The organism is Streptomyces sp. NPDC058470, assembly GCF_042721055.1.
GTDB lineage: Bacteria > Actinomycetota > Actinomycetes > Streptomycetales > Streptomycetaceae > Streptomyces.
Genome location: NZ_JBHXMF010000068.1, coordinates 2,060 through 48,386, shown reverse-complemented (window position 1 = coordinate 48,386; position 46,327 = coordinate 2,060). Strand labels below are relative to the sequence as shown.

Annotated in this window: 44 protein-coding genes and 1 pseudogene; 32 read left to right on the top strand and 13 right to left on the bottom strand. The window is 70.4% G+C overall.

Annotation, left to right across the window (positions count from 1 at the left end):
• Window positions 1-108: 108 nt before the first annotated feature.
• Window positions 109-3,246 carry an isoleucine--tRNA ligase gene (ileS, locus tag ACFWP7_RS36095; RefSeq protein WP_384390634.1) on the bottom strand — a complete coding sequence of 1,046 codons (3,138 nt, stop codon included), beginning with the start codon at window positions 3,244-3,246 and terminating at the stop codon, window positions 109-111.
• Between the two features lie 446 nt (window positions 3,247-3,692).
• Complete coding sequence (locus ACFWP7_RS36090) at window positions 3,693-4,232, bottom strand: hypothetical protein (protein WP_384390631.1); 540 nt, start codon at window positions 4,230-4,232, stop codon at window positions 3,693-3,695.
• Here ACFWP7_RS36090 and ACFWP7_RS36085 point away from each other — a divergent pair.
• The 6 genes from ACFWP7_RS36085 to ACFWP7_RS36060 all read left to right on the top strand — a co-directional run bounded on the left by ACFWP7_RS36085 (window position 4,225) and on the right by ACFWP7_RS36060 (window position 9,769).
• A complete protein-coding gene (locus ACFWP7_RS36085; protein ID WP_384390628.1) occupies window positions 4,225-4,926 on the top strand; it encodes a TraR/DksA family transcriptional regulator in 702 nt (233 codons plus the stop codon). The two genes, ACFWP7_RS36090 and ACFWP7_RS36085, sit on opposite strands and share 8 nt — an antisense overlap.
• Before the next feature lie 88 nt (window positions 4,927-5,014).
• Window positions 5,015-5,725, top strand: a complete 711-nt coding sequence (gene lspA, locus ACFWP7_RS36080) for a signal peptidase II (RefSeq protein ID WP_384390625.1) — start codon at window positions 5,015-5,017, stop codon at window positions 5,723-5,725.
• A gap of 82 nt (window positions 5,726-5,807) precedes the next feature.
• The gene (locus ACFWP7_RS36075; protein ID WP_384390622.1) at window positions 5,808-6,752 is read left to right on the top strand and encodes an RluA family pseudouridine synthase; all 945 of its coding nucleotides are present in this window, start codon (window positions 5,808-5,810) and stop codon (window positions 6,750-6,752) included.
• Window positions 6,749-7,216: a GNAT family N-acetyltransferase gene (locus ACFWP7_RS36070; RefSeq protein ID WP_384390619.1), complete on the top strand. Its 468-nt coding sequence runs from the start codon at window positions 6,749-6,751 to the stop codon at window positions 7,214-7,216. Before ACFWP7_RS36075 ends, ACFWP7_RS36070 begins: the two co-directional genes overlap by 4 nt.
• A 100-nt stretch (window positions 7,217-7,316) precedes the next feature.
• Window positions 7,317-8,903, top strand: coding sequence for a Na+/H+ antiporter (locus ACFWP7_RS36065; protein WP_384390617.1), 1,587 nt, complete (start codon window positions 7,317-7,319; stop codon window positions 8,901-8,903).
• Between the two features lie 125 nt (window positions 8,904-9,028).
• Window positions 9,029-9,769 carry an SDR family NAD(P)-dependent oxidoreductase gene (locus ACFWP7_RS36060; RefSeq protein WP_384390614.1) on the top strand — a complete coding sequence of 247 codons (741 nt, stop codon included), beginning with the start codon at window positions 9,029-9,031 and terminating at the stop codon, window positions 9,767-9,769.
• A 10-nt stretch (window positions 9,770-9,779) separates the two neighbouring features.
• Here ACFWP7_RS36060 and ACFWP7_RS36055 read toward each other — a convergent pair whose 3' ends face one another.
• The gene (locus ACFWP7_RS36055) at window positions 9,780-10,895 is read right to left on the bottom strand and encodes a mechanosensitive ion channel family protein (protein WP_384390611.1); all 1,116 of its coding nucleotides are present in this window, start codon (window positions 10,893-10,895) and stop codon (window positions 9,780-9,782) included.
• A gap of 143 nt (window positions 10,896-11,038) precedes the next feature.
• Here ACFWP7_RS36055 and ACFWP7_RS36050 point away from each other — a divergent pair, with 143 nt between their 5' ends.
• Window positions 11,039-11,608 (top strand): dienelactone hydrolase family protein, encoded by a 570-nt coding sequence (locus ACFWP7_RS36050; protein WP_384390606.1) that lies wholly within the window; start codon window positions 11,039-11,041, stop codon window positions 11,606-11,608.
• A 60-nt stretch (window positions 11,609-11,668) separates the two neighbouring features.
• Here ACFWP7_RS36050 and ACFWP7_RS36045 read toward each other — a convergent pair whose 3' ends face one another.
• The 3 genes from ACFWP7_RS36045 to ACFWP7_RS36035 all read right to left on the bottom strand — a co-directional run bounded on the left by ACFWP7_RS36045 (window position 11,669) and on the right by ACFWP7_RS36035 (window position 15,128).
• A complete protein-coding gene (locus ACFWP7_RS36045; RefSeq protein ID WP_384390603.1) occupies window positions 11,669-13,339 on the bottom strand; it encodes an alkaline phosphatase D family protein in 1,671 nt (556 codons plus the stop codon).
• 185 nt (window positions 13,340-13,524) lie between these two features.
• The gene (locus ACFWP7_RS36040; protein ID WP_384390600.1) at window positions 13,525-14,337 is read right to left on the bottom strand and encodes a thioredoxin domain-containing protein; all 813 of its coding nucleotides are present in this window, start codon (window positions 14,335-14,337) and stop codon (window positions 13,525-13,527) included.
• A gap of 101 nt (window positions 14,338-14,438) precedes the next feature.
• Window positions 14,439-15,128 (bottom strand): hypothetical protein, encoded by a 690-nt coding sequence (locus tag ACFWP7_RS36035; RefSeq protein ID WP_384390597.1) that lies wholly within the window; start codon window positions 15,126-15,128, stop codon window positions 14,439-14,441.
• Window positions 15,129-15,416: 288 nt separating this feature from the next.
• Here ACFWP7_RS36035 and ACFWP7_RS36030 point away from each other — a divergent pair.
• Window positions 15,417-15,623: pseudogene (locus ACFWP7_RS36030) on the top strand (zinc ribbon domain-containing protein); the annotation flags it as partial.
• A gap of 66 nt (window positions 15,624-15,689) precedes the next feature.
• Here ACFWP7_RS36030 and ACFWP7_RS36025 read toward each other — a convergent pair.
• Entirely contained in the window at window positions 15,690-17,018 is a 1,329-nt protein-coding gene (locus ACFWP7_RS36025) for a DUF2252 domain-containing protein (protein ID WP_384390594.1), read from the bottom strand.
• 312 nt (window positions 17,019-17,330) lie between these two features.
• On the opposite strand from ACFWP7_RS36025, the gene dnaE reads away from it, so the two are divergent.
• Window positions 17,331-20,867, top strand: coding sequence for a DNA polymerase III subunit alpha (gene dnaE, locus ACFWP7_RS36020; RefSeq protein ID WP_384390591.1), 3,537 nt, complete (start codon window positions 17,331-17,333; stop codon window positions 20,865-20,867).
• Between the two features lie 125 nt (window positions 20,868-20,992).
• On the opposite strand, the gene ACFWP7_RS36015 is transcribed toward dnaE, so the two are convergent.
• Window positions 20,993-21,172 carry a hypothetical protein gene (locus ACFWP7_RS36015; RefSeq protein WP_384390588.1) on the bottom strand — a complete coding sequence of 60 codons (180 nt, stop codon included), beginning with the start codon at window positions 21,170-21,172 and terminating at the stop codon, window positions 20,993-20,995.
• 222 nt (window positions 21,173-21,394) lie between these two features.
• Here ACFWP7_RS36015 and ACFWP7_RS36010 point away from each other — a divergent pair, with 222 nt between their 5' ends.
• From ACFWP7_RS36010 to ACFWP7_RS35995, 4 genes are all read left to right on the top strand, one after another.
• Entirely contained in the window at window positions 21,395-22,609 is a 1,215-nt protein-coding gene (locus ACFWP7_RS36010; protein ID WP_384390586.1) for an NYN domain-containing protein, read from the top strand.
• A 213-nt stretch (window positions 22,610-22,822) separates the two neighbouring features.
• The gene (locus tag ACFWP7_RS36005; RefSeq protein WP_384390643.1) at window positions 22,823-23,797 is read left to right on the top strand and encodes an ABC transporter ATP-binding protein; all 975 of its coding nucleotides are present in this window, start codon (window positions 22,823-22,825) and stop codon (window positions 23,795-23,797) included.
• A gap of 97 nt (window positions 23,798-23,894) precedes the next feature.
• Window positions 23,895-24,719 (top strand): ABC transporter permease, encoded by an 825-nt coding sequence (locus ACFWP7_RS36000; RefSeq protein WP_384390584.1) that lies wholly within the window; start codon window positions 23,895-23,897, stop codon window positions 24,717-24,719.
• Window positions 24,720-24,753: 34 nt separating this feature from the next.
• Complete coding sequence (locus ACFWP7_RS35995; protein ID WP_384390582.1) at window positions 24,754-25,410, top strand: AAA family ATPase; 657 nt, start codon at window positions 24,754-24,756, stop codon at window positions 25,408-25,410.
• Window positions 25,411-25,690: 280 nt separating this feature from the next.
• On the opposite strand, the gene ybaK is transcribed toward ACFWP7_RS35995, so the two are convergent.
• The 4 genes from ybaK to ACFWP7_RS35975 all read right to left on the bottom strand — a co-directional run bounded on the left by ybaK (window position 25,691) and on the right by ACFWP7_RS35975 (window position 29,803).
• Window positions 25,691-26,194 carry a Cys-tRNA(Pro) deacylase gene (ybaK, locus tag ACFWP7_RS35990; RefSeq protein WP_384390579.1) on the bottom strand — a complete coding sequence of 168 codons (504 nt, stop codon included), beginning with the start codon at window positions 26,192-26,194 and terminating at the stop codon, window positions 25,691-25,693.
• Window positions 26,195-26,225: 31 nt separating this feature from the next.
• Window positions 26,226-26,966 carry an LON peptidase substrate-binding domain-containing protein gene (locus ACFWP7_RS35985; RefSeq protein WP_384390576.1) on the bottom strand — a complete coding sequence of 247 codons (741 nt, stop codon included), beginning with the start codon at window positions 26,964-26,966 and terminating at the stop codon, window positions 26,226-26,228.
• Between the two features lie 11 nt (window positions 26,967-26,977).
• Entirely contained in the window at window positions 26,978-27,997 is a 1,020-nt protein-coding gene (locus ACFWP7_RS35980; RefSeq protein WP_384390573.1) for a hypothetical protein, read from the bottom strand.
• Window positions 27,998-28,222: 225 nt separating this feature from the next.
• A complete protein-coding gene (locus ACFWP7_RS35975) occupies window positions 28,223-29,803 on the bottom strand; it encodes an oxidoreductase (protein WP_384390570.1) in 1,581 nt (526 codons plus the stop codon).
• Between the two features lie 180 nt (window positions 29,804-29,983).
• Here ACFWP7_RS35975 and hisD point away from each other — a divergent pair, with 180 nt between their 5' ends.
• From hisD to ACFWP7_RS35925, 10 genes are all read left to right on the top strand, one after another.
• Window positions 29,984-31,330 carry a histidinol dehydrogenase gene (hisD, locus tag ACFWP7_RS35970; protein WP_384390567.1) on the top strand — a complete coding sequence of 449 codons (1,347 nt, stop codon included), beginning with the start codon at window positions 29,984-29,986 and terminating at the stop codon, window positions 31,328-31,330.
• Window positions 31,327-32,436, top strand: coding sequence for a histidinol-phosphate transaminase (locus ACFWP7_RS35965; RefSeq protein WP_384390564.1), 1,110 nt, complete (start codon window positions 31,327-31,329; stop codon window positions 32,434-32,436). Before hisD ends, ACFWP7_RS35965 begins: the two co-directional genes overlap by 4 nt.
• Entirely contained in the window at window positions 32,433-33,026 is a 594-nt protein-coding gene (hisB, locus tag ACFWP7_RS35960; protein ID WP_384390561.1) for an imidazoleglycerol-phosphate dehydratase HisB, read from the top strand. The genes ACFWP7_RS35965 and hisB overlap by 4 nt, the downstream gene beginning before the upstream one ends.
• A 4-nt stretch (window positions 33,027-33,030) precedes the next feature.
• Window positions 33,031-33,195 (top strand): hypothetical protein, encoded by a 165-nt coding sequence (locus ACFWP7_RS35955; RefSeq protein ID WP_365427638.1) that lies wholly within the window; start codon window positions 33,031-33,033, stop codon window positions 33,193-33,195.
• Window positions 33,192-33,845 (top strand): imidazole glycerol phosphate synthase subunit HisH, encoded by a 654-nt coding sequence (gene hisH, locus ACFWP7_RS35950; RefSeq protein WP_384390640.1) that lies wholly within the window; start codon window positions 33,192-33,194, stop codon window positions 33,843-33,845. Before ACFWP7_RS35955 ends, hisH begins: the two co-directional genes overlap by 4 nt.
• Before the next feature lie 3 nt (window positions 33,846-33,848).
• Entirely contained in the window at window positions 33,849-34,577 is a 729-nt protein-coding gene (gene priA / locus ACFWP7_RS35945; RefSeq protein WP_384390558.1) for a bifunctional 1-(5-phosphoribosyl)-5-((5-phosphoribosylamino)methylideneamino)imidazole-4-carboxamide isomerase/phosphoribosylanthranilate isomerase PriA, read from the top strand.
• The gene (locus ACFWP7_RS35940; protein WP_384390555.1) at window positions 34,574-34,972 is read left to right on the top strand and encodes a RidA family protein; all 399 of its coding nucleotides are present in this window, start codon (window positions 34,574-34,576) and stop codon (window positions 34,970-34,972) included. Before priA ends, ACFWP7_RS35940 begins: the two co-directional genes overlap by 4 nt.
• Complete coding sequence (hisF, locus tag ACFWP7_RS35935; protein WP_384390552.1) at window positions 34,969-35,724, top strand: imidazole glycerol phosphate synthase subunit HisF; 756 nt, start codon at window positions 34,969-34,971, stop codon at window positions 35,722-35,724. The genes ACFWP7_RS35940 and hisF overlap by 4 nt, the downstream gene beginning before the upstream one ends.
• Before the next feature lie 129 nt (window positions 35,725-35,853).
• A complete protein-coding gene (locus tag ACFWP7_RS35930) occupies window positions 35,854-36,441 on the top strand; it encodes an ArsR/SmtB family transcription factor (RefSeq protein ID WP_384390549.1) in 588 nt (195 codons plus the stop codon).
• Between the two features lie 51 nt (window positions 36,442-36,492).
• A complete protein-coding gene (locus ACFWP7_RS35925; protein WP_384390546.1) occupies window positions 36,493-37,734 on the top strand; it encodes an MFS transporter in 1,242 nt (413 codons plus the stop codon).
• 24 nt (window positions 37,735-37,758) lie between these two features.
• Here ACFWP7_RS35925 and ACFWP7_RS35920 read toward each other — a convergent pair whose 3' ends face one another.
• Entirely contained in the window at window positions 37,759-38,394 is a 636-nt protein-coding gene (locus ACFWP7_RS35920; protein ID WP_384390543.1) for a TIGR03085 family metal-binding protein, read from the bottom strand.
• Window positions 38,395-38,654: 260 nt separating this feature from the next.
• Here ACFWP7_RS35920 and hisI point away from each other — a divergent pair, with 260 nt between their 5' ends.
• From hisI to trpA, 9 genes are all read left to right on the top strand, one after another.
• Entirely contained in the window at window positions 38,655-39,089 is a 435-nt protein-coding gene (gene hisI, locus ACFWP7_RS35915; protein ID WP_384390541.1) for a phosphoribosyl-AMP cyclohydrolase, read from the top strand.
• 11 nt (window positions 39,090-39,100) lie between these two features.
• A complete protein-coding gene (locus tag ACFWP7_RS35910) occupies window positions 39,101-40,576 on the top strand; it encodes an anthranilate synthase component I (protein WP_384390538.1) in 1,476 nt (491 codons plus the stop codon).
• A 55-nt stretch (window positions 40,577-40,631) separates the two neighbouring features.
• Window positions 40,632-41,285: a TIGR02234 family membrane protein gene (locus ACFWP7_RS35905; protein WP_384390535.1), complete on the top strand. Its 654-nt coding sequence runs from the start codon at window positions 40,632-40,634 to the stop codon at window positions 41,283-41,285.
• 192 nt (window positions 41,286-41,477) lie between these two features.
• Entirely contained in the window at window positions 41,478-41,717 is a 240-nt protein-coding gene (locus ACFWP7_RS35900; RefSeq protein ID WP_384390532.1) for an HGxxPAAW family protein, read from the top strand.
• 91 nt (window positions 41,718-41,808) lie between these two features.
• Entirely contained in the window at window positions 41,809-42,264 is a 456-nt protein-coding gene (locus ACFWP7_RS35895; RefSeq protein ID WP_384390530.1) for a DUF2752 domain-containing protein, read from the top strand.
• Window positions 42,265-42,438: 174 nt separating this feature from the next.
• Window positions 42,439-43,248, top strand: coding sequence for an indole-3-glycerol phosphate synthase TrpC (trpC, locus tag ACFWP7_RS35890; protein ID WP_384390527.1), 810 nt, complete (start codon window positions 42,439-42,441; stop codon window positions 43,246-43,248).
• A gap of 7 nt (window positions 43,249-43,255) precedes the next feature.
• A complete protein-coding gene (trpM, locus tag ACFWP7_RS35885; RefSeq protein WP_384390524.1) occupies window positions 43,256-43,630 on the top strand; it encodes a tryptophan biosynthesis modulator TrpM in 375 nt (124 codons plus the stop codon).
• A gap of 421 nt (window positions 43,631-44,051) precedes the next feature.
• A complete protein-coding gene (gene trpB / locus ACFWP7_RS35880; RefSeq protein WP_384390521.1) occupies window positions 44,052-45,335 on the top strand; it encodes a tryptophan synthase subunit beta in 1,284 nt (427 codons plus the stop codon).
• Window positions 45,332-46,147, top strand: coding sequence for a tryptophan synthase subunit alpha (gene trpA, locus ACFWP7_RS35875; protein WP_384390519.1), 816 nt, complete (start codon window positions 45,332-45,334; stop codon window positions 46,145-46,147). Before trpB ends, trpA begins: the two co-directional genes overlap by 4 nt.
• Window positions 46,148-46,327 lie beyond the last annotated feature (180 nt).

Genomic DNA, 46,327 nt, shown 5'->3' with positions numbered 1-46,327 from the left:
TCCTCAAACGCCGGACGGGCTGAAAGATCTCCAGCGCCGGGCGGGGTGAAAGATCTCCAGCGCCGGGCGGGGTGAAAGATCTCCGGCGTCGGACGGGCTGAGAACCCCTTACGCCTTGCGGAGGCGGAACGTCAGGGACAGGGGTTCGTCGATGAACGGGGTGCCGTAGGTGTCGTCCGCCTCGCCCTGGGCGAAGTCCGTGGCGAGGACCTCGTCGGCGATGAGGGAGGAGTGCTCGGCGAGCGCCGCGATGACCTTCGGGTCCGTGGAGGTCCAGCGGAGCGCGATGCGGTCGGCCACGTCGAGGCCGCTGTTCTTGCGGGCCTCCTGGATCAGCCGGATCGCGTCACGGGCGAGGCCCGCCTGGCGCAGTTCCTCGGTGATCTCCAGGTCGAGAGCGACGGTCGCGCCGGAGTCGGAAGCCACCGACCACCCCTCGCGCGGCGTCTCTGTGATGATCACCTCATCCGGGGCCAGCGTCACCGTCTCACCGTCGACCTCGACCGAGGCCGTCCCCGCACGCAGGGCGAGGGAGAGCGCGGCGGCATCGGCTTCCGCGACGGCCTTCGCCACCGCCTGGACGCCCTTGCCGAAGCGCTTGCCCAGGGCGCGGAAGTTCGCCTTGGCCGTGGTGTCGACCAGCGAGCCGCCCACTTCGCTCAGCGAGGCCAGCGCGCTCACGTTCAGCTCTTCGGTGATCTGTGCGTGCAGCTCGTGGTCCAGCGTCTCGAAGCCCGTCGCCGCGACCAGTGCGCGGGACAGCGGCTGGCGGGTCTTGACGCCCGACTCCGCGCGCGTGGCGCGGCCCAGTTCCACGAGACGGCGTACGAGCATCATCTGCCTGGACAGTTCCGGGTCGATGACGGACAGGTCCGCCTCCGGCCAGGAGGACAGGTGTACGGACTCGGGGGCGCCCGGCGTGACCGGCACCACCAGGTCCTGCCAGACCCGCTCGGTGATGAACGGGGTCAGCGGGGCCATCAGACGCGTGACCGTCTCGACGACCTCGTGCAGGGTGCGCAGCGCCGCCTTGTCGCCCTGCCAGAAGCGCCGACGGGAGCGGCGTACATACCAGTTGGACAGGTCGTCGACGAACGCCGACAGGAGCTTTCCGGCGCGCTGGGTGTCGTACGCCTCCAGGGCCTGTGTCACCTGGTCGGTGAGCGCGTGGAGTTCGGAGAGGAGCCAGCGGTCGAGGACCGGGCGGTCGGCCGGGGCCGGATCCGCCTCGCTCGGTGCCCAGCCGGACGTCCGTGCGTACAGGGCCTGGAAGGCGACCGTGTTCCAGTACGTGAGGAGCGTCTTGCGGACGACCTCCTGGATGGTGCCGTGGCCCACGCGGCGTGCCGCCCACGGGGAGCCGCCGGCCGCCATGAACCAGCGCACCGCGTCCGCGCCGTGCCGGTCCATCAGCGGGATCGGGTCCAGGGTGTTGCCCAGGTGCTTGGACATCTTGCGGCCGTCCTCGGCGAGGATGTGGCCCAGGCAGACCACGTTCTCGTACGACGACTTGTCGAAGACCAGGGTGCCGACGGCCATCAGCGTGTAGAACCAGCCGCGGGTCTGGTCGATGGCCTCGGAGATGAACTGCGCCGGGTAGCGGGACTCGAACAGTTCCTTGTTCTTGTGCGGGTAGCCCCACTGCGCGAACGGCATCGAACCCGAGTCGTACCAGGCGTCGATGACCTCCGGTACGCGGGTCGCGGTCTCGGCGCACCGGGGGCACGGGAAGGTGACCGCGTCGATGAACGGGCGGTGCGGGTCCAGCTCCGACTGGTCGGTGCCGGTCAGTTCGGTCAGCTCCGCGCGGGAGCCCACGACGGTGAGGTGGTCCTCCGTGCAGCGCCAGATCGGCAGCGGGGTGCCCCAGTAACGGCTGCGGGACAGCGCCCAGTCGATGTTGTTGTTCAGCCAGTCGCCGTACCGGCCGTGCTTGACGGTCTCCGGGAACCAGTTGGTGTTCTCGTTCTCCTGGAGGAGGCGGTCCTTGACGGCCGTGGTGCGGATGTACCAGGAGGGCTGCGCGTAGTAGAGGAGCGCGGTGTGGCAGCGCCAGCAGTGCGGGTAGCTGTGCTCGTACGGCACGTGCTTGAAGAGCAGACCGCGGTCCTTGAGGTCCTCGGTGAGCTTTTCGTCCGCCTTCTTGAAGAAGACGCCGCCTACCAGCGGTACGTCCTCGGCGAACGTGCCGTTCGGACGGACCGGGTTCACCACCGGCAGCCCGTACGCGCGGCAGACCTTGAGGTCCTCCTCACCGAAGGCGGGGGACTGGTGGACCAGACCTGTGCCGTCCTCGGTCGTCACGTACTCGGCGTTCACCACGTAGTGCGCGGGCTCCGGGAACTCCACGAGCTCGAACGGACGTTGATACGTCCAGCGCTCCATCTCGGCACCGGTGAAGGTCTCGCCGGTGGTCTCCCAGCCCTCGCCGAGCGCCTTGGCGAGGAGCGGCTCGGCGACGACCAGTTGCTCCTCGCCGTCGGTCGCGACGACGTAGGCGACGTCGGGGCGCGCGGCGACCGCGGTGTTGGAGACCAGCGTCCAAGGGGTCGTCGTCCAGACCAGGAGCGCGGCGCGGCCGGCCAGCGGACCGGAGGTGAGCGGGAAACGGACGTACACGGAGGGGTCGACGACGGTCTCGTAGCCCTGCGCCAGCTCGTGGTCGGACAGGCCCGTCTGGTCGCGCGGGCACCAGGGGGCGACGCGGTAGTCCTGGACCAGCAGCCCCTTGTTGAAGATCTCCTTGAGCGACCACCAGACCGACTCGATGTACTCGGGGTCCATCGTGCGGTACGGGTCGTCGAGGTCGGTCCAGTACCCCATGCGGGTCGTGAGCTCGGCGAAGGCGTCGGTGTGGCGGGTCACGGACTCGCGGCACTTGGCGTTGAACTCGGCGATGCCGTACGCCTCGATGTCCTGCTTGTCGGTGAAGCCCAGTTCCTTCTCGACGGCCAGCTCCACCGGGAGACCGTGGCAGTCCCAGCCGGCCTTGCGGCCCACGTGGTAGCCGCGCATGGTGCGGAACCGGGGGAAGACGTCCTTGAAGACGCGCGCCTCGATGTGGTGGGCGCCCGGCATGCCGTTGGCCGTGGGCGGGCCCTCGTAGAACACCCACTCGGGGCGGCCCTCGGACTGGTCCAGGGTCTTGGCGAAGATCTTCTGCTCGCGCCACAAGTCGAGCACGGCGTGCTCAAGGGCGGGCAGGTCGACCTGGGCGGGCACCTGGCGGTACGTCGGCGCTGTCATCAGCGAGCTTCCTCCAACGGACTTGCTGCCTTCCGTCGGAGGGACGAGAGCCTGTGCGGCTGCCTTGCAGCCGCTGCGGACGCCGTGTGCGGCGCGCTCCCGCGGTACCACCCTCCTTGGCCCTCCGGCGCCCTGTGCGCACCGGCGAGCCCCCTCATTGGGGTTGCGATACCGGGTCTACTGGCCTTGACAGCTGGGCTGCGGCTTTCTTCCGGCGGCTCCGGGGTGATCTTCGCGTCGCGCTTGCCCCCGGGCTTCCACCGCCCCCGGGTCGCTCCTGGCCGCTTACGCCGCTACTCGTCCCCATCCATGCTTCTCGCTCCGCCCAGTGTACGGCGCCGCAAGGACAGTGCCCGACCGGTTTTCCGGCGAGGCCCGGTGGCCTGCGAAGTGACCCGAATGGCGAGGTGGCGACGTCCGGATCCTGGGACACCGGACTCGGCGGATTACCGGGCGGGGAGCTGGGCACAACGCTTGAAGGCTTGTCGTGCGGGACCCGCGGGGCGGGCAAATTGCTGGTGTGCTGCGTTGCCGCGGGTCGGAAGTCGATTTATCGTCCCAGCACGATTCGCGAGCAAGATCACAATATGTGAAGGGGCCGCGGCCATGGTGGCGAAGAAGACCGCCGTACAGCAGTCGGCGTCCGGCAGATCCACGGGTCCGGCGGCCAAGGATGTGAGTGGGAAGAAGAGCGCGCAGGGGGCACCGGCGGAGGGCGGGACCACCGCCTCCAAGCCGGTGAAGAACGCTTCCGGGAGGGCCGCGAAGGCGGCATCTAAGGCGTCCCGGGCGTCCGAGGCGTCCGAGGCGGCAACAGGGAAGGCGGCGTCCGGCAAGGCGGCCGCCACCTCTGCGGCGGCGCCTTCGAAGACGGCCGCCCCTAAGAGGTCGGCTTCGAAGTCGACTGCTTCGAAGCCGGCTGTTTCGGAGACGGCTGCTAGGAAGGCTTCGGCCAAGAAGACCGCCGCCAAGAAGGCGGTGGCCAAGAAGGCGGTGGCCAAAAAGGCCGTCGGGAAGAAGGCCGCGGTGGCGGAGGCCGCTCCGGAGGAGCCGGCGCCTCCGAAGGCCGGTACGACGAAGAAGGCCGCTGCGAAGCGCGCCGCCAGGAAGAGCACCAGCAGTACGGCGAAGAAGGGGGTCGCGTCCGCGGCCCAGGGCGCGGCCCAGGCCGCGAAGACGACGGGAGCCACGACGGTGGTTGCGAAGAAGACTCCTGGTACGGCCACGGCGGCCAAGAAGCCCCGCGCGGTTCCCAAGGCGCGGGTCTCCGCGGTGGTGGAGCCCGGCGGGCTCGCGGTGCGCCCCGGCGAGGACCCCTGGACCCCGGACGAGGTCGCGGAGGCGCGCGCGGAGCTCCAGTCCGAGGCGTTGCGCCTGAGCTCAGAGATCTCGTCGTCGGAGGAGGCGCTCGCGGGCCTGATGCGGGACTCCGGGGACGGCGCGGGCGACGACCAGGCGGACACCGGCACGAAGAACATCACGCGCGAGTCCGAGATGGCGCTCAACGCCAACGCACGCGAGATGCTGGAGCAGACCCAGCGGGCGCTGGAGCGCCTCGAAGCGGGCACGTACGGACTCTGCGAGAACTGCGGCAACGCGATCGGCAAGGCGCGGATGCAGGCCTTCCCGCGCGCCACCCTGTGTGTCGAGTGCAAGCAGAAGCAGGAGCGCCGCTACTGAGCGGCGCGGGAGGGCTCCTGAGCACATGGGCGTCAGAGGGTGTGTCGTACCCTCGTCCTCAGTCAGGAACCTAGGTTGAGGGACTCACGTGGCAGAGGCGGAGCGCATCATCGGTACGCCGGACATCCCAGGGGCGGCGGGGTCCGGGCCGGAGCAGTCCGACGAGAACGCGGCGTCGGGCGAGCGGTCCGGCTCGGACGGGTCGGCCCAGGACGAGTCGGCCACGGACGGGCGCTCCGGCGTGACGGGGTCACAGGACCCGGCCGAGCGCTCCGATGCGGACGAGAGCGGCATCCCGGCCGAGCGGCCGAAGGGCAAGCGAAAGATCGCCGTGCTGTTCACGGTCGCCGCCCTGGCGTACGTCCTCGACCTCGTCAGCAAGATGATCGTGGTCGCGAAGCTGGAGCACCACGACTCGATCGAGATCATCGGGGACTGGCTGAAGTTCGAGGCGATCCGCAACGCGGGCGCGGCCTTCGGACTCGGTGAGGCCTTCACCATCATCTTCACGGTGATCGCGGTTGCCGTGATCGTGGTGATCGCCAGGCTCGCGCGCAAGCTGTACAGCCTGCCCTGGGCGATCGCGCTCGGCCTGCTGCTGGGCGGCGCGCTCGGGAACCTGACCGACCGGATCTTCCGCTCGCCGGGCGTCTTCGAGGGAGCGGTCGTCGACTTCATCGCGCCCAAGCACTTCGCGGTCTTCAACCTGGCCGACTCGGCCATCGTCTGCGGCGGCATCCTGATCGTGCTGCTGTCCTTCCGTGGCCTCGACCCGGACGGGACCGTCCACAAGGACTGAGCCCGGTCTGCGGCGCTGCTCAAGGGCACTGATGTTCGGGCTGTGGTCGGGCGGTGTCGGACCCGTCCGGCATACTCGACGGGTGAGCACCGTTCCCGAGATCCGCAACCTGCCCGTGCCCGACGGCCTGGAGGGCGAGCGTGTCGACGCCGCCATCTCCCGCATGTTCGGCTTCTCCCGCACGAAGGCCGCCGAGCTCGCCGCTGCGGGGAAGGTCACGGTCGACGGCTCGGTGGTCGGCAAGTCCGAGCGCGTGCACGGCGGCGCCTGGCTGGAAGTGGAGATGCCGCAGGCCCCCGCGCCCGTGCAGATCGTCGCCGAGCCCGTCGAGGGCATGGAGATCGTTCACGACGACGACGACATCGTCGTGATCATGAAGCCGGTCGGTGTCGCCGCGCACCCGAGCCCCGGCTGGACCGGGACCACCGTCATCGGCGGCCTGGCCGCCGCGGGCTACCGGATCTCGACCTCCGGTGCCGCCGAGCGCCAGGGCATCGTGCACCGGCTCGACGTCGGCACCTCGGGCCTGATGGCCGTGGCCAAGTCGGAGCGCGCCTACACCTCGCTGAAGCGTCAGTTCAAGGAGCGCGTCGTCGACAAGCGCTACCACTCGCTGGTCCAGGGCCACCCGGACCCCATGAGCGGCACGATCGACGCCCCGATCGGACGCCACCCGAACCACGACTACAAGTGGGCTGTGACAGCGGAGGGCAAGCCGTCGGTCACGCACTACGACCTCATCGAGGCGTTCCGCTCCGCCAGCCTCCTCGACATCAAGCTGGAGACGGGGCGCACGCATCAGATCCGCGTCCACATGGCAGCCCACCGGCACCCCTGTGTCGGCGACCTGACGTACGGCGCGGACCCGACCCTCTCCAAGCGGCTCGGTCTCACCCGGCAGTGGCTGCACGCGGTGCGGCTCGGCTTCGAGCACCCCGGTGACGGCCAGTGGGTGGAGTTCGAGAGCGGCTACCCCGAGGACCTGCAGAAGGCGCTCGACAAGGTGCGTGAGGAGAGCTACGCGTGAGTGCCTCCCACGAGGTGCGGGTCGCCGGCGACGCCTCCGACCGTGAGGCGTGCTTCGCGGTGCGCAAGGAGGTCTTCGTCGGCGAGCAGGGCGTGCCCGAGGACGCCGAGTTCGACGCGTACGACGACGGGGCCCTGCATGTGCTGGCCGTCCGTGAGGACGGGGTGCCGCTCGGTACGGGACGCCTCCTGTACGGCGAGGCCGCCGCCTCGAGGACCGACGGCGACCTGACGGTCGGTTCGCTCGGGCGGCTCGCGGTGACGCGGGAGGAGCGCGGGCTCGGCGTCGGCGCCGCGCTCGTACGCGCCATCGAGGACGCGGCACGCGCGCGTGGACTGGCCGCGGTGGATCTGCACGCGCAGACGCGCGCCCTCGGTTTCTACGAGCGGCTCGGGTACGTGGCGTACGGTGCGGAGTTCCCGGACGCCGGGATCGCGCACCGGGCGATGCGCAAAGCACTCTGAGGCGGGGCCGAGCGGCTGTCGCCGACGGTTTGTCGTAGGCGCGTGGCACGCTGGGGTCTGGATCTTCCCTGATCGCCCAGACCCTGCCGGAGCGTTGACCGTGGATCAGTTGGCCCTGTTGTTCGCGCTGTTGCTCGGGGCCGTGCTGAGTGTCCCGGTGGGGGACCGGCTTGGGCTGCCCGCGCCGGTGCTGATGACCCTTCTCGGGATCGTCCTCGCCGTGCTCGACTTCGTGCCCAATGTGGACATCCCGCCGGACCTGATCCTGCCCGCGCTGTTGCCGCCGCTGCTCTACGCCTCCGTGCGGCGCACGTCGTGGAGACAGTTCGCGGCCAACAAGCGCCCGATCTTCCTGCTGGCCGTGGCGCTGGTGTTCGTCACCACCGCGGCGGTGGCCACGGTCGCGAGCGCGATCGTGCCCGGGCTGCCGATCGCCGCCGCCGTCGCGCTCGGCGCCCTCGTGGCGCCGCCCGACCCGGTCGCGGCGACCGCCGTCGCGGGACAGCTCGGGCTGCCACGACGACTGGTGTCGACCCTGGAGGGCGAGGGTCTCTTCAACGACGTGACGGCCATCGTGCTGTACCACGTCGCGATCGCCGCAGTCGTCAGCGGGACCTTCTCGCCCTGGCGGGCCGGCCTCGACTTCGTGCTGTCCGCCGTCATCGCGCTCGCCGTGGGGTTCGCCCTCGGCTGGGGCACGAACAAGCTGATGGGCCTGCTCGACGACGCCACGCTGCACATCGGTCTGACCCTGCTCGTGCCGTTCGCCTCCTACGTACTGGCCGAGGAGCTGCACGGGTCCGGGGTGCTCGCGGTGCTCACCACGGCCCTGTTCCTCGCGGAGTACGCCACCGATGCCGACGACGTCCTGATCCGGCTCGCCGGGCAGTCGTTCTGGGACGTGGTGGACACCCTGGTCACCGGGGTCGCGTTCGGGCTGATCGGACTCGAACTGCACAACGCGATCAGGACGGCGTCGGGGCGGTGGGGGGAGATGCTGGGCTGGGCCGCCGCCATCGTCGCCGTCGTCGTGTTCGTACGCCTCGCGTGGCTGTTGCCGGCGACCTGGCTGACGCGGCGGCTGCACGCCAAGCGGGACTACGACGAGGACATCCCGATCTCCTGGCGGGAGACCGTCGTGATGTGGTGGGCGGGGATGCGAGGGGTCGCCTCCGTGGCCCTCGCCCTGGCGATCCCGCTGAACACGGACGACGGTTCGGCCTTCCCCGACCGGGACGAGATCGTGTTCATCGCGTTCGGCGTGATCATGGCGACGCTGGTGGTGCAGGGGCTGACGCTGCCCTGGATCGTCAAGAGGCTCGGCGTGCGCTCCGACACCAAGGCCGAGAAGGCCTTCGAAAGAGAGCTCGCGGTACGGGCGGCGAAGGCGGCGCGCGGGAGGCTGAAGGAGATCGAGGGGGTGGAGGAGCTGCCGGACGAGGTGTCCGAACAGCTGCGGCGGCGCGCGCTCGACATCGGACTGCGCATCAGCCCGGACCTGGGAGAGGGCGAGCGGCGCGAGGGGCACGAGCAGCGGGTCCGGCGGGTCAAGAGATTCCGCCGGATCCAGGGCGAGATGATGAGCGCGGCCCGACACGAGGTGCTGTCCGCACGGAGCGAGCCGGGGGCGGACCCGGAGATCGTGGACCGGGTACTGCGGCACCTGGATGTGCGCAGCCTACGGTGACACTGCGTCGGGCCTGAGCGGACCGTCTCCCACCTGCGCACCGCCCGCTTCTGCCCTGATGACGAGTTCATGTCTCCCGTGCGGGATCCATGTCGTCTGCGGCTGCGGGTTTGTACGATCGGATCATGGCGCGCAACGTGGTGATCAGTGGTGGCGGTACGGGAATTGGGCTCGCGGCGGCGCAGGCGTTCGCCTCGGACGGGGACCGGGTGCTGGTGCTCGGGCGACGGGCGGAGGTCCTGGAGAAGGCCGGGGTGCCGGGGGCGCTCAGCTTTGCGGCCGACCTGAGCGATCCGCGTGGCGTGCGCGGCGTCGCCGAGTTCGTGGCCGCCGAGCTCGGCACCGTGGACGTACTGATTCACAGTGCCGGTGGCAGCGGGATCCTGGAACCCGGGGTCGACAGCGAAGACCCGCTCGAAGCCGTCGCGCACAACTGGACCGTCAATTTCGGGCTGAACACGCTGACCGCAGTGCTGCTCACCGAGGCCCTGCGGGAGCGGCTGGCCTCGCCCGGCGGGCGGGTGCTGTTTCTCAGTTCCATCGCCGCCTACCGGGGTTCCGGGAGCGGCGCGTACGCGGCGTCCAAGGCCGCGTTGCACCCGTACGCCTTCGATCTGGCACGGGAGTTGGGGCCACGCGGGATCACCGTGAACGTGGTGGCGCCCGGCTATGTCGAGGACACCGAGTTCTTCGGCGGAGAGATCGAACGGGCGCGGCGGGAGCGGCTCGTCGGGGAGACCTCGACGAAGCGTGCGGGGACGCCCGGGGACATCGCCGCGACGCTGCACTGGCTGGCGTCGCCGGGCGCCGGACATGTCACCGCGCAGGTCGTACAGGTCAACGGTGGTGCGGAGCGCGGACATTGAACCCAGGACGTCAGCCTCTGCCCGGGCCCGTCCTCGGGGGCTCGGTGGCTCGGTCGCGGTTCGTGCGTGGGGGCGTGCCGTTGGTGTGGCCCGGGGGGAGTGTGGCGTCTGCCGTGTTGACGCGGGGGAGCGCGTAGGGGTGTTCCTCGGTCAGCCAGCGGATCATCCGTTCGCGGACCGTGACCCGTACCGTCCAGATGTCGTCCGCGTCCTTGGCGGTGACCAGGGCGCGTACCTCCATGGTGTTGGGTGTCGAGTCAGTGACGGCCAGCCCGTAGTCGCGGCCGTCCCAGGCCGGGCACGCGCGCAGGATGTCCCGCAGCTGCTCGCGCATCGCCTCCACGGGTGCGGAGTGGTCGAGTTGGAAGAAGATGATGCCGGTCATCTCGGTGCTGCCGCGGGACCAGTTCTCGAAGGGCTTGGAGACGAAGTACGAGACCGGCATCGTGATCCGGCGTTCGTCCCACGTCCGTACCGTCAGGAATGTCAGTGTGATCTCGTCGACCGTGCCCCACTCGCCGTCCACCACGACCGTGTCGCCGAGGCGCACCATGTCGCCGAAGGCGATCTGCAGCCCCGCGAACATGTTGGCGAGCGTCGACTGGGCGGCGACACCGGCGACGATGCCGAGGATGCCGGCCGAGGCCAGCAGAGAGGCACCGGCCGCGCGCATCGCCGGGAACGTGAGCAGCATCGCGGCGACCGCCACCACGCCCACGATGGCGGAGACCACGCGTTGGATCAGGGTCACCTGCGTCCGCACCCGGCGGACCCGCGCCGGGTCGTGGTGGGCGTTGGCGTAGCGCGAGTACGAGGTCTCGACGATCGCCGCCGCGATCCGCACGACCAGCCAGGCGGTGGACCCGATGAGGATCAGCGACAGGATCCGGCCGACGGCGGCCGAGTTGTCGCGGGCGATCTGGGCCTGGGCGTACGAGCCTCTCAGCAGTGCCATGCACAGCACCAGCTGGAAGGGGATACCGGCACGGCGGAGCAGGCCCCACAGCCCGGTCTCGCCGTGCCGGGCGTCGGCCCGTCGCAGCGTGATGTCCACGGCCCACCCGATGAGCAGCGTGAGCACGACCGAGCCGCCGAGGACGATCAGAGGGCGCAGTACGTTCTCCATGCCTGAGACCGTAACCGGCCCCGGGGGCCAATGAACACGTGTACTTGGCCGGGTCCGGGGTACTGCGGCGCCGGTACTGGCCCGATCGCCGTCGGTACTGGCCTGATCAGGCGTTGTCAGTGGGGGCTGGCACCATGGGGCTCATGAACATCATGCTCTTTCACTCGACCTACGGGCTCCGGCCGGCGGTGCACGCCGCGGCGGACCGGCTGCGTGCGGCGGGCCACGAGGTGTGGACTCCCGACCTCTTCGAGGGGCGCACCTTCGAGACCGTGGAGGAGGGCATGGCCTTCAACGACGGGATCGGCAAGGACGAGCTGCTCAGACGCGCGGTCCTGGCCGCCGCGCCCTACTCGGACCGCGGTGTGGTGTACGCGGGATTCTCGCTCGGCGCCTCCATCGCGCAGACCCTCGCGCTCGGCGACGAGAAGGCCCGCGGACTGCTGCTTCTGCACGGCACGTCGGACATCGCGGAGAGCGCGTCGGTGGACGAGCTGTCCGTCCAGCTGCATGTCGCCGAGCCCGACGCGTTCGAGACGGACGACTGGCTGAGCTCCTGGTATCTGCAGATGCGCAGAGCCGGGGCCGATGTGGAGGTCTATCGGTACGCGGGTGCCGGGCACCTGTACACCGACCCCGACCTGCCCGACTACGACGCGGAGGCCGCCGAGGCCACCTGGAAGGTGGTGCTCGGCTTCCTCGACAGCCTGTAACGGGTCTTTCTGCAACGGGTCCTTGGAACCCTCAGACTTGGGACCCTCGTACTCGGGGCCTCACACCGGGTCGTACGTCCGCTCCACCTTCTGCGTGCCGCTGCGCGTGCGGTAGGAACGGGCCCAGGACGAGGTCGCGTCCGCCTTCGTGCGGTCGGAGAGCACGTAGTAGTCCATCTGCGCGCGGTCGGCGGTGATGTCCAGGACGCCGTAGCCGTGGCGGTCGGTGTCGACCCAGTGGACATGCCGGTTGGCGACGCGGATGATCGGCGCGGCGATCGCCGAGACGCTGCCCTCGGGGACCTTGAGGATGTCGTCGAGGTTGTCGGAGGTGACCGAGGTGACGACGAACTCGGTGGCGGCGGAGGCGGACAGCGGGTACGTACCGGCGTCGACCGGCACGTCGTTCGCCCAGGCCATGTGGATGTCGCCGGTCAGGAACACGGTGTTGCGGATCGCGTTGGACCGTAGGTGGGCCAGGATCTCGCGGCGGTCGTCCGTGTAGCCGTCCCACTGGTCGGTGTTGAGGGCCAGGCCCTCCTTGGGGAGGCCGAGCAGCTCGGCGAGCGGCCTGAGGAGGTCGGCGGCGAGGGAGCCGATGGCGAACGGCGAGATCATCACCGAGTTGCCGACCAGGCGCCAGGTGGTGTCCGAGGCCTTGAGTCCCGACTTCAGCCAGTCGAGCTGGGCCCGGCCGGTGAGCGTACGGTTCGGGTCGTCGACCGAGCCGCTGCCGATGGTCGCCTGCTGGGAGCGGAACGAGCGCAGGTCCAGCAGTGACAGGTCGGCGAGCTTGCCGAAACGGAGGCGGCGGTAGGTGGTGCCCGCGATCGCCGGGCGAACCGGCATCCACTCGAAGTAGGCTTGCTTCGCGGCTGCCTGACGCGCCGTCCAGGTGCCCTCGGCGCCCTCGGTGTGGTTCTCGGCGCCGCCCGACCAGGCGTCGTTGGCGAACTCGTGGTCGTCCCAGATGGCGACGACCGGGGCAGCGGCGTGCAGAGCCTGGAGGTCGGGGTCCGTCTTGTAACGCCCGTGCCGGGTGCGGTAGTCGGCGAGGGTGGTGATCTCGTTTGCGGGGGCGTGCGGGCGTACGACGGTGTCGCGCGTGCCGTACTCACCGGCCGCGTACTCGTAGATGTAGTCGCCGAGGTGCAGCCAGGCGTCCAGGTCACCGCGCGCCGCGAGATGGCGGTACGAGGAGAAGTAGCCCGCCTCCCAGTTGGCACAGGAGACCACGCCGAAGCGCAGGCCGGTCACGGTGGCGTCGGCCGCCGGGGCGGTGCGGGTGCGGGCGGCGGGCGAGTCGGTGCCGCCGGCGGAGAAGCGGAACCAGTAGTCGGTGGCCGGCTGCAGGCCGCGGATGTCCGCCTTCACGGTGTGGTCGGAGGCGGCCGACACGGTGGTCGAACCCTTGGCGACGATCGAGCCGAACGTCTTGTCCGTGGCGACGGTCCAGCTCACCTCGGTGTCCGGGCCGAGCCCGGAGCCGGGTACCGCCTCGGCGGTGGGCGTCACCCGGGTCCACAGCAGAATGCCGTCGGGCAGCGGATCCCCGGAGGCGACACCGTGCAGGAAGGCGGGGGCCTCGGTGGCGGCGCGGGCCGGGAGAGAGGCCGCGAGCGGGGCCGCGAGTACGGCGGTGGCGGCCGCGGCCTTGACGACCGTACGGCGGCGCGGGGCGCGGGAGTCGGCGGCGCCCGAGGAGTCGGATGATCTGAAGCGACTGGTCACGAGCGAGCAGGTTACCGGCGAGTACAAGGCGGGAGCGGGCGAACTCCGAAAGTTCGCCCGCCCTTCGACTGCTGGACCCGTCAAGTCATGGGAGGCCCAGTCCTGTTCAGGCCCTGGGAGGGCCAGTCCTGTTCAAGTCACGGGAGGGCAGGACCCTGTTCAGGTCCCGGGTCTGCCGGACTACGTCAGGCCTTGAGCGCCGCGTCGATCGCCGTGGTGAAGTCGGCCACCGTCATCGGCGCGTTCTGGCCGTCGGAGCCGGTGAGCGTCTTGCCGTCCATCTTCAGGGTCGGCGTGCCGGTCACTCCGCTGTCGTCGAACTTGGCGGACATGTCCAGCGCCCACTTGTCGTAGGTGCCGTCCTTGACGGCCGTCTGGAACTTGGTGTTGTCCTTCAGCGCCGGGACGGTGTCCGCCACCTCGATCAGGTACGAGTCGTTCTTGAACTTGTCGTCGGTCTCCTCGGGGTGGTACTTCGTCGAGTACAGCGCGGTCTTGTACGCGAGGAAGGCATCGGGGCTGACGTTCAGCGCGGCGCCCATGGCGCTGAGCGCGTTCTTGGAGCCCTCACCGCTCAGGCTGTTGTCGAGGAACGTGGCGCCGATGTACTGGATCTTGTACTCGCCGTCGTCGACGCCCTTGTCGACGGTCGCGCCGACGGTCTGCTCGAACTGGGCGCAGATCGGGCAGCGCGGGTCCTCGTACATCTGAAGGGTCTTCTTGGCCGTGCTCTTGCCGATGACGACCGTCGTGCCGTCCGTGCCCGTGGTGTTGGCCGGCTTGACGAGCTTGTCGTCCTTCGCGGCCTCCCAGTAGCCGGGCTTGTTGCCCTGCACGACCGCGTAGCTGATGCCGCCGGCTATCGCGAGGACGCCGACGATGGAGAAGGCGACGATGACCTGGCGCTTGACCTTGTCGCGCTTGGCCTGACGCTCGCGCTCGACGCGCAGGCGCTCACGGGCCGCCGTCTTCGCGGCCTTGCTGTTCCGCTGGCTCATATCGGTGATCTCCAGGTGGGACGCGCACACGTCGTATGTCGTATGCGGGATACGTATGGGGGACTGCTGGTGCTCGGGTTCCGTCGCTCAGACGGGCTTGCTCACGCGAAAGCGACGGAGCTCGGCGGTCCGCGCCGTCCCAGGGAGTGCACGAACAGGCGGGTGCGGGCGGTGGCCGTCCGGCGCGTGGGGCGCGGCAGGCGGCGTACCGGGGCGAGCAGTCGTACGGTCACCGCGGCGACCGCGATCAGCAGTGGCCGGAAGGTCGACGCGGCAGCCGCGTGCAGGAGCTGTTCGAGGGCGCGCTCGCCGCGGCGCAGCCAGGCGGCGGCGAGGAGGCCGACGCCGATGTGCGCGCCGAGCAGCAGCCAGGCGGCGGTCGGGTCGGTGTGGGTGAGCAGCGCCGCGGCGCGCTCGCCGCCGGTGCCGGTCACCCGGGTAAGCGGGGAGCCGACGGAGCCCCCGCCACACAGCAGGTCGAAGCCGACCGAGCGCAGCGGGCCCGCGACCGGGCCTCCCGCCCTGCCGTAACAGACGTGCTGGCCTGTCGTGAAGACGGTGTCGGCTGCCAGCTCCAGCGGTATCAGCAGGACGGCGATCCGCCCGAAACCGCGCTCGCGGCCCCCAAGGGCGTAGGCGACCACGAAGACGGCGGCGGCGATCGCGGCCACCGTCCCCATCGGCAGCGGAACCCGGGACAGCAGCACATGCGACGCGGTGCTGAGCGTCACGACCATGGCCGTGAACAGCGCCGCGCGTACGGCTCTGAGGTGGGTCCCGGATATGTCCATAGCGGGGAGAGTGTGTCACGTGCTCCTGTAAAGGGCTGCTAAAGGGTCCCTGCTAGTTTGGCCGCCCGCTGCCGGGATTCATTCGCAGTGTGTCGGGCTTCAGCCCGGTGGTGACGTGAATCTGAGGGGTGCGTCGCGGCCTCGTTCCGGCGGAGCCGGGCGCTGCGGCGGGAACGGTGACGCTTTGTACGGATGTTCTCTCGTGACGGTGCGCGTGGGGCATGTCTAGTGTGATCGTCATGCAGCTTCGGTACGCCGGACGCTCCTGAGCGCGTGGCGCCGGCCAGGGGCCCCGAACCTCTCCACATCAGGGAGTGGACCTGCCCTGCGTGCGGCACGGTCCATGACCGGGACCACAACGCCGCGAAGAACGTGAAAACGGCCGCCGGACTGGCGGTTACAGCCTGTGGAGCGCAGGTCAGACCAGGACTCGTCCTGGCACAGCGCGACGAAACAGGAAGCCACGGATTCCCGCCCGAACCCCGTGCCGCGTAGCGGCACAGCAACGGACGAGAAGGCCACAATCCTCGGGCTGAAGCCGGCTTCAGCCCGAGGAGCAAGTCAAAGACCCGGAATCCGTCCGTTACGGAACAGGTCCACGAAGATCTGGTGGTCGGCACGCGCGCGGGCGCCGTAGGCGTGCGCGAAGTCGATCAGGAGGCCCGGGAAAGCGTCCTCGTCGGCGGCGATCGCCGCGTCGATGGCGCGCTCCGTGGAGAACGGGACCAGCTCCGAGTGGCCGCTCTCGTCGTCCGCCGCGGCGTGCATCGTGGCCGTGGCCCGGCCGAGGTCGGCGACGACCGAGGCGATCTCCTCCGGGTCGTCGATGTCGCCCCAGTCCAGGTCCACCGCGTACGGGGACACCTCGGCGACCAGCTGGCCCGCGCCGTCCAGCTCGGTCCAGCCCAGCCACGGGTCGGCGTGCGCTTGGAGGGCGCGCTGCGAGATGACCGTGCGGTGGCCCTCGTGCTGGAAGTAGTCGCGGATCGAGGGGTCCGTGATGTGCCGGGAGACGGCGGGGGTCTGGGCCTGCTTGATGTAGATCACCACATCGTTCTCCAGGGCGTCGCTGTTGCCCTCCAGGAGGATGTTGTACGACGGGAGTCCCGCCGAGCCGATGCCGATGCCGCGGCGGCCGACGACGTCCTTCACGCGGTAGGAGTCGGGGCGGGTTAGTGAGGACTCCGGCAGCGTCTCCAGGTAGCCGTCGAAGGCGGCCAGCACCTTGTAGCGGGTCGCGGCGTCCAGCTCGATGGAGCCGCCGCCGGACGCGAAGCGGCGCTCGAAGTCACGGATCTCGGTCATCGAGTCGAGCAGTCCGAAGCGGGTCAGCGAGCGGGCGTCGCGCAGCGCGTCCAGGAGCGGGCCCTCGGCGGTGTCCAGTGTGAAGGGCGGCACCTCGTCGCTCTTGGCGCCGGTGGCGAGGGCATGGATCCGCTCGCGGTAGGCGGCCGCGTAGGTGTGCACGAGCTCGGTGATCTGCCCGTCGCTGAGCGCCTTGGCGTAGCCGAGCAGGGCCACGGAGGCGGCGAAGCGCTTGAGGTCCCAGGTGAACGGGCCGACGTAGGCCTCGTCGAAATCGTTCACATTGAAGATCAGGCGGCCCTGGGCGTCCATGTACGTGCCGAAGTTCTCGGCGTGCAGGTCGCCGTGGATCCACACGCGTGAGGTGCGCTCGTCCAGGTACGGACCGCCCCGCTTCTCCTGCTCCAGGTCGTAGTAGAACAGGCCCGCCGTGCCTCGGTAGAAGGCGAAGGCGGAGGCCGCCATCTTGCGGAACTTCACGCGGAACGCGGCCGGGTCGGCGGCCAGGAGCTCGCCGAAGGCGGTGTCGAATACGGCGAGGATCTGCTCGCCGCGTTGCTCGTCGCTGAGCTGCGGGACCGACATCGCTGGGTGCCTCCTGGTGCAGGTGGTGCTTGACGTGTGGGACATGGGTGGGAACGGGAGTCCGTCCACTTCCAACGTGCGACGGAAGGCCGGAGTGCCCGTATTTCCCGGACGAAGGTACGCGCTCGGTGCACGAGTACCCGCATGAAGGTACGTGCGATGTCCCACCCGTCACCCGGTCACCATCCCTCATCGTGGCGCTTCGCGCCGCCATACTCATCTCAAGTGTCAGTGCCCCGGCATAGACTTCGACGCTGTCCGCCCAGACTGTCCGCAGCCTGTCGCCCAGCGTTTCCTCAGGAGGCCGAAGCCGTGTCAAAGACGCCGTTCACGCACTTGCACGTCCACACCCAGTACTCGCTGCTGGACGGTGCCGCGCGGCTGAAGGACATGTTCAATGTCTGCAATGAGATGGGCATGACGCATATCGCCATGTCCGACCACGGCAACCTGCACGGGGCGTACGACTTCTTCCACACGGCCAAGAAGGCCGGCGTCACGCCGATCATCGGGATCGAGGCGTACGTAGCCCCCGAGTCGCGCCGCAACAAGCGGAAGATCCGGTGGGGCCAGCCGCACCAGAAGCGCGACGACGTGTCCGGTTCGGGTGGTTACACGCACAAGACGATCTGGGCGGCGAACAGCACCGGCCTGCACAACCTCTTCAAGCTTTCCTCGGACGCTTATGCCGAGGGCTGGTTGCAGAAGTGGCCGCGGATGGACAAGGAGACCATCTCCCAGTGGTCGGAGGGCCTCATCGCCTCCACCGGCTGCCCCTCCGGCGAGCTCCAGACCCGGCTGCGGCTGGGCCAGCACGACGAGGCACTGAAGGCCGCCGCCGAGTACCAGGACATCTTCGGCAAGGACCGGTACTTCCTGGAGCTGATGGACCACGGCATCGAGATCGAGAGCCGGGTCCGCGACGGCCTTCTGGAGATCGGCAAGAAGCTCGGCATCCCGCCCCTGGTGACGAACGACTCGCACTACACGTACGCGCACGAGGCGACCGCCCACGACGCGCTGCTGTGCATCCAGACCGGCAAGAACCTCTCGGACCCGGACCGCTTCCGCTTCGACGGCACCGGCTACCACCTGAAGTCCACGGACGAGATGTACGCCATCGACTCCTCGGACGCCTGGCAGGAGGGCTGCGCCAACACGCTCCTGGTGGCCGAACAGATCGACACCAGCGGCATGTTCGAGGCCAGGAACCTGATGCCGAAGTTCGACATCCCCGAGGGCTTCACCGAGATCACCTGGTTCCAGGAAGAGGTCCGCCTCGGCATGGCCCGCCGCTTCCCCGGCGGTGTCCCCGACGACCGCCAGAAGCAGGCCGAGTACGAGATGGACGTCATCATCCAGATGGGGTTCCCGGGGTACTTCCTCGTCGTCGCCGACTTCATCATGTGGGCCAAGAAGCAGGGCATCGCGGTGGGTCCTGGCCGTGGTTCGGCGGCCGGTTCGATCGTCGCCTACGCCATGGGCATCACCGACCTCGACCCGATCCCGCACGGTCTGATCTTCGAGCGGTTCCTCAACCCCGAGCGCGTCTCCATGCCCGATGTCGACATCGACTTCGACGAGCGCAGGCGCGTCGAGGTGATCAGGTACGTGACCGAGAAGTACGGCGCCGACAAGGTCGCCATGATCGGCACGTACGGAAAGATCAAGGCGAAGAACGCCATCAAGGACTCCGCGCGCGTGCTGGGTTACCCGTACGCCATGGGCGACCGGCTCACCAAGGCGATGCCCGCCGACGTCCTCGGCAAGGGCATCGACCTCAGCGGCATCACCGACCCCGCGCACCCGCGCTACGGCGAGGCCGGCGAGATCCGCGCGATGTACGAGAACGAGCCGGACGTGAAGAAGGTCATCGACACCGCCAAGGGCGTCGAGGGCCTGGTCCGGCAGATGGGCGTGCACGCCGCCGGCGTGATCATGTCCAGCGAGCCGATCGTCGACCACGCCCCGGTCTGGGTGCGGCACACCGACGGCGTGACCATCACGCAGTGGGACTACCCCCAGTGCGAGTCGCTCGGCCTGCTGAAGATGGACTTCCTGGGCCTGCGCAACCTCACGATCATGGACGACGCCGTCAAGATGGTGAAGGCCAACAAGGGCATCGACCTGGACCTGCTGGCCCTGCCGCTCGACGACCCGACGACCTTCGAACTGCTCCAGCGCGGCGACACCCTCGGCGTCTTCCAGTTCGACGGCGGCCCCATGCGCTCGCTGCTGCGCCTGATGAAGCCCGACAACTTCGAAGACATCTCCGCCGTCTCGGCGCTCTACCGTCCCGGCCCGATGGGCATGGACTCGCACACGAACTACGCCCTGCGCAAAAACAAGCTCCAGGAGATCACCCCGATCCACAAGGAGCTCGAAGAGCCCCTCGAAGAGGTCCTGGCCGTCACCTACGGTCTGATCGTGTACCAGGAGCAGGTGCAGAAGGCCGCCCAGATCATCGCCGGGTACTCGCTCGGCGAGGCCGACATCCTGCGCCGCGTGATGGGCAAGAAGAAGCCCGACGAGCTGGCGAAGAACTTCAGCATCTACCAGGCCGGCGCCCGCAAGAACGGCTACAGCGACGAGGCGATCCAGGGCCTGTGGGACGTGCTGGTCCCGTTCGCCGGATACGCGTTCAACAAGGCGCACTCGGCCGCGTACGGCCTGGTCTCGTACTGGACCGCGTATCTGAAGGCGAACTTCCCCGCCGAGTACATGGCGGGGCTGCTCACCTCGGTCAAGGACGACAAGGACAAGTCGGCGGTCTATCTGAACGAGTGCCGGCGTATGGGCATCAAGGTGCTCCCGCCGAACGTGAACGAGTCGGAGCAGAACTTCGCCGCGCAGGGCGACGACGTGATCCTCTTCGGCCTCTCCGCCGTCCGTAACGTCGGCACGAACGTGGTCGAGTCGATCATCAGGAGCCGCAAGGCCAAGGGGAAGTACGGCTCGTTCCCCGACTATCTCGACAAGGTCGAGGCGGTCGCCTGCAACAAGCGCACCACCGAATCGCTGATCAAGGCGGGCGCGTTCGACACCATGGGGCACACCCGCAAGGGCCTCACCGCGCAGTTCGAGCCGATGATCGACAACGTGGTGGCGGTCAAGCGCAAGGAGGCCGAGGGGCAGTTCGACCTCTTCGGGGGCGGCGACGAGGACACCAGCGAGCCCGGCTTCGGACTCGACGTCGAGTTCACCACCGAGGAGTGGGACAAGGTCTATCTGCTCGCCCAGGAGCGGGAGATGCTCGGCCTGTACGTCTCCGACCACCCGCTCTTCGGTCTGGAGCACGTGCTGTCCGACAAGGCCGACGCGGGCATCTCCCAGCTCACCGGAGGTGAGCACGCGGACGGCGCGGTGGTGACCATCGGCGGCATCATCTCGGGCCTCCAGCGCAAGATGACCAAGCAGGGCAACGCCTGGGCGATCGCCACCGTCGAGGACCTCGCGGGCTCCATCGAGTGCATGTTCTTCCCGGCCACCTACCAGCTGGTGTCGACCCAACTCGTCGAGGACGCCGTGGTGTTCGTCAAGGGACGCCTCGACAAGCGTGAGGACGTGCCGCGTCTGGTCGCGATGGAACTCCAGGCCCCGGACCTGTCGAACGCGGGCACCAACGCGCCGGTGATCCTCACCATCCCGTCGGTGAAGGTCACCCCGCCGATGGTGAGCCGGCTCGGTGAGATCCTCAGCCACCACAAGGGCGAGAGCGAGGTCCGTATCAAGCTCCAGGGACCGCTCAAGACGACGGTGCTGCGGCTCGACCGGCACCGGGTGAAGCCGGATCCGGCGCTCTTCGGCGACCTGAAGGTGCTGCTCGGACCGGCCTGCCTGGCCGGCTGAACCAGCGGGCCGACCCGTCTGAACAGTTGGCGTACCCGAGGGGCGCATCCGGATCCGGATGCGCCCCTCGCGGTGTGCCTGGGCCTCAACGGCCCTGCCGGGCTTGAACAGCCCTGCACCAGGCCTTAGTTGTGGCCGAAACGCTTCTGGTGCTTACGGGCGACATCCGCGGGGCTGCCCTGGGTCTGCGGCATCGGCGACTGCTGCGCCTCCGTCGAGGACCGCTGGGCCTGCTCCTGCGCGCGCTCGGCCTGTGAGGAGCGGTCCTGCTGGCCGCCCTGCTTGCGGTTCTTGTTCTTGGCCATGGTGATTGCCTCCTACGGGGTTCCCGGGGCCAGGGCCGGGACCAGACTCACATAGGCTGAGAAGAGCCGCATTTCGGAGAATTACCGTGCGTAATAAGGCCTGTCGGAGAGTGATATCCCGATACGCCACGCCGAAGATCGAGTTCCGGCCGTTAACCTCCGCGTGGTCGGGCAGACTCGAAGGAAGCCCAAAGCAAACCTCCCGGAAAGAGGGTGGACCGCGTGGACCGCTGCATCGTCCTGGTGGACGCCGGGTATCTGCTCGGGGCTGCTGCCAGCCTTCTCGCCGGGGACTCGTCCCGCTCCCGGATCACCGTCGACCACGCCGCCCTCATCCAGGGCCTGCGCGAGCGCGCCGAGTCCGACACGGAGCGCCCGCTGCTGCGCATCTACTGGTTCGACGGCGCCCCCGACCGCGTACCCCAGCCCGAGCACCGCAGGCTGCGGGTGATGCCGCGCGTCACGGTGCGGCTCGGTGCCCTGACCCGTAGCGACGGGCGGTGGGCCCAGAAGGGCGTCGACGCCGCCATGCACGCCGAGCTGACCGAGCTCGCCCGCAACCGGGCCTGCTCCGACGTGGTCCTGGTGACAGGCGACGGCGATCTGCTGCCGGGCATGATGGCCGCCAAGGAGCACGGGGTCGCCGTACACCTGTGGGCCGTGCAGGCCGCCGACGGGGACTACAACCAGTCCGAGGACCTGGTGGCCGAGGCGGACGAGCGCCGGGTGCTCGACCGGGTCTGGATCACCAAGGCCGTGCGCGCCAAGGAACTCGGCGGGGTCTGCGCGCCGCCGCCCGTGCCGCGCCCCGAGATCGCCGCGATCCTCTCCGCGCCGCTGCCCGAGTCGCACGGCGCCGCGGCCGAGCGGTCGGCGCCGGAGACGGAGCACGCCTCGGCGGCCGACTCCTCGAACGGCACCGAGGAGCGGACGCCCGCGCCCAAGGGCGTACCCACCCCGAAGGACCTGGCCGCGCTGCGCGGACCCGGCGCACAGCCCGCCCAGCATCCCGCGAGCGCGACCCTGCGCTGGTCCTCCGACAAGGGCTGGGTCGAGCGCCCCGGGGGCACCGCCGAGTCCGCGGAGGCCGCCTCGCTGCCCACCCTCGCCCAGCTCACCTCGGCCGAGCAGCGCTGGGCGGACCGCGAGGAGGACATCACCACCGTCGGCGGCGATCCGTACGAGGTGGGACAGGTCTTCGCGCGCCGCTGGATGGAGCGGCTCACCGACCAGAGCCATCTGCAGAAGCTGTCCGTGATGTATCCCCGTGTCCCGCACCGGGTGGACGGCGAACTGCTGCGCTACGCCGCCCGCTTCGGGCTGCTCACCCACAAGGACGACCAGATCGACGAGCACGACCGGTACGCGATCCGGGCCGGGTTCTGGCGCGAGATCGATGTGCGTACGGCGGCGGAACACGCGCCTGTGGGGGAGTGAGCGGAGGGCCGCGGCCCTCCGCCGGCGACGGCTGAGACGGCACCTGTCGGCAGCGGGCAGGCCTTTCGAGGGTCGGGCGGAGGCACGGGAGCGGCCTCGCGGCGGGGTGAGCCGAGGCCCCGCGCTCATATCGGGGCATCGGACCCCGTAGTCTAGTCCTTCGTGAGTACGCGCACGGCAGGGGCAGTCCGCAACGGGCACAGACGTGATCTGGTGTGCTCGGTGCGCGGGCTCACCAAGACCTACCCGGCCACGCGCGGACGACGCGGCAGTCCCGGTACACCGGAGGTGCGGGCCACCGACGGGGTACGTCTGGACATCCGGCGCGGTGAGATCTTCGGGCTGCTCGGGCCGAACGGCGCCGGCAAGTCGACCCTCGTACGGCAGCTGACCGGGCTGCTGCGCCCCGACAGCGGCAGCGTGGACATCCTCGGGCACGACATCGTGCGCCACCCCGAGCGGGCGGCGCGGCTTCTCGCGTACCTCGGCCAGGAGTCGACCGCCCTCGACGAGCTGACGGTGTCACTCGCCGCCGAGACGACCGCGCGGCTGCGTGGGCTCGAACTCCGTGCGGCGCGGGCCGAGCGGGACGCCGTACTCGACGAGCTGGGTCTCGCCTCGATCGCCTCCAGCCCCCTCAAGAAGTTGTCCGGCGGTCAGCGGCGCCTCGCGTGCGTCGCCGCCGCCCTGGTGGGGGAACGGTCGCTGCTCGTCCTCGACGAGCCGACCACGGCCATGGACCCCATCGCGCGGCGGGCGGTCTGGGCGGCCGTCGACCGGCGCCGGGCCGAGCGTGGGACGACCGTCCTGCTGGTCACCCACAACGTCATCGAGGCCGAGACAGTCCTCGACCGGGTAGCCGTCCTGGACCGGGGCCGGGTCATCGCCTGCGACACCCCGGCCGGGCTGAAGGAGAAGGTCGCGGGCGAGGTGCGCGTCGAACTGGTCTGGCGCGACCACCCTCCGCTGCACGTCCCCGAGGTTGCCGCGCTGCGTGAGCGGGCCGTCGAGTCCGGCCGGCGCTGGACCCTGCGGCTCGCCCCCGAGGAGGCCCGCGCGGCCGTCGCCACGGTCACCGGTGGCGCCGCCTTCGCCGCCCTGGACGATTTCACGCTGGCCACCCCGAGCCTGGAGGATGTGTACCTTGCGCTGGGCGGGGCCGCCACACAGGGGCTGGTGAAGGCGTGAGGGCGGGTGCCTTGAGTGTGCGGGGCGCGGAATCCGTACGGACTGTCGTGGGCCCCGAGAGCAGGACTGCTGCCGGAGTGAAGAGGAGCAGCTCGACGTGAGTGTCGTACCCGCTGAGGTGCTGCCGGGCAGTGCGCTGTCCGTGGCCGAGGACATCGCCGACGCCGCGGAACCGCTGGGGCCCCGGGCCCGGCTGTGGCCGTCCATGGCCGCCGTGTACCGGGCGCAGCTGTCCCGGGCGCGCGTCGCACGGATTCCGCTGCTGTTCGTGGCCACCTTCCAGTCCGTCGGGATCATGGTCCTGATGCGGGGCGTGGTGGACGGCGGCGGCGAGGCGCAGGCCGTGGTGGCCGGGTCGGCGGTACTCGTGGTGGCCTTCGTCGCGCTCAACCTGCTGGCCCAGTACTTCGGACAGCTCCGCGCCGGCGGCGGGCTCGACCACTACGCGACGCTGCCCGTGCCGCCTGCCGCGGTCGTGCTCGGCGCCGCGGGCGCGTATGCCTCCTTCACCGTGCCCGGGACCATCGCCACCGCCGTCTTCGGCTGTCTGCTCTTCGGGTTGCCGATGGCCAACCTGTGGGTGCTCGCCCTGGTGATCCCGCTCGCGGGTGCCGCGCTGGCCGGGCTCGGGGCGACGTTCGGGCTGCTCGCGCCGCGACCCGAACTCGCCACACTGCTGGGGCAGTTGGGGATGTCGGCGGCGCTGCTGCTTGGGGTGCTGCCGGCGGGCCGGTTGCCGACGGTCGTGCAGTACGGGCGGGATCTGCTGCCCTCGACGTACGGGGTCGATGCTTTTGCGCGGACCTTCGAAGCGCATCCCGACTGGGCCGTCGTCGTCGGGGACCTGGGCGTCTGCGCGGGTGCGGGGGTGGCTTCGCTGGCTCTGGCGACCTGGGCGTACCGCCGGGCGGCCGTCCGGTGACGCGGCTGACAGACGGGCCTGGCACGATGTCAGGGTGACCGCTCCGCTGACTCCGCCTCCGCCGCCGCATGACCAGCCCTCGCACGACGCCTGGCAGGTTCCGCCTGCCGATGGTGTGGTGGGGGCCGCCGGGTATGAAGAGGACGGCCCTGGGATGAAGACCGAACTGCGAGAGGCCGCCGTGATCGCGGTGGCCGTGGCGCTCGGTGGGGTGCTGCTCGGGGTGCTGTGGTGGTGGCTGGCGCCGTCGGTGCCGTTGGTCGCGGACGACAGTGCGGTGTACCTCAAGGATTCCGAGGGGGAGCAGGCCATCGGGGTCGACGGAACGTTCACTCTGCTGGCGCTGGCGTTCGGGGCGGTGAGTGCGCTGGTCGTGTTCCTGTGGCGGCGGCGTGGGGGTGTTCCGCTGGTTGTCGCTCTTGCGGTCGGGGGAGTGCTCGGGTCGCTGCTCGCGTGGCGGATCGGGATCTGGCTGGGGCCCACGCAGGATGTGGTCGCGCATGCCAAGGAAGTGGGCAAGGGGGTTACGTTCTCCGCGCCATTGAAGCTGGGGGCGCATGGGGCGCTGCTGGCGTGGTCCCTGGCGGGGCTGGTCGTCCACCTCGGGCTGACCGCGCTGTTCGGGCCGCGGGACCCGGATCCGTTCCTGAGCCCCTACGAGGCTGCGCCGCCTTCGCCGCCGGTTGGGTAGTGGCCGTGAGGGGGGGCGGCCTCGGGTTTTCGCCCCCTCCGCCCCTACCCGTCCCTTGTTTCTGGAGCTCCGCCCCAGACCCCGCTCCTCAAACGCCGGAGGGGCTGAAAATCTTTGGCAGGGGCGCAGCCCCCAGAGGTAGGGGACGGGCAGGGGCGAGAAACCCGTGTTCAAGCTGGGCGCCTGCCGTGGTTGGCCTTTCTGGTGCGCCATTTGCGTTTTCGGGTTTTCTTCGACATGCCTCTCGTGCTTAGCCGAGGAGGGGACGTACGTCGAGGGGTCAGGCGCGGCCGATGGGGGCGGACACCGCCGCGGTGAGGGTCAGGAGGTCGGCGGGGGAGAGTTCGACCTCCAGGCCGCGGCGGCCGGCCGAGACGCAGATCGTGGGGTGGGCGGCGGCGGAGGCGTCGAGGACCGTGGGGAGTTTTTTGCGCTGGCCGAGGGGGGAGATGCCGCCGCGGACGTACCCCGTGGTGCGTTCGGCGGCCGCCGGGTCCGCCATCGTCGCGCGCTTGCCGCTCACCGCCGTGGCCAGGGCTTTGAGATCGAGGGTGCCCGCGACGGGGACGACCGCGACGGTCAGGGTGCCGTCCACGTCGGCCACCAGTGTCTTGAAGACGCGCTCCGGCGAGACGCCCATCGCCTCCGCGGCCTCCTCGCCGTAGGAGGGGTGTGCGGGGTCGTGCTCGTAGGCGTGCACCGTGTACGGGACGCCCGCCGCCGTCAGGGCCACGGTCGCCGGGGTGCCCCCGGACTGCTGCTGTTTCTTCGGCTTCTTCGCCATCGGCCTTCTCGAATGCGTCGGTTGAGGCTCGTCAGTTGAGACTCGTCGGGCCGCGCGTCAGGTCCGCCGCCGGCAACGACGGCAGATTACGGATGATCGCGGTCTCCGCGCGCAGGAGTTTCAGCTCCGCGCGCAGGCGGGCGGCCGTGTCCGGGGCCTGGAGAAGCTGCTGCTTCGCCGGGATGTCCAGCATCGCGGCGGCCGCGACGAGGTAGGAGACGACCGCCGGCTCGTCCGGAAGATCGGCGCCGGTGGTCAGTGAGCGCTCCCGGGCACCCGCCAGCCGCTTCTGGTACTGGCGGAAGGCCCGCAGGACGCCCTCGGCGAGTGCGCCGGCCTCCTCGCCGGGGTCCTCGGGCAGTTCCTCCAGTTCGGCCGTGAGGAACTCGCCGGAGGCGTCGATGGAGAGAAGCCTGACGCGCGTAGTCCCCGTCGCCAGTACCTCGAAGCTGCCGTCGGCACGCTCCCGGATGGTCGCCGCGTCCGCGACGCAGCCCACCTCGTGGAAGGCCTTGGCCGGGTCGTCGCCGAACCCGGCGGCGGGCCCGCGCCGGGGCACGGAGGTCTGGTCCGGCATGCCGGGTGCGGTGGGCGCGACCTCGTGGCCGTCGCGGATGGCGATGACGGCGAACCGGCGCGGTTCGTCCTCGGGGGTCTTCAGCAGGCTGCGCATCATGGCGCGGTAGCGCTCCTCGAAGATGTTCAGAGGAAGCACGAGCCCCGGGAACAGAACCGAGTTCAGGGGGAAGAGCGGGAGCCGCACGGTGGTCACGACGGGAGAGCCTAATGGTCGCCGGAGTGGGCGGGTCCGTAATGCTCACTCCGTGGATGCAGCGGCATGCCCGCGGCGACCTCCAGACGGACGCCGTCGCGCAGTTCCAGGAACTGGCCCAGGGGGTCGTCCGATACCCGGTCCCAGGGGAACGAGGTCGCGTACGGGCCGATCGCGCGCAGCTGTTCCAGGGCGTCCTCCCAGCGCTCCAGCCTGACCAGGACGTACGTGAGGAGGTTGCGGACCTCCGCGGGCCAGGCGTCGCCGGCGGCGTACGTCGCCGAGACCGCGATCGCGAGGTCGGCCGCCGCGTCGAGGCGCTCGCGCGGTACCGCGGCGCCGCCGCCCTCGGTCAGATACGCGAAGGCGGCACGCACCGGCAGCGCCTGCACCAGGGAGCCGGGCAGCGCGTCCTGCGCGGCCCGCTCGGCGAAGTCGAAGCACTCGCGGTGCGAGCCGTACCAGGCGGCCGACAGATACTGCAGGGCGGCCACATGGCAGCCGTAGTGGTGCGGGGAACGGCGTACGGCCTCGCCCCACAACTGCCCGAACTCGGTGTGCCCGGCGTTCGTGCCGCGGGCCTGGTCGAGTGCGATCCGCCAGGGCACCGGATCGCGCGGGTCGCCCTCGGCGGCGGCGGCGATCAGTGGGCCGACCTCGCGCAGCAGCTCGACGCGGGCCGGGGACTCCCAGCCCCGGGACACCGCCAGCTCGGCCTTGACCAGCAGGGCGTCCGGGTCGTGCGGGGAGGCGGCCTGCCACTCCTGGAGCCACTCGTCGCGGGAGCGCGCGAAGGTCGCGAGACGCATCGCGTACCGGTCGCGGTTCTCCCACTCGGCGAGCTCCCGCGTGGTCGTGAGCAGTTTGGCCGCGGGGGCGTACTCGCCACGGCCCGCCGCCACGAGGGCGGGGCCGAGCCGCTCGTCCGGGACGTCGAGCAGCACCTCCTCGTCGGCCGGCAGTCCGGCGGCGAGGCGCGAGGTGTTTCTGGCCATCCGGGCGGTACGGATGAACGCGCGCAGCAATGCCATGGTGGAGACCATTGAAAGCTGCAGGTCGGGGCTGTACCAGGGAGGTGAGGTGAAGCTTTCGTAACCGCCGATTGGTTGTACGGACACGAGTCAAGGGAGGGTAAAAGGTGACTGTTGTTCCACTGTCAGTGAGCTGTCAACCCTGGTGAGCGCACCACCACATGAACCTCAGCCGCATCCCACAGCCTCAGCCGCATCCCACAGCCTCAGCCGCGCCGCACGACCTCAGCCGCGCCGCAGCAGCCGCGTCGCCCCCGCCGCCACCGTCGTCGCCAGAATCCAGCCAAAGAGGATCACCACGGCGGCCAGCCACTGCCAGCCGCCGCGCAGCTGCCAGAAGCCCACCTGGCCCAGGTCGATCACCGGAAGCAGCAGGTCCAGGGCGAACAGCGAGGGGTCCCACGGCGGATGTTCGCCGGTCTTGATCGGTGGGTGGTCGGCATGCCGGAAGGCGATGGACGTCGCCGCCCACAGCACCGCCATCCACAGGGCGGCCCGCCCCGGCCGGTACCCGTAGGCGACCGTCAAGTCCTGCGCGTACCCCCAGAGCTTGGCGGCGAGCGGCAGCGTCTCGCGGCGGCGGCGCTGCTTGGCGAGCAGCACCTCGCGGGCGTCCTCGTCCTCGCCGGAGTTGCGCAGCACGGTGGCGAGGCGCTCGTACGGCTCCGGGTTGTACTCGGCGGTCGCCGCGGCCACCCACTCCAGGCGCCGGGCCAGCGGGAACGCGCCCTGCGGCACCAGGTTCTCGTAGCCGAAGCCGCCCATGTGGAGGCCGCCGGGTCCCGGCCAGCTCGCCGCCCTGTCGACCAGGGTGACCACCTTCGCGCCCGACAGCACCACCTTGCCGCGTTCCGGCTTCTGCCCGAGGAAACGCAGCTCGGGCGTCTGCACCCGGCGCAGCGACAGCTCCTGGTCGTCGTCGAAGGTGAAGCGGGCCCGCTCCAGGTCGAGCGCGTCCCCGAACCGCCCGTCGTCCAGCCGGATCCCGCCCTGGCACTCGAACCGCTGCACCACGGTGCCGCGCGCCGGGGTGGTCCCGCCGGTCTGGAGGGGATTGCCGACGGCCGCCGGAGTCATGTAGAGCGTGCGGTTGACGGTCAGCTGCGGGGCGTTCAGCGCGAGGCGGGTGTACGGGTTGGTCAGCCTGCTGCCGCGCAGGCTGAGCGAGACACCGACGGTGGCGCCGCGCAGGCTCAGCTCACCGTGCGACTCCAGCATCTCGGCCTGCAGGTCCTGCCCCACGGTCATGCCGTCGCCGGTGATCGAACGCCCGCGCCGGTCCCGGTAGACCACGGCCTGGTTGAGCAGCAGATCCGTGCCGATGTGCGCGTCGGTGAGGCGTACGCCGTTGTGGAAGCGGCAGCGCGGCAGATGCAGGTCGCCCTCGGTGTGCACGCGGGCCGCTTCGAGCCGCGGCACCGAACAGTTCACCAGCCGTACGGTCTGGAACCGGGCCTCCGGCAGCAGGATCTCCTTCTCGAACCGGCACGACTTCAGCTCGAGGTACGGCACCACGGTGCCGCCCGCGAGATCGAGCACGTCGGTGATCTGCACGCCGGTCAGTTTCAGGGAGGCGACGCGGCCCTGGAGCGGGGGCGGCCCGTCGAGCAGCAGCCATGCCACGATCCTGGCCCGCACGCTGCGCTCGGGACCCCAGGGGTGGCCGCCGTGCGGATCGTCGGCGAGCGAATCCCCGCTGCGCAGGTCGTACACACTGCCATTGCGGAAGGACTGCCACATTCCGGCCTCGGCGGCGGTCAGTTCGTCCGGCAGTTCCCCATTGCGGATGCCGGCACCCTCGCTCACGGTTTTCCCTTCCTCCCCAGCTCCAGGCGTCCGCCCCAGCTACTCGCGGGTTTCGGACAACCGTTCAATGCCCGCTGGGTGACGCCTCGAACGCTAGCGGTGAAGCTGATCTTGCAGGGCTTGTATCAGCCATTGATACGCGGGTCCGACGCCCGATCGCCGTCTGAGAGAATTGGACCCGTGATCTCCCGAATCGACCTGCGCGGCGACGCCCTCCCCGAGGGTGCCGCCCTGCGCGACCTGCTGCCCCGAGCCGACTTCGACGTCTCGGCCGCCCTGGAGAAGGTGCGTCCGATCTGCGAGGCCGTGCATCATCGGGGAGACGCGGCGCTGATCGACTTCGCGGAGAAGTTCGACGGCGTCCGCCTGAAGCAGGTAAGGGTCCCGGCCCAGGCGCTCACGGACGCCCTGGAGCAGCTCGACCCCGCCGTGCGTGCGGCCCTGGAGGAGTCCATCCGGCGCGCCCGGCTCGTCCACCGCGAACAGCGCCGTACGACGCACACCACGCAGGTCGTGCCCGGCGGCTCGGTCACCGAGAAGTGGGTGCCGGTCGACCGGGTCGGGCTCTACGCCCCCGGCGGCCGTTCGGTGTACCCCTCCTCCGTGATCATGAATGTCGTGCCCGCGCAGGAGGCCGGCGTCCCGTCGATCGCGCTCGCCTCGCCGGCGCAGGCCGAGTTCGACGGCCTTCCGCACCCGACGATCCTCGCCGCGTGCGCGCTGCTCGGCGTCGACGAGGTGTACGCGGCCGGCGGCGCCACCGCCGTCGCGATGTTCGCGTACGGCACCGAGTCCTGCCCGCCCGCCAACATGGTCACCGGCCCCGGCAACATCTGGGTCGTCGCCGCCAAGCGTTTCTTCACCGGCAGGATCGGCATCGACTCGGAGGCCGGACCCACCGAGATCGCGGTCCTCGCCGATGAGAGCGCCGACCCGGTGCACGTCGCCTCCGACCTGATCAGCCAGGCCGAGCACGACCCGCTGGCCGCCGCCGTCCTCGTCACGGACTCCATGGCCCTCGCGGACGCGGTCGAGAAGGAACTGGAACCGCAGGTCGCGGCCACCAAGCACATCGAGGACCGGATCGTGCCGGCCCTGAACGGCAGGCAGTCGGCGATCGTCCTCGTCGACGGCATCGACGAGGGCCTCCGGGTCGTCGACGCGTACGGCGCCGAGCACCTGGAGATCCAGACGGCCGACGCGGCGGCGGTCGCGGACCGGGTGAAGAACGCGGGCGCGATCTTCGTCGGCCCCTGGGCGCCGGTGTCGCTGGGCGACTACTGCGCGGGCTCCAACCACGTACTGCCGACCGGCGGTTGCGCCTGCCACTCCTCGGGGCTGAGCGTCCAGTCCTTCCTGCGCGGGATCCACATCGTGGACTACACGCGCGATGCCCTCGCCGACGTAGCCCATCACGTGGTGACGCTGGCGGAGGCGGAGGACCTGCCCGCCCACGGGGCGGCGATCAAGGCTCGTTTTGGCGGAGCCGAACAATGGACGCGTGGTTGGAAGGTGCCCGGCAAGTGACCTTTGGAATTGACGACCTCCCCGTACGCGACGAGCTGCGCGGCAAGACCCCCTACGGCGCGCCCCAGCTCGACGTCCCCGTACGCCTCAACACCAACGAGAACCCGTACCCGCTGCCCGAACCCCTCGTCGAGCGGATCACCGAGCGGGTTCGCGAGGCCGCCCGGAATCTCAACCGCTACCCCGACCGGGACGCGGTCGAGCTGCGCACCGAGCTGGCCAAATACCTGACGAAGACCGGCAAGTACCCGGTCGCCACCGAGAACGTCTGGGCGGCGAACGGCTCGAACGAGGTCATCCAGCAACTGCTGCAGACCTTCGGCGGACCCGGCCGGACCGCGATCGGCTTCGAGCCCTCGTACTCGATGCACGCGCTCATCGCGCGCGGCACGGGAACGGGCTGGATCTCCGGTCCTCGCAACGAGGACTTCACGATCGACCTCGCCGCCGCCGAGCAGGCCGTCGCCGAGAACCGGCCGGACGTCGTCTTCATCACCACCCCCAACAACCCCACGGGCAACGCGGTGCCGCCCGAGACGGTCCTCGCGCTGTACGAGGCCGCGCAGGCCGCGAAGCCGTCGATGGTGGTGGTCGACGAGGCGTACATCGAGTTCAGTCACGGCGACTCATTGCTGCCGCTGCTCGAAGGTCGGCCGAATCTCGTCGTCTCGCGGACGATGTCGAAGGCGTTCGGCGCGGCCGGGCTGCGGCTCGGCTATCTCGCCGCGCACCCGGCGGTCGTCGACGCCGTCCAGCTCGTCCGGCTGCCCTACCACCTGTCGGCCGTCACTCAGGCGACCGCGCTGGCCGCCCTGGAGCACACCGACACGCTGCTGGGATACGTCGAGCAGCTGAAGGCCGAACGGGACCGGCTGGTCGCCGAACTGCGTGCGATCGGCTACGACGTGACCGATTCGGACGCCAACTTCGTGCAGTTCGGGCGGTTCGCCGACGCCCATGAGGTCTGGCGGAAGATCCTCGACCGGGGCGTCCTGGTCCGGGACAACGGCATCCCGGGATGGCTGCGGGTCACCGCCGGAACTCCCGCCGAAAACGACGCGTTCCTGGACGCGGTACGTGAACTGAAGAAGGAGCAGAGCGCATGAGCCGCGTCGGAAGAGTTGAGCGGGTGACCAAGGAGACCTCGGTCCTCGTCGAGATCGATCTCGACGGAACCGGAAAGGTCGATGTGTCGACAGGTGTCGGCTTCTACGACCACATGCTCGACCAGCTCGGCCGGCACGGTCTGTTCGACCTGACCGTGAAGACCGAGGGCGATCTGCACATCGACTCGCACCACACCATCGAGGACAGCGCCCTCGCGCTCGGCGCCGCTTTCAAGCAGGCGCTCGGCGACAAGGTGGGGATCTACCGCTTCGGCAACTGCACGGTCCCGCTGGACGAGTCGCTCGCCCAGGTGACCGTCGACCTCTCAGGGCGTCCCTACCTCGTGCACACCGAGCCCGAGCAGATGGCGCCGATGATCGGCGAGTACGACACGACGATGACCCGGCACATCTTCGAGTCCTTCGTCGCGCAGGCCCAGATCGCGCTGCACGTGCACGTGCCCTACGGCCGCAACGCGCACCACATCGTGGAGTGCCAGTTCAAGGCACTGGCCCGCGCCCTGCGGTATGCCTCCGAGCGTGACCCGCGCGCCGCCGGCATCCTCCCGTCCACGAAGGGTGCGCTGTAAAGCCATGACAGGCCTCAACACCATCCTCATCGTCGTCGGGCTCTTCCTCCTCGGCGGTGTCTACTCCTTCGTCAAGCAGAAGATGCCGATGAGCCTCATCGTGCTGCTCTCGATCGGCGCCGCGATGTGCCTCGTGGCGGGGGTCATGCGGTTGGCGGTGTGGAATTGACCGCGCCCAAGAAGACTTCCAAGAAGGTCGTCGTCTTCGACTACGGCTTCGGGAACGTGCGGTCCGCCGAGCGGGCCCTTGCCCGCGCCGGCGCCGAGGTCGAGATAACGCGTGACTACGACAAGGCCATGAACGCGGACGGGCTGCTGGTGCCGGGCGTCGGCGCGTTCGCCGCCTGCATGAAGGGCCTGCGTGAGGCGCGCGGCGACTGGATCGTCGGCCGGCGACTGGCCGGTGGCCGCCCGGTGATGGGCATCTGCGTCGGCATGCAGATCCTCTTCGCGCGCGGCATCGAGCACGGCGTGCAGACCGAGGGCCTCGACGAGTGGCCCGGCACGGTCGAGCCGCTCCAGGCCGAGATCGTGCCCCACATGGGCTGGAACACCGTCGAAACCCCGGCCGGCTCGCAGCTCTTCGCGGGGCTCGACGCCGACGCGCGCTTCTACTTCGTGCACTCGTACGCCGTCCACGACTGGTCCCTTGAGGTCGGGAACCCGCTGATACGGCCGCCCCTGGTGACCTGGTCCACGCACGGCAAGCCCTTCGTGGCGGCCGTCGAGAACGGCGCCCTGTGGGCCACCCAGTTCCACCCCGAGAAGTCCGGCGACGCCGGAGCCCAGCTGCTCACCAACTGGATCGGAACCCTGTAGACAATGGCCAAGCTCGAACTCCTCCCCGCCGTCGACGTCCGTGACGGCCAGGCGGTCCGCCTGGTGCACGGTGAGTCCGGTACGGAGACCTCGTACGGCTCTCCCCTGGAGGCGGCCCTCGCCTGGCAGCGGTCCGGCGCCGAGTGGCTGCACCTCGTCGACCTGGACGCCGCGTTCGGCACCGGCGACAACCGCAAGCTGATCGCCGAGGTTACCGGCGCCATGGACATCAAGGTGGAGCTGTCCGGCGGCATCCGCGACGACGACACCCTGGCCGCCGCGCTCGCCACCGGCTGCACCCGCGTCAACCTCGGCACCGCGGCCCTGGAGACCCCCGAGTGGGTCGCCAAGGTCATCGCCGAGCACGGCGACAAGATCGCGGTTGGTCTCGACGTACGCGGCACGACGCTGCGCGGCCGCGGCTGGACCCGCGACGGCGGCGACCTCTACACGACGCTGGAGCGCCTCAACTCCGAGGGCTGCGCACGGTATGTGGTGACGGACATCGCCAAGGACGGCACACTGCAGGGCCCGAACCTGGAACTGCTGCGCGATGTGTGCGCGGCGACCGACCGCCCGGTCGTCGCCTCGGGCGGCGTCTCCTCCCTGGACGATCTGCGTGCCATCGCCGAGCTGGTGCCCCTCGGTGTCGAGGGCTCGATCGTCGGGAAGGCCCTGTACGCGAAGGCGTTCACCCTGGAAGAGGCCCTGGAAGCGGTGGCTGCCCTGTGAGCGGCGTACGACGTATCCAGACCGGTGCGCCCTGGGAGGAGGCCTTCGGGTACTCCCGCGCGGTGGAGCTGCCGAACGGCCTGGTGCTGGTCGCCGGGTGCACCTCCGTGATCAACGGGGAGATCGCCGCGGGCGACCCGTACGAGCAGACGGTCAACTCCTTCAAGGTGGCGTTCGCGGCGCTGGAGGAGCTCGGCCTCGGCCGCGACGACGTCGTCCGTACGCGCATGTACATCACCCACGCGCGTGACGTGGAGGACATCGGCCGCGCCCACAAGGAGCTGTTCGACTCCGTGCGCCCCGCCGCATCGATGATCATCGTCTCCGGTTTCGTGGACCCGAGTCTGGTCGTCGAGGTCGAGGTGGAGGCGTACAGGGGAGAGCCGGCGTCATGACCCTCGCCGTACGAGTCATCCCCTGCCTGGACGTCGACAACGGCCGGGTCGTCAAGGGCGTCAACTTCCAGAACCTGCGCGACGCGGGCGACCCCGTCGAGATGGCCAAGGTGTACGACGCCGAGGGCGCCGACGAGCTGACCTTCCTGGACATCACGGCGTCCTCCGGCAACCGCGAGACCACGTACGACGTGGTGCGCCGCACGGCCGAGCAGGTCTTCATCCCGCTGACCGTGGGAGGCGGTGTCCGTACCGCCGAGGACGTGGACAGGCTGCTGCGGGCCGGGGCGGACAAGGTCGGGGTCAACACGGCGGCGATCACCCGGCCCGAACTCATCCGGGAGATCGCGGAGCGGTTCGGACGGCAGGTCCTCGTGCTGTCGGTGGACGCCCGTCGCACGGAGAGCGGCTCCTTCGAGGTCACCACCCACGGCGGGCGCACGGGCACCGGCATCGACGCCGTCGAGTGGGCGCACCGGGCCGCCGAGCTGGGCGCGGGGGAGATCCTGCTCAACTCGATGGACGCGGACGGCACGAAGGACGGCTACGACATCGAGATGATCGAGGCCGTACGCAAGCACGTGACCGTTCCGCTGATCGCCAGCGGCGGCGCGGGGCGGCTCGCCGACTTCCCGCCGGCCATCGCCGCGGGCGCCGACGCGGTGCTCGCCGCGTCCGTCTTCCACTTCGGTGATCTGCGGATCGGTGAGGTGAAGGAGACGTTGCGGGGGGCGGGGTATCCCGTTCGCTGAGGTCAACTGTCTTTGAGCCCCGGTCACTTGGTGACCGGGGCTCAGTCGTGTGCGGGCGCCCGGCAGATACGAAGTGAAAGTTGCGCAATTTTAGTTGCGCAATTTTTCTTTCGTATCTAGAGTCGAGGCATGGCAAGCAAGGAGAACCGCCGGATCACGGATGTGGGCACGCTCAAGGCCCTGGGGCATCCGCTGCGGATGAAGCTGTACCGGGCGCTGATCGTGACCGGCGCCGCGACCGCGTCCCAGTTGGGCGAGCAGGTCGACGAGGCGCCCTCACTGGTCAGCTACCACCTGCGCAAGCTCGCCGAGCACGGGCTCATCGAGGAGGCCGAGCCGCGCAGCGGGGACGGCCGGGAGCGCTGGTGGGAACCCGCCTCGGACGGTGTGAGCGTCCGAGGCGGGGACTTCCGGGACGCGCCCGAGAAGCAGGCCGCCCACCTGGCGTTCACCCGGCTCTTCCACGAGCAGCGCGGCGACCAGTACCGGCGCTACCTCGACGAGCGCGCCACCTGGCCCACGGAGTGGAACGACGCCGCCGCCGACTCGGAAGGCACGCTCCGGCTGACGGCCGCCGAACTCGACGCGCTCAAGGACGAGTTGCTCACGGTCATCAGGAAGTACGACGACAAGGGCCGCGCCGAAGAAGCGGCCGGTGCCACCGAAGGGCGCGAGAACGTCGCGCTGCACGTGTACGGCTTCCCGTTCCGCCCCTGAAGCCCTGAAGCCCTGAAGCCCTCAAGCCCTGAGAGGACGTACTCCGTGACCATGACCGCCGTACCCCAAGCCCCGGTAGCCACCGACAGGCCCGCCCACCGCGATGGCAACGTACTGCGCTGGCTCGGTGCCTACGCCTCGTCGATGATCGGCGACAACGTCTACTACATCGCGCTGTCCTGGGCGGCCGTCCAGGCCGGTACGCCCTCGCAGGCCGGCCTGGTGATGGCCGTGAGCGCCGTACCGCGGGCGCTGCTGATGCTGGGCGGGGGAGTGGTCGCCGACCGCTTCGGGCCGCGGAAGGTCGTCATCGGCAGTGACGCCGTGCGCTGCGTGGCCGTCCTCACGGTGGCCGCGCTGCTGTTCACGGCGAGCCCCGGGCTCTGGCCGCTGGCCCTGCTCGCCATCGTCTTCGGCGCCGTCGACGCGGTCTTCATGCCCGCGGTGGGCGCCCTCCCCGCCCGCGTCACCAGCCGCGGCCAGCTCGCCCGCGTCCAGGGCATGCGGGGCCTCGCGATCCGCCTCGCCAACGTGGTGGGCGCACCGATCGGCGGCCTTTGCGTGGCCCTCGGAGGCGCGGCGGCGGCCTTCGGCCTTGCGGGCATGCTGATCGCCGTGTCGGTGCCGCTACTGGTCTCCGTACGTATGAAGGACCTGCCCGCCGACGACGCGGTCGCCCAGCGCACCCCGTGGCGCGACCTCCGGGACGGCCTGGGATACATCAGGCGCCACCCCGTCCTCGCCCCGCTCATCGTCGCCATCGCGCTCGGCGACCTGGGCTTCGTCGGACCGCTCAACGTGGGCCTGACCCTGCTGGCCGATCAGCGTGGCTGGGGCGCCTCCGGGATGGGCTGGGTGCTCGCCGGGTTCGGGACCGGTGCGGGGGCCGCCGGGATGCTGCTGACCGTGCGGGGCCGGCTGCCGCACGCGGGGCGGGTGTCGGCGCTGGCGATCCTGGCGGGTGCGCTCGCGATCGGTTCGCTCGCGTACGTCCCCACGGTCGCCGCCGCCGTCGGTGTCGCCCTTCTCATCGGCCTGCTCGCGGGGCTCAGCGGCGCCCTGTGCGGCGCGCTGCTGCAGACCCAGGCTGACCCCGCCTACCTCGGCCGGGTCAGCTCCGTCTCCGGCATCGTCAGCCTCGGCCTCGCCCCGCTCAGCATGCCGCTGACCGCCGCCGCGATCGGCTGGTGGGGCACCGGGCCCGTCTTCGTCACCAGCGCGGTGGTCTGCGGGCTCGGCGGAGTGCTCGCCCTGAGCGTCGCGCCGCTGCGCCGCGCCGAGCTTCCGAAATAGCGGGCCCTTCCCCCGGACCGGCGATCAGAACCCGAGCTGCTTCGCCTCGTGCAGTTTCGCGATCGCGTCCTTGTCGCCCTCCAGCTCGACATCGGCCACCTGCTGGCGTCCGAACACGAACATCAGCAGCTCCGAGGGCTCGCCGGTCACCGTCACGACCGGCGTGCCCTTGTGTGCGACCGCCGTCTGGCCGTCCGGCCGGCGAAGCACCAGGCCGGTCGGCGCACCGCGGCCCGTCAGCCGGGCCGTGCGCTCCAGGCGGGACCACAGGGCATCCTGGAAGACCGAGTCCAGCGCCCGCGGTGTCCAGTCGGGCTGCGCACGGCGTACGTCCTCGGTGTGGACGTAGAACTCGATGGTGTTCGCCGCCTCGTCGATCTGCTTCAGGGAGAACGGGGAGAAGCGCGGCGGGCCCGTACGAATCAGCTGGATCAGCTCCTCGTACGGCTTCTCGGCGAACTCCGTCATCACTCGTTCGAGACGGGGCGCGAGCTGCTTGATCCACGTTCCGCCCGCGGCATCCGCGCGGCGCTCGCGTATCACCACGTGGGCGGCGAGATCACGGGTGTTCCAGCCCTCGCACAAGGTGGGGGCGTCCGGACCCTCGGCCTCCAACAGGTCGGCGAGGAGAAGTCGTTCACGCTTTGCATGGGTCGACATGCCGGCAAGCCTACGACCGTCCCACCGGTCCGCCCAGTGGACGGCGGCCAGTAGAGGCCGCGGGACCGGCACTGTGGACAAACGGCGAGCCGTGCCCCCGGTCCGGCCCGTGGACATTCGTCGGGTGGTGCCCCGGTCCGGCCCGTGGGCAAACGCAGGGCCGTGCCCCGGTCCCGCCTGTGGACAGACCTCGGGCCGTGTCCGGTCCGGCCTGTGGACAACTGCCTGGCGCGTCCCACCGGCGCGGCACAATGGTCCCTATGACCAGCACGCCTCCGCCCAGCAGGCCCGACAGGCCCAGCGGCCTGGACCCCGAGATCGCCGCGCGCCTCAAGCGCGGCGCCGACGGGCTCGTCCCCGCCATCGCCCAGCAGTACGACACCGGTGAGGTGCTGATGCTCGGCTGGATGGACGACGAGGCGCTGCATCGCACGCTCACCACGGGCCGCTGCACGTACTGGTCGCGCAGCCGCCAGGAGTACTGGGTCAAGGGCGACACGTCCGGCCACTTCCAGCACGTGAAGTCCGTCGCCCTGGACTGCGACGCCGACACGGTTCTCGTGCAGGTCGACCAGGTCGGCGCGGCCTGCCACACGGGCGCCCGCACCTGCTTCGACGTCGACGTACTGCACGACGTACCGGCCGACGTACTGCTCAAGAACGCCGATTCCGGCGTACCGGCACGGGATCAGTAAGGTCAGCCGCCATGGACCTTGAGACCTTCCGCAAGCTGGCCACAGACCGCCGTGTGATCCCCGTCAGCCGCAAGCTCCTCGCGGACGGTGACACACCGGTCGCGCTCTACCGCAAGCTGGCCGCCGAGCGCCCCGGCACCTTCCTCCTGGAGTCCGCGGAGAACGGCCGATCATGGTCCCGTTACTCCTTCGTGGGCGTCCGCAGCCAAGCCACCCTCACCGAGCGGGACGGGCAGGCCCACTGGCTCGGCACCCCGCCCGTCGGCGTCCCCGTCGAGGGCGATCCGCTCGCCGCGCTGCGTGCCACCATCGAGGCCCTGCACACGCCGCACGGCGAGGACCTGCCCCCGTTCACCGGCGGCATGGTCGGCTATCTGGGGTACGACATCGTGCGCCGCCTGGAGAAGATCGGCCCCGGCGAGCACGACGACCTGAAGCTCCCCGAGCTGACCATGCTGCTCACCAGCGACCTCGCCGTCATGGACCACTGGGACGGCTCGGTCCAGCTGATCGCCAACGCGATCAACCACAACGACCTCGACACGGGAGTCGACGAGGCGTACGCGGACGCCGTCGCGCGCCTCGACGCCATGGAGGCGGACCTCTCCCGCGCGGTCTCGCAGCCGCCCGCCGCCCTTCCGCCCTCCGAACTCCCCGAGTACACCGCGCTCTGGGGCGGCCCCGAATACCAGGACGCCGTCGAGGACATCAAGGAGCGCATCCGGGCCGGCGAGGCCTTCCAGGTCGTACCCTCCCAGCGCTTCGAAACGCCGTGCACGGCAAGCGCGTTGGACGTGTACCGAGTCCTGCGCGCGACCAATCCCTCCCCGTACATGTACCTCTTCCGCTTCGACGGCTTCGATGTCGTCGGTTCGTCCCCCGAGGCCCTCGTCAAGGTCGAGGACGGGCACGCGATGGTGCACCCCATCGCGGGCACCCGGCCGCGCGGTGCCACCGTCCAGGAGGACCAGGCCCTCGCCGACGAGCTGATCGCCGACCCCAAGGAGCGCGCCGAGCACCTGATGCTCGTCGACCTGGGGCGCAACGACCTCGGACGGGTCTGTGAACCGGGCTCCGTCGAGGTCGTCGACTTCATGTCCATCGAGCGGTACTCACACGTGATGCACATCGTCTCGACGGTGACCGGGCGGGTCGCGGCCGGACGCACCGCCTTCGACGTCCTGACCGCCTGCTTCCCCGCCGGCACCCTCTCGGGTGCGCCCAAGCCGCGCGCGATGCAGATCATCGACGAACTGGAGCCCTCCAGAAGGGGGTTGTACGGCGGCTGCGTCGGCTATCTCGACTTCGCGGGCGACTCCGACACCGCCATCGCCATCCGTACCGCGCTGCTGCGCAACGGCACGGCGTACGTCCAGGCCGGTGCCGGAGTCGTCGCCGACTCGGACCCGGTGGCGGAGGATAACGAGTGCCGCAACAAGGCCGCGGCGGTGCTCCGCGCGGTGCACACGGCGAACCGGCTGGGGTAATAGGACAAGTCTCACGTGAGCCCCGGGTGACCGTTCGGCCGGGGTTCAGGCGATAGTGGAGTACGTGACTGCTGTTCCGCACCCCCGATCCGAAACCCCCGGACCTGCCGGCTCCGGCCGCCGCAGCCTCGCCGTGGCCCTGCTCAGCGGCGCCCTCGGCGCGGCCGTGGCACTGCTGTCGACCCGGCAGAACTGGGCGTCGGGCACCGCCTCGGTGGCCGGCGGCGACTTTCCGCTGACCGCCTCGGGCAGCGACGTCACGGGCGTGCCCGCGGCGCTCGCCATAGTGGGCCTCGCCGCGCTCGTCGCCGTCTTCGCGGTCCGCCGCTCCGGACGCTTCCTCGTCTCCGCGCTGCTCGCGCTCTCCGGCGCGGGCATCGTCGTGGCGGCCGTGCTCGGCGCAGGCGACAGGTCGGCCCTCGACGAGAAGGCCGCGGCGGCCTCCGGCGACACCGCCGCCACCGCGGACGCGCTCAGCCACACCGCCTGGCCGTACGTCGCCGCCGCGGGCGGCGCCCTCATCCTCCTCGCGGGTCTCCTCGCGCTGCGTTACGGGCGGCTGTGGCCCGCGATGTCGGGCCGCTACGAGCGCGACGGGACACCCCGGCCGCGCAAGGCCAAGCCGGTCGACCCGGACCGCCCGGAGGACATCTGGAAGGCGCTCGACCGCGGTGAAGATCCGACGGGCCCGGACCCGGCAGGGACCTGATCGCCGGTCCTCGGGCTCCTGAGTCCGGGTCCCCGGGGACCTGCGTCCCAGGGCTTTCGTCCTGACCCGGCCGAACCGACGCGCGCGGACCGACCCCCCGCTCACGGCACGCCCGCGAGTACGGGACAATGGCCGAGGAGCGTCCGACTCACCACACGTACGCAGCACGTACTCAGTAACGAGGAGCAAGTCATGGCGGGCAGCAACCACGGTCACACCCCGGCCGCCTGGACCGGTGCCATCATCGTCTTCATCGGTTTCTGCGTCTCCGGCGCCTTCACGGTGCTGGCCGACCCGCTGGGCTTCTGGGCCGGTCTGGTCATCGTCGCCCTCGGTGGTGTCGTCGGCATGGTGATGCAGGCGGCGGGCCTGGGCAAGGCGAGGACCAAGCCCGCGCGTACGGCCCGTGAGACCGTGGGCGCCGAGGGCTGAGCATCCCGTAGACCTGGTGAGAGGCGGTTCCGGCGCAGCTGCCGGGGCCGCCTCTCCCGCGTACGGGCGTTCCGGGCGGGTGAGGGGCACAATGCGTGGGGTGAACGCCGAATCCCAGCGGGTGACACAGAGCGCGGAACCCGGAGCGGGCGCCGCACTGCGGCGGCTCGCCGTACCCGGTGGGGTGCTCGCGGCCGTCGTCGGCGCCTTCGCCTACGTCGGGGCCGTCGACCCCAACCAGCCAGGGCACTACCCCGTCTGCCCGCTGCTGCGGCTCACGGGCGTGTACTGCCCCGGATGCGGCGGTCTGCGCAGTGCGCACGCCTTCGTGCACGGGGACTTCGCGGCGGCGCTCACGGACAACGCGCTCGCCGTCGTGGCGTTTCTGGGCTTCGTGACGGTGTGGGCCGTATGGGTGGTCCGGTCGGTGCGCGGGCGCCCGCCGCGGGTCGAACCGGGGCCAGTCCACCTGTGGACCATCGGCACGTTGGTGCTGGTCTTCACGGTTGTCCGGAACCTGCCCTTCGGTGGCTGGCTGCACCCTTGATCAAATGACAAAGGTCCAGGTAGTGGGACCGGCGTCAACCGGATGCGAGGTCTACGCCTTCCTCCGGATACCATCGCAGTGAGGGGTCTGACACGTCGCAACCGTCCGAGGCGGTGAACCCGGGTCAGCTGCTCAACCGCTTCAGCTCTTCACCGCAGGAAGGGGGCCGCTCGCGTGAGTGTGCTCGACGAGATCATCGACGGAGTCCGTGCCGACCTCGCGGAGCGGCAGGCGCGCGTCAGCCTCGACGAGCTCAAGGAGCGCGCGGCGAAGGCTCCGGCGGCCAAGGACGGCGTGGCGGCCCTGCGTGGTGACGGCGTCAAGGTCATCTGCGAGGTCAAGCGCTCCAGCCCGTCCAAGGGCGCGCTCGCCGCGATCGCCGACCCGGCCGGGCTCGCCGCGGACTACGAAGCGGGCGGTGCGGCCGTCATCTCGGTCCTCACCGAGCAACGCCGCTTCGGCGGTTCGCTGGCCGACCTGGAGGCCGTCCGCGCCAGGGTCGACATCCCCGTACTGCGCAAGGACTTCATCGTCACGTCGTACCAGCTGTGGGAGGCCCGCGCGTACGGCGCCGACCTCGTGCTGCTGATCGTGGCCGCCCTCGACCAGCCCGCCCTGGAGTCCCTCATCGAGCGCGCGGAGTCCATCGGGCTCACCCCGCTCGTCGAGGTGCACGACGAGGACGAGGCGGAGCGGGCCGTGGAGGCCGGCGCGAAGGTCATCGGCGTCAACGCGCGCAATCTCAAGGACCTGAAGGTGGACCGCTCCACCTTCGAGCGCGTCGCCCCCGAGATCCCGGCCGGCATCGTCAAGATCGCCGAGTCCGGCGTCCGTGGGCCGCACGACCTCATCGCGTACGCCAACGCAGGCGCCGACGCGGTCCTGGTGGGCGAGTCGCTCGTCACCGGCCGCGACCCCAAGACGGCCGTCTCCGACCTCGTCGCCGCGGGCGCCCACCCCGCCCTGCGGCACGGACGGGGCTGACACCCCGATGCCCGCCTCGCCCCACGCCGACGCCACCTCCCGTCCGGGCCTGCGCCCCGACGGGGGTTCGGCGTGTGTGGGGTCGGCCGCACCGCTCCCGGACCGGGGTGACTCGTACGTCGGGCGTCCCGGCCAGGGGGTCGCTGTGCAGCTCCTGAGCCGCAGCGACTCGTATGCCATACGCCCCTGTGTGCGGTCCGCCGCGCCGCTCCCGGTCGCCACGGCGGCCCGGGACGCCTACGCCCGCCTCGCCCGAGGCTGCCGCCCGCGCGGGTGCCGGGCGCCCGCACGCCGCGTCCACGGACGCCGCGTTCGCTATGTCATCGGCGATGAGCCGGGCCAGGTCAACGGCATGCGATGGCGCCTCGCGCCCGCACGCTGACGCCGTCCCCGACGCCGGTTCCACCCTCCGGGTGAACTGAGCTGACCTGGACCCGGCACGGCCGGTCCATGCCGGTGGGCCTTCTGTCCCTGCGGCGGGAGGCGCTCCGGCTCTGCCGACCGGCTCGGGCTTCGCCCGTCACCGATCGGTGGTTCCGGGCCGGCTCGGCACCGCCGACCACCGTCATCCGGCTTCTCGCCGTCGCGGCGGAGAGAACCCCCTTGGGGTTTGTGCTGGGGCACCCATCCCCGGTATGGCCGGGTGGGTGGGAAAGCAGGCGGTGCCGCCGGCGGGATCGGCCGGTCCGGGAAAGGCGTTCCTCAGTGAGGCCCCTTGCCGGAGGCGTGCGTGCCTACGTGATCGATAACGTGAATCCCTGTCCAACCTGTAACCGGGGCCGACGCCCCTGCGAGGTAGCCGCATGCCCAGCGAGTTCTTCATTCCCGACCCCGAGGGTCAAGTTCCCAGCGCCGAGGGGTACTTCGGCGCGTACGGCGGCAAGTTCATCCCGGAGGCGCTGGTCGCCGCCGTGGACGAGGTCGCCGTCGAGTACGACAAGGCGAAGTCGGATCCCGAGTTCGCGCGTGAGCTCGACGATCTGCTCGTCCACTACACCGGGCGCCCCAGTGCGCTGACCGAGGTACCGCGGTTCGCCGAACACGCCGGTGGGGCACGGGTGTTCCTCAAGCGGGAAGACCTCAACCACACCGGATCCCACAAGATCAACAACGTCCTCGGGCAGGCCCTGCTCACTCGGAGGATGGGCAAGACGCGCGTCATCGCGGAGACCGGAGCGGGCCAGCACGGCGTCGCCACCGCCACCGCCTGCGCACTCTTCGGCCTCGAATGCACCATCTACATGGGTGAGATCGACACCCAGCGGCAGGCCCTCAACGTCGCGCGCATGCGCATGCTGGGCGCCGAGGTCATCGCCGTGAAGTCCGGCAGCCGCACCCTCAAGGACGCCATCAACGAGGCCTTCCGCGACTGGGTCGCCAACGTCGACCACACCCACTACCTGTTCGGGACCGTGGCCGGGCCGCACCCCTTCCCCGCCATGGTCCGCGACTTCCACCGGGTCATCGGGGTCGAGGCGCGGAGGCAGATCCTGGAGCGCGCCGGACGGCTCCCCGACGCCGCCGTCGCCTGCGTGGGCGGTGGCTCCAACGCCATCGGGCTCTTCCACGCCTTCATCCCCGACAGCGGCGTACGACTGATCGGCTGCGAGCCCGCCGGGCACGGCATCGAGACCGGTGAGCACGCGGCCACGCTGACCGCCGGTGAGCCGGGCATCCTGCACGGCTCGCGGTCCTACGTCCTCCAGGACGAGGAAGGGCAGATCACCGAGCCCTACTCCATCTCGGCCGGACTCGACTACCCGGGCATCGGGCCCGAGCACTCCTACCTCAAGGACAGCGGCCGCGGCGAGTACCGCGCGGTCACCGACGACGCGGCGATGCAGGCCCTGCGCCTGCTCTCCCGCAGCGAGGGCATCATCCCGGCGATCGAGAGCGCGCACGCGCTGGCCGGAGCCCTGGAGGTCGGCAAGGAGCTGGGCCCGGACGGCCTGATCCTCATCAACCTGTCCGGCCGCGGCGACAAGGACATGGACACGGCCGCCCGCTACTTCGGCCTGTACGACACCGACGCCGAGGTCGCCGCCAACGCGGCCGACACCGCCGAGATCGAGGGGGACGCCAAGTGAGCGGCAACATCCAGCTGTTGAGCGACACCCTCGCCCGCGCCAGGGCGGAAGGGCGGGCCGCCCTCATCGCGTACCTGCCGGCGGGGTTCCCCACCGTCGACGGCGGGATCGACGCCATCAAGGCCGTCTTCGACGGGGGCGCCGACGTCGTCGAGGTCGGGCTGCCGCACAGCGATCCCGTCCTCGACGGCCCCGTCATCCAGACGGCCGACGACATCGCCCTGCGCGGCGGAGTCAAGATCGCCGATGTGATGCGGACGGTCCGGGAGACGCAGGAGGCCACCGGCAAGCCGGTGCTCGTGATGACGTACTGGAATCCGATCGACCGCTACGGCGTCGAGCGCTTCACCGCCGAACTGGCCGAAGCGGGCGGCGCCGGGTGCATCCTGCCGGACCTGCCGGTGCAGGAGTCGGCGCTGTGGAGGGAGCACGCCGAGAAGCACGGGCTCGCGACCGTCTTCGTCGTCGCGCCCAGCAGCAAGGACGCCCGGCTCACCGAGATCACCGCGGCGGGCTCCGGCTTCGTGTACGCGGCCTCGCTGATGGGCGTCACGGGTACCCGTGCGTCGGTGGGCGCGCAGGCGCAGGACCTGGTGCGGCGCACCAAGGCCACCACCGAGCTGCCCGTCTGCGTCGGCCTCGGCGTCTCCAGCGCCGAACAGGCCGCCGAGGTGGCCGGCTTCGCCGACGGTGTGATCGTCGGATCCGCCTTCGTGAAGCGGATGCTGGACGCGCCCGACGAGCGGGCCGGCCTGGAAGCCGTACGAGCGCTCGCCGCCGACCTTGCGAAGGGTGTGCGAGGAGCGCTGTAACAGACAGTGCATATCTGTAGGTAACGGACAATCCGCTCACTCGAACGGGTGGACCTGGGGCCGGGGGGGGGGGGGGGGGGGGCCCCCGGGGGTTTTGCGGGTGTGTGGGGGGAGTAACGGGAGGGGAATAGGACCCCCCCCCCGCGGGGGGGGGCCGCGGGAGCGCAGAAGAAAACCACG

Bases quoted from the DNA above. Each gene is read 5' to 3' on its own strand.
- ACFWP7_RS36050 (WP_384390606.1), top strand. From the start codon at position 11,039: ATGAACATCATGCTCTTTCACTCGACCTACGGGCTCCGGCCGGCGGTG.
- hisI (WP_384390541.1), top strand. From the start codon at position 38,655: ATGACCAGCACGCCTCCGCCCAGCAGGCCCGACAGGCCCAGCGGCCTG.
- hisF (WP_384390552.1), top strand. From the start codon at position 34,969: ATGACCCTCGCCGTACGAGTCATCCCCTGCCTGGACGTCGACAACGGC.
- ACFWP7_RS35955 (WP_365427638.1), top strand. From the start codon at position 33,031: ATGACAGGCCTCAACACCATCCTCATCGTCGTCGGGCTCTTCCTCCTC.
- ACFWP7_RS35930 (WP_384390549.1), top strand. From the start codon at position 35,854: ATGGCAAGCAAGGAGAACCGCCGGATCACGGATGTGGGCACGCTCAAG.
- ACFWP7_RS35920 (WP_384390543.1), bottom strand. From the start codon at position 38,394: ATGTCGACCCATGCAAAGCGTGAACGACTTCTCCTCGCCGACCTGTTG.
- trpM (WP_384390524.1), top strand. From the start codon at position 43,256: ATGCCCGCCTCGCCCCACGCCGACGCCACCTCCCGTCCGGGCCTGCGC.
- ybaK (WP_384390579.1), bottom strand. From the start codon at position 26,194: ATGGCGAAGAAGCCGAAGAAACAGCAGCAGTCCGGGGGCACCCCGGCG.
- ACFWP7_RS35895 (WP_384390530.1), top strand. From the start codon at position 41,809: ATGCGTGGGGTGAACGCCGAATCCCAGCGGGTGACACAGAGCGCGGAA.
- ACFWP7_RS35980 (WP_384390573.1), bottom strand. From the start codon at position 27,997: ATGGCATTGCTGCGCGCGTTCATCCGTACCGCCCGGATGGCCAGAAAC.
- ACFWP7_RS36040 (WP_384390600.1), bottom strand. From the start codon at position 14,337: ATGAGCCAGCGGAACAGCAAGGCCGCGAAGACGGCGGCCCGTGAGCGC.
- ACFWP7_RS35925 (WP_384390546.1), top strand. From the start codon at position 36,493: ATGACCGCCGTACCCCAAGCCCCGGTAGCCACCGACAGGCCCGCCCAC.
- ileS (WP_384390634.1), bottom strand. From the start codon at position 3,246: ATGACAGCGCCGACGTACCGCCAGGTGCCCGCCCAGGTCGACCTGCCC.
- ACFWP7_RS36060 (WP_384390614.1), top strand. From the start codon at position 9,029: ATGGCGCGCAACGTGGTGATCAGTGGTGGCGGTACGGGAATTGGGCTC.
- ACFWP7_RS36015 (WP_384390588.1), bottom strand. From the start codon at position 21,172: ATGGCCAAGAACAAGAACCGCAAGCAGGGCGGCCAGCAGGACCGCTCC.
- ACFWP7_RS35900 (WP_384390532.1), top strand. From the start codon at position 41,478: ATGGCGGGCAGCAACCACGGTCACACCCCGGCCGCCTGGACCGGTGCC.
- priA (WP_384390558.1), top strand. From the start codon at position 33,849: ATGGCCAAGCTCGAACTCCTCCCCGCCGTCGACGTCCGTGACGGCCAG.
- ACFWP7_RS35910 (WP_384390538.1), top strand. From the start codon at position 39,101: ATGGACCTTGAGACCTTCCGCAAGCTGGCCACAGACCGCCGTGTGATC.
- ACFWP7_RS36055 (WP_384390611.1), bottom strand. From the start codon at position 10,895: ATGGAGAACGTACTGCGCCCTCTGATCGTCCTCGGCGGCTCGGTCGTG.
- hisB (WP_384390561.1), top strand. From the start codon at position 32,433: ATGAGCCGCGTCGGAAGAGTTGAGCGGGTGACCAAGGAGACCTCGGTC.
- trpB (WP_384390521.1), top strand. From the start codon at position 44,052: ATGCCCAGCGAGTTCTTCATTCCCGACCCCGAGGGTCAAGTTCCCAGC.
- ACFWP7_RS36025 (WP_384390594.1), bottom strand. From the start codon at position 17,018: ATGTCGGTCCCGCAGCTCAGCGACGAGCAACGCGGCGAGCAGATCCTC.
- ACFWP7_RS36035 (WP_384390597.1), bottom strand. From the start codon at position 15,128: ATGGACATATCCGGGACCCACCTCAGAGCCGTACGCGCGGCGCTGTTC.